This is a genomic window from Actinocorallia sp. A-T 12471 (assembly GCF_033875155.1).
GTDB lineage: Bacteria > Actinomycetota > Actinomycetes > Streptosporangiales > Streptosporangiaceae > Actinocorallia.
This window is the reverse complement of sequence record NZ_JAWZTE010000020.1, coordinates 1-55,693: the sequence shown is the minus strand read 5'-3', so window position 1 is coordinate 55,693 and position 55,693 is coordinate 1. Positions and strand designations below refer to the sequence as shown.

The 55,693-nt window shown below is 72.6% G+C and carries 55 protein-coding genes and 1 pseudogene (1 of these 56 cut by a window edge); 24 read left to right on the top strand and 32 right to left on the bottom strand.

What is annotated here, in order from left to right; all coding sequences use genetic code 11:
- The 4 genes in view from R9X44_RS34185 to R9X44_RS34170 are tightly spaced (at most 1 nt apart) and all read right to left on the bottom strand, a layout consistent with a single transcriptional unit that may run on beyond the window.
- Nucleotides 1-27, bottom strand: the start of a protein-coding gene (locus tag R9X44_RS34185; RefSeq protein ID WP_319818525.1) for an MCE family protein. 1,044 nt of this gene lie to the left of the window's left edge; only the first 27 of its 1,071 coding nucleotides appear in the window; it begins with the start codon at nt 25-27; its stop codon lies off the left edge, out of view.
- 1 nt (nt 28) lies between these two features.
- Nucleotides 29-1,042: an MlaD family protein gene (locus R9X44_RS34180; RefSeq protein WP_319818524.1), complete on the bottom strand. Its 1,014-nt coding sequence runs from the start codon at nt 1,040-1,042 to the stop codon at nt 29-31.
- Nucleotides 1,039-1,902: an ABC transporter permease gene (locus tag R9X44_RS34175; RefSeq protein ID WP_319818523.1), complete on the bottom strand. Its 864-nt coding sequence runs from the start codon at nt 1,900-1,902 to the stop codon at nt 1,039-1,041. Before R9X44_RS34175 ends, R9X44_RS34180 begins: the two co-directional genes overlap by 4 nt.
- On the bottom strand, nt 1,902-2,696 hold the full coding sequence (locus tag R9X44_RS34170; RefSeq protein WP_319818522.1) for an ABC transporter permease: 795 nt from the start codon (nt 2,694-2,696) through the stop codon (nt 1,902-1,904). Before R9X44_RS34170 ends, R9X44_RS34175 begins: the two co-directional genes overlap by 1 nt.
- Before the next feature lie 196 nt (nt 2,697-2,892).
- On the opposite strand from R9X44_RS34170, the gene R9X44_RS34165 reads away from it, so the two are divergent.
- Nucleotides 2,893-3,546: a helix-turn-helix domain-containing protein gene (locus tag R9X44_RS34165; RefSeq protein ID WP_319818521.1), complete on the top strand. Its 654-nt coding sequence runs from the start codon at nt 2,893-2,895 to the stop codon at nt 3,544-3,546.
- 256 nt (nt 3,547-3,802) lie between these two features.
- On the opposite strand, the gene R9X44_RS34160 is transcribed toward R9X44_RS34165, so the two are convergent.
- The 5 genes from R9X44_RS34160 to R9X44_RS34140 are packed head-to-tail and all read right to left on the bottom strand — an operon-like array spanning nt 3,803 to nt 8,175.
- Nucleotides 3,803-4,909, bottom strand: coding sequence for an acyl-CoA dehydrogenase family protein (locus R9X44_RS34160; protein WP_319818520.1), 1,107 nt, complete (start codon nt 4,907-4,909; stop codon nt 3,803-3,805).
- The gene (locus tag R9X44_RS34155) at nt 4,906-6,096 is read right to left on the bottom strand and encodes an acyl-CoA dehydrogenase family protein (RefSeq protein WP_319818519.1); all 1,191 of its coding nucleotides are present in this window, start codon (nt 6,094-6,096) and stop codon (nt 4,906-4,908) included. Before R9X44_RS34155 ends, R9X44_RS34160 begins: the two co-directional genes overlap by 4 nt.
- Before the next feature lie 46 nt (nt 6,097-6,142).
- Nucleotides 6,143-6,595, bottom strand: coding sequence for a MaoC family dehydratase (locus tag R9X44_RS34150; protein WP_319818518.1), 453 nt, complete (start codon nt 6,593-6,595; stop codon nt 6,143-6,145).
- A gap of 11 nt (nt 6,596-6,606) precedes the next feature.
- On the bottom strand, nt 6,607-7,362 hold the full coding sequence (locus tag R9X44_RS34145; RefSeq protein WP_319818517.1) for an SDR family oxidoreductase: 756 nt from the start codon (nt 7,360-7,362) through the stop codon (nt 6,607-6,609).
- Between the two features lie 30 nt (nt 7,363-7,392).
- Nucleotides 7,393-8,175 (bottom strand): SDR family oxidoreductase, encoded by a 783-nt coding sequence (locus R9X44_RS34140; RefSeq protein ID WP_319818516.1) that lies wholly within the window; start codon nt 8,173-8,175, stop codon nt 7,393-7,395.
- A 230-nt stretch (nt 8,176-8,405) separates the two neighbouring features.
- Here R9X44_RS34140 and R9X44_RS34135 point away from each other — a divergent pair, with 230 nt between their 5' ends.
- On the top strand, nt 8,406-9,005 hold the full coding sequence (locus R9X44_RS34135) for a TetR/AcrR family transcriptional regulator (RefSeq protein WP_319818515.1): 600 nt from the start codon (nt 8,406-8,408) through the stop codon (nt 9,003-9,005).
- 216 nt (nt 9,006-9,221) lie between these two features.
- Here R9X44_RS34135 and R9X44_RS34130 read toward each other — a convergent pair whose 3' ends face one another.
- Complete coding sequence (locus tag R9X44_RS34130; protein ID WP_319818514.1) at nt 9,222-9,569, bottom strand: hypothetical protein; 348 nt, start codon at nt 9,567-9,569, stop codon at nt 9,222-9,224.
- Nucleotides 9,570-9,739: 170 nt separating this feature from the next.
- Between R9X44_RS34130 and R9X44_RS34125 the strand changes: the two genes are divergently transcribed.
- From R9X44_RS34125 to R9X44_RS34115, 3 genes are all read left to right on the top strand, one after another.
- On the top strand, nt 9,740-10,699 hold the full coding sequence (locus R9X44_RS34125) for an alpha/beta hydrolase (RefSeq protein WP_319818513.1): 960 nt from the start codon (nt 9,740-9,742) through the stop codon (nt 10,697-10,699).
- 24 nt (nt 10,700-10,723) lie between these two features.
- Nucleotides 10,724-11,494, top strand: a complete 771-nt coding sequence (locus R9X44_RS34120; RefSeq protein WP_319818512.1) for a helical backbone metal receptor — start codon at nt 10,724-10,726, stop codon at nt 11,492-11,494.
- Nucleotides 11,495-11,709: 215 nt separating this feature from the next.
- Nucleotides 11,710-12,324 (top strand): SRPBCC domain-containing protein, encoded by a 615-nt coding sequence (locus tag R9X44_RS34115; RefSeq protein WP_319818511.1) that lies wholly within the window; start codon nt 11,710-11,712, stop codon nt 12,322-12,324.
- A gap of 62 nt (nt 12,325-12,386) precedes the next feature.
- On the opposite strand, the gene R9X44_RS34110 is transcribed toward R9X44_RS34115, so the two are convergent.
- From R9X44_RS34110 to R9X44_RS34100, 3 genes are all read right to left on the bottom strand, one after another.
- Nucleotides 12,387-12,845: a nuclear transport factor 2 family protein gene (locus R9X44_RS34110; RefSeq protein WP_319818510.1), complete on the bottom strand. Its 459-nt coding sequence runs from the start codon at nt 12,843-12,845 to the stop codon at nt 12,387-12,389.
- Between the two features lie 14 nt (nt 12,846-12,859).
- Nucleotides 12,860-13,735 (bottom strand): TIGR03619 family F420-dependent LLM class oxidoreductase, encoded by an 876-nt coding sequence (locus tag R9X44_RS34105; protein WP_319818509.1) that lies wholly within the window; start codon nt 13,733-13,735, stop codon nt 12,860-12,862.
- A gap of 67 nt (nt 13,736-13,802) precedes the next feature.
- Complete coding sequence (locus R9X44_RS34100; protein ID WP_319818508.1) at nt 13,803-14,438, bottom strand: hypothetical protein; 636 nt, start codon at nt 14,436-14,438, stop codon at nt 13,803-13,805.
- A 263-nt stretch (nt 14,439-14,701) separates the two neighbouring features.
- Between R9X44_RS34100 and R9X44_RS34095 the strand changes: the two genes are divergently transcribed.
- The gene (locus R9X44_RS34095; protein ID WP_319818507.1) at nt 14,702-16,591 is read left to right on the top strand and encodes a propionyl-CoA synthetase; all 1,890 of its coding nucleotides are present in this window, start codon (nt 14,702-14,704) and stop codon (nt 16,589-16,591) included.
- A 2-nt stretch (nt 16,592-16,593) separates the two neighbouring features.
- Here the strand turns inward: R9X44_RS34095 and R9X44_RS34090 are convergent, their stop codons facing one another.
- Complete coding sequence (locus R9X44_RS34090; protein WP_319818506.1) at nt 16,594-17,865, bottom strand: ATP-binding protein; 1,272 nt, start codon at nt 17,863-17,865, stop codon at nt 16,594-16,596.
- 245 nt (nt 17,866-18,110) lie between these two features.
- Here R9X44_RS34090 and R9X44_RS34085 point away from each other — a divergent pair, with 245 nt between their 5' ends.
- Entirely contained in the window at nt 18,111-18,269 is a 159-nt protein-coding gene (locus R9X44_RS34085; RefSeq protein ID WP_319818505.1) for a hypothetical protein, read from the top strand.
- 65 nt (nt 18,270-18,334) lie between these two features.
- On the opposite strand, the gene R9X44_RS34080 is transcribed toward R9X44_RS34085, so the two are convergent.
- Both R9X44_RS34080 and R9X44_RS34075 read right to left on the bottom strand, forming a co-directional pair.
- Complete coding sequence (locus R9X44_RS34080; RefSeq protein ID WP_319818504.1) at nt 18,335-18,646, bottom strand: hypothetical protein; 312 nt, start codon at nt 18,644-18,646, stop codon at nt 18,335-18,337.
- A gap of 118 nt (nt 18,647-18,764) precedes the next feature.
- Nucleotides 18,765-19,241, bottom strand: coding sequence for a hypothetical protein (locus R9X44_RS34075; protein ID WP_319818503.1), 477 nt, complete (start codon nt 19,239-19,241; stop codon nt 18,765-18,767).
- 130 nt (nt 19,242-19,371) lie between these two features.
- On the opposite strand from R9X44_RS34075, the gene R9X44_RS34070 reads away from it, so the two are divergent.
- From R9X44_RS34070 to R9X44_RS34055, 5 genes and pseudogenes are all read left to right on the top strand, one after another.
- Nucleotides 19,372-20,112: a lysophospholipid acyltransferase family protein gene (locus R9X44_RS34070; protein ID WP_319818502.1), complete on the top strand. Its 741-nt coding sequence runs from the start codon at nt 19,372-19,374 to the stop codon at nt 20,110-20,112.
- Between the two features lie 306 nt (nt 20,113-20,418).
- Nucleotides 20,419-21,903 carry an MDR family MFS transporter gene (locus R9X44_RS34065; protein WP_319818501.1) on the top strand — a complete coding sequence of 495 codons (1,485 nt, stop codon included), beginning with the start codon at nt 20,419-20,421 and terminating at the stop codon, nt 21,901-21,903.
- A 46-nt stretch (nt 21,904-21,949) separates the two neighbouring features.
- Nucleotides 21,950-22,624, top strand: a complete 675-nt coding sequence (locus R9X44_RS34060; RefSeq protein WP_319818500.1) for a maleylpyruvate isomerase N-terminal domain-containing protein — start codon at nt 21,950-21,952, stop codon at nt 22,622-22,624.
- Nucleotides 22,625-22,668: 44 nt separating this feature from the next.
- Nucleotides 22,669-22,866, top strand: a pseudogene (locus tag R9X44_RS35855) (hypothetical protein); the annotation flags it as partial.
- Nucleotides 22,867-22,887: 21 nt separating this feature from the next.
- The gene (locus tag R9X44_RS34055) at nt 22,888-23,319 is read left to right on the top strand and encodes a pentapeptide repeat-containing protein (RefSeq protein WP_319818499.1); all 432 of its coding nucleotides are present in this window, start codon (nt 22,888-22,890) and stop codon (nt 23,317-23,319) included.
- A 9-nt stretch (nt 23,320-23,328) separates the two neighbouring features.
- Here the strand turns inward: R9X44_RS34055 and R9X44_RS34050 are convergent, their stop codons facing one another.
- Nucleotides 23,329-24,147, bottom strand: coding sequence for a siderophore-interacting protein (locus R9X44_RS34050; RefSeq protein ID WP_319818498.1), 819 nt, complete (start codon nt 24,145-24,147; stop codon nt 23,329-23,331).
- A 156-nt stretch (nt 24,148-24,303) separates the two neighbouring features.
- Here R9X44_RS34050 and R9X44_RS34045 point away from each other — a divergent pair, with 156 nt between their 5' ends.
- Nucleotides 24,304-24,606 carry a hypothetical protein gene (locus R9X44_RS34045; RefSeq protein WP_319818497.1) on the top strand — a complete coding sequence of 101 codons (303 nt, stop codon included), beginning with the start codon at nt 24,304-24,306 and terminating at the stop codon, nt 24,604-24,606.
- Nucleotides 24,607-24,610: 4 nt separating this feature from the next.
- Nucleotides 24,611-25,258, top strand: a complete 648-nt coding sequence (locus tag R9X44_RS34040; protein ID WP_319818496.1) for a TetR family transcriptional regulator — start codon at nt 24,611-24,613, stop codon at nt 25,256-25,258.
- A gap of 6 nt (nt 25,259-25,264) precedes the next feature.
- Here R9X44_RS34040 and R9X44_RS34035 read toward each other — a convergent pair whose 3' ends face one another.
- From R9X44_RS34035 to R9X44_RS34015, 5 genes are all read right to left on the bottom strand, one after another.
- Entirely contained in the window at nt 25,265-27,415 is a 2,151-nt protein-coding gene (locus tag R9X44_RS34035; protein WP_319818495.1) for a xanthine dehydrogenase family protein molybdopterin-binding subunit, read from the bottom strand.
- Nucleotides 27,412-28,404: a xanthine dehydrogenase family protein subunit M gene (locus R9X44_RS34030; RefSeq protein ID WP_319818494.1), complete on the bottom strand. Its 993-nt coding sequence runs from the start codon at nt 28,402-28,404 to the stop codon at nt 27,412-27,414. Before R9X44_RS34030 ends, R9X44_RS34035 begins: the two co-directional genes overlap by 4 nt.
- The gene (locus R9X44_RS34025) at nt 28,401-28,886 is read right to left on the bottom strand and encodes a (2Fe-2S)-binding protein (RefSeq protein ID WP_413775005.1); all 486 of its coding nucleotides are present in this window, start codon (nt 28,884-28,886) and stop codon (nt 28,401-28,403) included. Before R9X44_RS34025 ends, R9X44_RS34030 begins: the two co-directional genes overlap by 4 nt.
- A 200-nt stretch (nt 28,887-29,086) precedes the next feature.
- Entirely contained in the window at nt 29,087-29,683 is a 597-nt protein-coding gene (locus R9X44_RS34020; RefSeq protein ID WP_319818493.1) for an SGNH/GDSL hydrolase family protein, read from the bottom strand.
- Complete coding sequence (locus R9X44_RS34015) at nt 29,680-31,038, bottom strand: DHA2 family efflux MFS transporter permease subunit (RefSeq protein WP_319818492.1); 1,359 nt, start codon at nt 31,036-31,038, stop codon at nt 29,680-29,682. The genes R9X44_RS34020 and R9X44_RS34015 overlap by 4 nt, the downstream gene beginning before the upstream one ends.
- A gap of 691 nt (nt 31,039-31,729) precedes the next feature.
- Here R9X44_RS34015 and R9X44_RS34010 point away from each other — a divergent pair.
- On the top strand, nt 31,730-32,815 hold the full coding sequence (locus R9X44_RS34010; protein WP_319818491.1) for a TetR/AcrR family transcriptional regulator: 1,086 nt from the start codon (nt 31,730-31,732) through the stop codon (nt 32,813-32,815).
- Nucleotides 32,816-33,827: 1,012 nt separating this feature from the next.
- Here R9X44_RS34010 and R9X44_RS34005 read toward each other — a convergent pair.
- The gene (locus R9X44_RS34005; RefSeq protein WP_319818490.1) at nt 33,828-34,862 is read right to left on the bottom strand and encodes a zinc-binding dehydrogenase; all 1,035 of its coding nucleotides are present in this window, start codon (nt 34,860-34,862) and stop codon (nt 33,828-33,830) included.
- 506 nt (nt 34,863-35,368) lie between these two features.
- A complete protein-coding gene (locus R9X44_RS34000; protein WP_319818489.1) occupies nt 35,369-36,349 on the bottom strand; it encodes an aldo/keto reductase in 981 nt (326 codons plus the stop codon).
- Between the two features lie 186 nt (nt 36,350-36,535).
- On the opposite strand from R9X44_RS34000, the gene R9X44_RS33995 reads away from it, so the two are divergent.
- The 6 genes from R9X44_RS33995 (at nt 36,536) to proC (ending at nt 43,290) form a co-directional block, all read left to right on the top strand.
- Nucleotides 36,536-37,747 carry a CoA transferase gene (locus R9X44_RS33995; protein WP_319818488.1) on the top strand — a complete coding sequence of 404 codons (1,212 nt, stop codon included), beginning with the start codon at nt 36,536-36,538 and terminating at the stop codon, nt 37,745-37,747.
- Between the two features lie 100 nt (nt 37,748-37,847).
- Nucleotides 37,848-38,657 (top strand): glucose 1-dehydrogenase, encoded by an 810-nt coding sequence (locus tag R9X44_RS33990; protein ID WP_319818487.1) that lies wholly within the window; start codon nt 37,848-37,850, stop codon nt 38,655-38,657.
- A gap of 14 nt (nt 38,658-38,671) precedes the next feature.
- Entirely contained in the window at nt 38,672-39,541 is an 870-nt protein-coding gene (locus R9X44_RS33985) for an enoyl-CoA hydratase/isomerase family protein (protein ID WP_319818486.1), read from the top strand.
- A gap of 141 nt (nt 39,542-39,682) precedes the next feature.
- Entirely contained in the window at nt 39,683-41,173 is a 1,491-nt protein-coding gene (locus tag R9X44_RS33980) for a hypothetical protein (protein ID WP_319818485.1), read from the top strand.
- Entirely contained in the window at nt 41,170-41,784 is a 615-nt protein-coding gene (locus tag R9X44_RS33975; RefSeq protein ID WP_319818484.1) for a DUF305 domain-containing protein, read from the top strand. Before R9X44_RS33980 ends, R9X44_RS33975 begins: the two co-directional genes overlap by 4 nt.
- Before the next feature lie 84 nt (nt 41,785-41,868).
- On the top strand, nt 41,869-43,290 hold the full coding sequence (gene proC, locus R9X44_RS33970; RefSeq protein WP_319818483.1) for a pyrroline-5-carboxylate reductase: 1,422 nt from the start codon (nt 41,869-41,871) through the stop codon (nt 43,288-43,290).
- Nucleotides 43,291-43,299: 9 nt separating this feature from the next.
- Here proC and R9X44_RS33965 read toward each other — a convergent pair whose 3' ends face one another.
- The 6 genes from R9X44_RS33965 to R9X44_RS33940 are packed head-to-tail and all read right to left on the bottom strand — an operon-like array spanning nt 43,300 to nt 48,680.
- Nucleotides 43,300-43,695, bottom strand: a complete 396-nt coding sequence (locus R9X44_RS33965; RefSeq protein WP_319818482.1) for an ACT domain-containing protein — start codon at nt 43,693-43,695, stop codon at nt 43,300-43,302.
- An 11-nt stretch (nt 43,696-43,706) separates the two neighbouring features.
- Entirely contained in the window at nt 43,707-44,441 is a 735-nt protein-coding gene (locus tag R9X44_RS33960) for an ATP-binding cassette domain-containing protein (protein ID WP_319818481.1), read from the bottom strand.
- Nucleotides 44,434-45,342, bottom strand: a complete 909-nt coding sequence (locus R9X44_RS33955; protein ID WP_319818480.1) for an ABC transporter ATP-binding protein — start codon at nt 45,340-45,342, stop codon at nt 44,434-44,436. Before R9X44_RS33955 ends, R9X44_RS33960 begins: the two co-directional genes overlap by 8 nt.
- Nucleotides 45,335-46,171, bottom strand: a complete 837-nt coding sequence (locus R9X44_RS33950; protein ID WP_319818479.1) for an ABC transporter permease — start codon at nt 46,169-46,171, stop codon at nt 45,335-45,337. The genes R9X44_RS33955 and R9X44_RS33950 overlap by 8 nt, the downstream gene beginning before the upstream one ends.
- The gene (locus R9X44_RS33945; protein WP_319818478.1) at nt 46,168-47,157 is read right to left on the bottom strand and encodes an ABC transporter permease; all 990 of its coding nucleotides are present in this window, start codon (nt 47,155-47,157) and stop codon (nt 46,168-46,170) included. Before R9X44_RS33945 ends, R9X44_RS33950 begins: the two co-directional genes overlap by 4 nt.
- 2 nt (nt 47,158-47,159) lie before the next feature.
- Nucleotides 47,160-48,680: an ABC transporter substrate-binding protein gene (locus R9X44_RS33940; protein ID WP_319818477.1), complete on the bottom strand. Its 1,521-nt coding sequence runs from the start codon at nt 48,678-48,680 to the stop codon at nt 47,160-47,162.
- A gap of 233 nt (nt 48,681-48,913) precedes the next feature.
- Here R9X44_RS33940 and R9X44_RS33935 point away from each other — a divergent pair, with 233 nt between their 5' ends.
- Nucleotides 48,914-50,557 carry an amidohydrolase gene (locus tag R9X44_RS33935; protein ID WP_319818476.1) on the top strand — a complete coding sequence of 548 codons (1,644 nt, stop codon included), beginning with the start codon at nt 48,914-48,916 and terminating at the stop codon, nt 50,555-50,557.
- 73 nt (nt 50,558-50,630) lie between these two features.
- On the top strand, nt 50,631-52,037 hold the full coding sequence (locus R9X44_RS33930; RefSeq protein ID WP_319818475.1) for a glucose-6-phosphate dehydrogenase: 1,407 nt from the start codon (nt 50,631-50,633) through the stop codon (nt 52,035-52,037).
- A 3-nt stretch (nt 52,038-52,040) separates the two neighbouring features.
- On the opposite strand, the gene R9X44_RS33925 is transcribed toward R9X44_RS33930, so the two are convergent.
- Nucleotides 52,041-53,471: an FAD-binding oxidoreductase gene (locus R9X44_RS33925; RefSeq protein WP_319818474.1), complete on the bottom strand. Its 1,431-nt coding sequence runs from the start codon at nt 53,469-53,471 to the stop codon at nt 52,041-52,043.
- Between the two features lie 213 nt (nt 53,472-53,684).
- Here R9X44_RS33925 and R9X44_RS33920 point away from each other — a divergent pair, with 213 nt between their 5' ends.
- Nucleotides 53,685-54,548 (top strand): hypothetical protein, encoded by an 864-nt coding sequence (locus R9X44_RS33920; RefSeq protein WP_319818473.1) that lies wholly within the window; start codon nt 53,685-53,687, stop codon nt 54,546-54,548.
- Nucleotides 54,549-54,551: 3 nt separating this feature from the next.
- Here the strand turns inward: R9X44_RS33920 and R9X44_RS33915 are convergent, their stop codons facing one another.
- Nucleotides 54,552-55,523, bottom strand: a complete 972-nt coding sequence (locus tag R9X44_RS33915; RefSeq protein WP_319818472.1) for a helix-turn-helix domain-containing protein — start codon at nt 55,521-55,523, stop codon at nt 54,552-54,554.
- Nucleotides 55,524-55,693: the final 170 nt, after the last annotated feature.

The window sequence follows — 55,693 nt, the reverse complement described above, 5'->3', positions numbered from 1 at the left end:
GGCGTCGGAGGGCAGTCCCTTGGGCATGTCACCGACCTCCCGTCGGGCAGATGCCGATGATGAGTTCGCACGGGTCGGTCGGGAGCAGGATCTCGGCGGCGAGCAGGTGCCTGCCCTGCGGTCCTGGGGACCAGCTGATCGCCTTGAACACCCACAGCAGGTCGATGACGGTCCGCACCCCGTCGCCGCCGACCGGCAGGATGTGGTCCATGAACGCGGCGGCGTTCTCGCCCGAGCGGAACGCGGCCCTGAGATCGCCCTCATGCCTGGTGAGACCCGGGCCGAGCAGGGCCGAGAGCTGGGAGACGCCCGCCGCGGTCTTCAGGCCGCGGTCCTTGCCGGCGGTGAGCGTGTGCAGCAGCGCGTTCGCGTTGACGACCGTGGTCGACGTGTCCGCGCCGATTCCGCGCAGCCGCGCGAGCCTGGCCAGGTCGTCGAGGAAGGTCTCGGCCCTGTGCCGGTGCTCGTGCGCGACGCCGACCAGGGTCCCGGTGCTGTCCAGCAGGCCCGCGATGTTCGGTCCCGCGCCGCCGAGGCCCTGGGCGAGTGCGTCCACGATGACGGCGACGCGCTCGGGGTCCATCGCGCCGACGGCGGCGTCGGCGTCGGCGAGCAGCCCGGTGAGGTCGAGGCTGTCGGACGTCCTGGTGATGGTCGCGCCGTCGGCGAGGAAGGGCCCGGCCTCCTCGTGCGGGCCGGGCACGAGGTTCACGAACTTCGGCCCGAACACCGACTCGGGTTCGAGCGCGGCCACGGCGGTGTCGGGGACGGCGACGTGCGCGTCGATCCGCAGCGTCAGCCGCGCGCCGCCGTCGGGGGCGAGCGCGATCCCGCTGACCCGCCCGACGGTCACCCCGCGCATCTTCACCGGCGACGACTCGGTGAGCCCCTGGCCCGCCGCGCCGAAGTCCGCGGTGAGCAGTTTCCCCTTGGCCGCGAACGGCTTGGCGACCACGAGGAAGCCGAGCGCCACGAGCACCACGGCGGTGGCGAGGGTGATCGCGATCCCGCGCGCCTGCGCGCTGGTCTCCGGCCCGCTCATCCGGCCAGCCTCACTGAGCCGCCCTGCCCCCAGAACACGTAGGAGAGCAGGAGGTTCAGCGCCACGATCGCCACGATCGACAGCCGGATCGCCCGGCCCGCAGCCCGTCCGACGCCCACCGGCCCGCCGCTCGCGTGATAGCCGTAGTAGCAGTGGATGGTGATGACGGCGAACGCGAAGATCCCGACCTTCGCGGCGCTGTAGAACAGGTCGCGCGGCGGCAGGTACAGGTAGAAGTAGTAGTCGAACACGCCGGGCGCGAGCCCGAAGAACTCGGTGCTGATCGTCCGGGTGGCGAAGATGCTCGCGAACAGCGCGATCAGGTACAGCGGTACGAGCGCGATGAGCGCCGCGACCACCCGCGTGCAGATCAGGTAGACGAACGAGTTGATGCCCATCACCTCAAGGGCGTCGATCTCCTCGGAGATGCGCATCGCGCCGAGCTCGGCGGTGAACGACGACCCGCACTGCGCGGCGAGCGCGATCGCGGCGATGATCGGGGTGGTCTCCCTGACGTTCACGAACGCGCCGACCAGGCCCATGAACGACTCGGCACCGATGACCTGGAGCCCGGTGTACACCTGGAGCCCGACCTCGGTGCCGAGGAACAGCGCCATGATGAAGATCACGAACACCATGCCGCCGCCGACGACCGTCGCGCCGACCCCGATGACGATGTCGCTCACCTGGAGCGCGACGGTCTTGCCGTACCGCAGCCGGAAGACGATGTCGCGCAGCGAGTAGAAGACGACCTTGAGGAAGAAGACCGGCCATGCGGACAGGGACGCGGTGCGGCGCGCGGCCGAGGCCGACACCCGCAGGACGCGCACCGCCGCATCGCGTTGGACGTCGATGATCATCAGACCTCCGGCGGGTACGCGAGGAAGTAGATGGTGGTGATGATGTAGTTGAAGGCGAACACGAGCATGAACGCGACGACCGTCGCCTGGTTCACCGCGCGGCCGACCCCGACGGGGCTCTTCTCGCAGTTCATCCCCTTGTGGCAGGCCACGAGGGCGGCGATCATGCCGAACAGCCATGCCTTGAACAGCGTCACGTAGAGGTCGGAGACCCGCAGCAGGCCGAGGGCCCCGTCGAAGTACGCGCCGGGCGTCACGCCCTGGAGCAGGACGTTGAAGACGAACCCGCCGACCGCGCCGGACATGATGACGAGCGAGGCCAGCAGCGTCGCGACGAGGCTCGCCGCCCACATGCGCGGGGTGACCAGCCGGTGGACGGGGTTGATGCCCATGACCTCCATGGCGGCGAGTTCGTCGCGGATGTTGCGCGCGCCCATGTCGGAGGTCATGGCCGAGCCGCCCGCGCCCGCGATGATCAGCGCCGCCGCGATCGGCGCGACCTCGCGGACGAGGCCGACGATGACCGCGCCGCCCGTCGCGGACTGCGCGCCGAGTTGTCCGGCGAGGTCGCCGACCTGGAGCGCGACCGTCGCACCGAGCGGCAGCGCGACGAGGATGACGGGCAGCGTGGTGACGCGGGCGAGGAACGCGAACTGCTCGATGAACTCCCAGAACCAGCGGCGCACGTCCCAGGTGCGGCGCAGGCCCTCGAGGCCGATCGAGAACAGCTCGCCCAGCGAGACGAGGCCGCGGTGCGCGCGTCCGAGCGGCAGTGACGGCAGGGATGGGGCCATTTTGGATCCTTCACCTGGGGGGTGGGAGAAGGGTTCGGCAAGCTGACCGTGCTGGTAGGCGGCCGGTAATGGCCCTCTACTTGAAGAAGAATAGAACTTTCGTACAGTGATGCTGGGCATGTGCTCAGACTTGCTGAGCATATGCTTAGCACGGTGCCATCCTGTGGTCAAGGTCACAGCGGACGGTGACGGTACGATGGATCAGCCCGCCAAGCCCGCCCCGCAGCCGCGCGGCTCCCAGGAGGTCGACCAGATGTCATCGCCGCGCCGCATCGGCGCGCCGGACGCCAAGAACCGCGGCGTGCTCCTCGACGCGGCCGAACGCCTGCTGCTCGAGGAGGGCCACACCGCGGTCAGCTCACGCAGGGTCGCGGCCCGCGCCGGGCTCAAGCCCCAGCTCGTCCACTACTACTTCCGCACGATGGACGAGCTTCTCGTCGAGGTCTTCCGCCGCCGCGCCGAGGAGGGCCTCGCCTTCCAGGCGCGCGCGCTGGCGGGGGAGCAGCCGCTGTGGGCGCTGTGGCGCTACAGCACCGACCCCGCCGCGGTCGCGATCACCATGGAGTTCACCGGGATCGCCGCGCAGAGCGAGGCGGTGCGCGCGGAGATGGCCCGCTACTCGGAGCTGTTCCGGCAGGCGCAGGTCGCCGCCCTGGAAGAGATCCTGCCGCGCTACGGCCTCGCCCCCGCGCTGTCCCCGATGGTCGTCACGGTCCTCATCTCCAGCCTCTCCCGCATGCTCTCCCTCGAAGACGCCCTCGGCTTCCACACCGGCCACGCCGAGGCCGTCGCCCTCGTCGAGTCCTTCCTCCGCGAGGCCGAAGGCGACCCCCCACCCCCAAACCCCTGAAGCACGCCGCGCTAACGCGCGCCGTGCTGCGGCGCCTCGCGAACACGCGACATCCTGAGACGCGGTCCCCAGCCCGCGACGCGCGCCGCTCTGACGTGCCGCGTCCTGAGGCGCGACGCCTGAGGCGCGACGCTCTGACGCGCCGCGTCCTGAGGCGTGGCGTGGGGGTGCGGTGTGTGCTGTGGTGTTTTGGGGGGTGGGGGAATGGGGGTGGCCCCGGCTGGCCGGGTGGGTCGGGGTCGGGCGGGGGGTGGGGTCAGGGGGTGCCGGGGGCGGGGAGGTCGGCCAGTTCGGCGAGGTGGGCGCGGTGGGAGCCGGGGGTGCCGAAGGCTATCTGGTCGGCTTTGGCGCGCTTGAGGTAGAGGTGGGCGGGGTGCTCCCAGGTCATGCCGATGCCGCCGTGCAGCTGGACCGCCTCCTCGGCGGCGCGGACGGCGAGGTCGGCGTTGTACGCCTGGGCGACCGCCGTGGCGAGGTCGGCGTCGGGGGAGTCGGCGGCGAGCGCCGCGGCGGCGTTGCGGGCCGCCGCGCCCGCCGACTCCACGTCGGTGAACAGGTCGGCGAGCCGGTGCTTGAGCGCCTGGAAGCCGCCGACGACCCTGCCGAACTGGCGGCGTTCCTTCAGGTAGTCGATGGTCGAGCGCAGGCACCACTGCGCGAGCCCCGCCTGCTCCGACGCGAGCAGCGCGGCCCCCGCGAGCAGCGCACGCCGGATCGCCGCCTCCCCGTCGGCGATGACGAGCTCGCCCGCCGCCCCGCCGAGCGTCACGTCGGCGAGCTGACGGGTCATGTCGAGCGACACGACGGGCGTGAGGGCCACGTCGGCGACCGGGACCGCGTAGACGGCGATCGCGTCGCCGGTCCGCACGGGCACCAGCAGCACATCGGCCTCCAGCGCCCCCGCGACGCTGCTCACCGAGCCGTGCAGATGCGCTTCAGGCTCGACCCTGGCCGTCGCCGGGACCGCGTCGTGCGGCGCGGTCGACAGCGGGACGGCAAGAGCCGCGGTCTTCTCGCCCGCCGCGAGCGCGGCGAGCAGCGGCCCGCCGGTCTCGGCGAGCAGCACGGTCGCGACGACCGCGCTGGTCAGGAACGGCACCGGAGCCGCATACCGGCCCAGCTCCTCGAGCACCACGCCCGCCTCACGGGCCGACGCGCCCGCGCCGCCGTGCTCCTCGGGCACCAGCAGCCCGGCGAGCCCGAGGTCGGCCGCGAGCGCCTTCCACAGCCCGGCGACGAGCGCGCGGTCACCGTCATAGAGCGCGGCGACGGACGCCGCGTCGCACCTGTCGTTGAGCAGCGCCTGGACCGACGCGCGAAGGTCGTCCTCGACGTCGGAGTAGAGCAGTTCGAGGTCGCTCACTTGGCGATGTCCTTCCAGGGGATGTCCTTGTCGACGCGGGGTTCGGTGGGCAGCCCGAGCACCCGTTCGGCGACGATGTTGCGCAGGATCTCCGAGGTGCCGCCCTCGATGGAGTTCCCCTTCGCGCGCAGGTACCGGTATCCGGCGTCACGGCCGGTGAAGTCGACGCCGTCGGGCCGCACGAGCGTCCAGTCGGAGTAGCGCAGCCCGTCTTCGCCGAGCAGTTCCACTTCGAGCCCGGAAAGCTGCTGGTTCAGTCGCGCGAACGTCAGCTTCATCGCCGAGCCCTCGGGGCCGGGCTGGCCCTGCTTGAGCTTCTGCCGCAGCCGCGTCCCGGTGATCCGCGCGACCTCGGCCTCCACCCACAGCTTCAGCAGCCTGTCGTGCAGCTCGTGGGTGCGCCGCTCGGGGTGCTCGCGCCACGTCTGCGCGACGACGCCGACCATGCCGCCGCCGCGCGGCGCGCCGCCGCTGCCGATCGCGACGCGCTCGTTGTTGAGCGTGGCGTTGGCGACCCGCCAGCCCTCGCCCTCCGCGCCGAGCCGCTGCGCGTCGGGGATGCGCACGTCGGTGAGGAACACCTCGTTGAACTCGGCCTCGCCGGTGAGCTGCCGCAGCGGCCGCACCTCGACGCCGGGGTCGGTCATGTCGCACAGGAAGTACGTGAGCCCCCGGTGCTTGGGCACGTCGGGGTTCGTCCTGGCGACGAGGATCGCGAACCGGGCATTGTGCGCGTGCGACGTCCACACCTTCTGCCCGTTGACGATCCACGAGTCGCCGTCGCGGACCGCGCGGGTGCCGATCGCGGCGAGGTCGGACCCCGCGCCCGGCTCGCTGAACAGCTGGCACCAGATGTCCTCGCCGGTCCACAGCGGACGCAGGAACCTGCTCTTCTGCTCCTCGGTGCCGAAGGCGAGGATCGTCGGGGCGGCCATGCCGAGGCCGATGCCGTTGCCCCGGACGTTCGGGCCCGGCGCGTTCGCGCGGGCGAACTGGCGGTCCACGTCGCCCTGGAGGCTCTGCGGCAGGCCGAGGCCGCCGTGGCCCTCGGGGTAGTACACCCACGCGAGGCCCGCGTCATAGCGGGCGCGCAGGAACTCAAGCTCTTCCATCGTCGCCGGGTCGTGCTCGGCGAGGAAATCGGCGACGCGCCGCCGCAGGTCCTCGCGCGCTGTCTCGTCGGACATGCTCGTTCTTCCTCACGCTGGCCGGCGGACGCCCCGCCGGGATCGGTCAGGGGACCAGGACGCTCACGCTGTCGACCACGCAGACGGGCTTGGCCCCGCCCTCGCGCTCGACCGTCACCCGGGCCGTCAGGCGGTAGCCGCCGCCGCCCGGCTCGAGCGACAGCAGCTCGACGCCCGCGCGGACCCGCGACCCGACGGGGACGGGCGCGGGGAACCGCAGCCGCTCGGCCCCGTAGTTGACGCTCATCGATACCCCGTCCACCCGGTACAGGTCCCAGACGAGCTTCGGCACCAGCGACAGCGTCAGGTAGCCGTGCGCGATGGTCGTGCCGAACGGCCCCGCCGCCGCCCGCTCGGGGTCGGTGTGAATCCACTGGTGGTCGCCGGTGGCCTCGGCGAACGTGTTGACCTGCTCCTGGGTGATGGTGTGCCAGTCGGAGTACCCGAGGTGGGAGCCGACCGCCTCGCGCAGCTCCTCGACACCGGTGAAGACCTTCATCGTCCGCCCCTCTAGTCCTTCGGTCCGCCGGCGACGTACACGACCTGCCCGGAGACGAACCCCGCGCCCTCGCTGACGAAGAACGCGACGGTGTGCGCGATGTCGTCGGGGGTGCCGGTGCGGCCGACCGGGATCTGCTTGGCCGCGCCGGCCTTGAAGTCCTCGAACGGGACGCCGATCCGGCGCGCGGTCTCCTCGGTCATCTCGGTCTCGATGAAGCCGGGCGCGATCGCGTTGGCGGTCACCCCGAACCTGCCGAGTTCGAGCGCGAGGGTCTTGGTGAAGCCCTGGATTCCCGCCTTGGCGGCGGCGTAGTTGGCCTGGCCGCGGTTGCCCAGCGCCGACGTGCTCGACAGGTTGACGACCCTGCCCCAGCCCGCCTTCGTCATGTGCGCCTGAACGGCACGGGTCATCAGGAACGCGCCGCGCAGATGCACGCCGATGACCGAGTCCCAGTCCGAGGCGCTCATCTTGAACAGCAGGTTGTCGCGGATGATCCCTGCGTTGTTGACCAGGACGGTCGGCGGGCCGAGCTCGTCGGCGATCCGCGCGACCCCGGCCTGGACGGCCTGCTCGTCGGCGACGTCGATCCCGACGGCGAGGGCGCGTCCTCCGGCGGCCTCGATCGCCTTGACGACGGGCTCGCAGGCCGTCTCGTCAAGGTCGACGACGGCGACCGCGAGGCCGTCGGCGGCGAGCCTCTTGGCGACGCCCGCGCCGATGCCGCGCGCCGCGCCGGTGACCACTGCGGTGCGTGGGGTGCTCATGTTCGCTCCTCGGGGGAAGGGGACGGCGGGTCAGACGCCGCCGGTCAGGGTCAGGCCGCCGTCCACGACGAGGACCTGGCCGGTCAGCCACGCCGCGTCGGGCGACAGCAGGAAGGCGACCGCGCCGCCGATGTCGTCGGGCACCCCGAGGCGCTTCAGCGGGTAGGGCGCGGCGACCTCGTCCTCGCGCCCCTCGTACAGGGCGGTCGCGAACTTCGTCTTCACCACGGCGGGGGCGACGGCGTTGACGCGCACGTCGGGCCCGAGTTCGACGGCGAGCTCCTGGGTGATGTGGCCGACCATCGCCTTGGTCGCGCCGTAGAACCCGATGCCGGGCGCGGGCTTCACCCCGGCCACCGACGTCACGTTGACGATCGAGCCGCCGTGCTCCTTCATCCACGCCTCGTACACGTGCCTGACCCACGACAGCGTCGCGAGCACGTTCACCTCGAAGGTCTTGCGGGCCGCGCCGAGGTCGATGTCGAGCAGGGGGCCGTAGGCGGGGTTGATGCCCGTGTTGTTGACCAGGAGGTCGGCGCTGCCGAATGTCTCGATCGCCAGCCTGACGGTCTCGGCCTGGTGGGCCGGGTCGTCGGCGTGGCCGGGGACGCCCAGGGCGTGCTCGGGGCCGCCAAGCGCGCTGACTGCCTCGTCAAGCGCGTCCTTCTTGCGCGCGGTGATCACGACCCTGCCGCCCTCGGCGACCAGCCGCTCGGCGATCGCGAGGCCGATGCCACGGCTCGCGCCGGTGACGATCGCGGTCCTGCCCTGGAAACGCGGGAAGGGGCTCGGGGTCGGGGTCGGTGTGGTCATGGCCTGCTTCCGTCGACGTGTGCGGTGGGTCGCCCGGTGGTTGCGCCTGGCGAGGTTACTAAGCGCTTGCTTAGAATGGGGTGTGGCCCAGGGTGCAGCAGGATGCGGCTCCGGGTCAAGTCCCCCGTCGGGCCGCCCCCGACACCTGGCGTGTTTCCCAACGGCGCTGGGCGCGGGCACAACCGTGGTATTGCTGGAACACCCATGACCTCGCAGAGGAGAGCCGTGTGATGCCCGACACCTCCGACCTTCCGCGTGCCGACGCCACCCGCGCGCGGCTGCTGAAGGCGGCAGTCACCGCGTTCGCGGAGAAGGGCTTCCACGGCACCACGACCCGCGACATCGCCACCGCGGCCGGGATGAGCCCTGCGGCCCTGTACGTGCACCACAAGTCCAAGGAAGAGCTGCTCTTCCTGATCTCCAAGTCGGGCCACGAACGCACGCTGCGCCTGGTCAGGGCCGCGATCGCGGACGCCCCCGACCCGGTCGCGGCGCTGCGCAGCGTGGTGCACGACTTCGCGGTCCACCACGCCCGCGACAACACCGGGGCGCGCATCGTCAACTACGAGCTCGCGGCGCTGAGCGACGAGCACATGGCCGAGATCCGGCAGATCCGCAGGGCCATCGACGGCGAGATCCGCGCCCTGGTCGAGCGCGGCGTCGCGGCAGGCGTCTTCGACGCCCCGCACCCCAAGATCGCCGCCACCGCGCTGCTGTCCCTCGGCATCGACATCGCCCGCTGGTACCGCGCCTCAGGCGAGTGGACCCCCGAGGACATCGCAGCGGGCTACGTGGAACTAGCCCTCCGCATCGTAGGCGCCCACCCCTGACCCACCCCCAGCCCACACCCGACCCACCCCCAGACGGCGTTGGCCCGCCCCCGGTCCGCCCCCGTCCCGCCCTCGGGCGGCGTTGGCCCGCCCTCAGGCGTTGCCGACCGGCCTTCAGACGGCCCTGACCCGCCTCGGGCGGTGCCGACTCGCCGTCGGGCGGTGTGGCCCGTGCTCGGGCGGCCCTGATTCGGCTTCGGGCGGCGCTGGCCGTTCTTAGGCGGAGCGGGGCGCGGCCGTGACGGTGTCGTCGCGGGGTGGCCAGTCCGGGGTGCGCAGGGCGGTGAGTCGCCAGGCGGCTTTGGCGAACAGGGCCCAACCGTACAGCGGGATGACGTAGAGCAGCGCGTCGCGTCTGCGGTAGCCGACCCAGGGGAGTACCACGAGCAGGATCGCCAGCGGCCACAGTTCGGGCAGGAGCGGCAGCGCGTCCCTGACGTAGGGGTCGCCGCCGAAGCTCTCCTGCGCGAAGGCCCGCGCCTGGAGCACCCGCGCGTATCCGGCGAGCCCAGGGCCCGCAAGAAAGATCAGCGCCGCGAGGGCGCAGCGCACGACCTGGTTCACCCTCAAGGCCCTCCTCGCCGACAACGTGCCGCTTATCGTGCCAGGCGTCCTGAATATCCGGTTCGGCGGGATCGTGCGCGGCGGGGATGTGACGCACTCGGTGGTTGACCGGGCGGGCGCGGCGAATTAGCCTCGCGAGCGGTAAGCGAGCGCTTGCTTGGAGGTGTGCGGTGGACGTCGTCATCCAGAGCCGGGCAGGGATCGGCCTGCCCGCCCGGGTGTTCCTGTTCCTCTTGCGGTTCTGGCTGCGGCCGCTCATGCGGTACACACCGTTCACGCCGAAGGTGCTGCGGCACGCCGCACGCCTCGACGCGATGACCGGGGTCATGCGCGCGCCGCGCGGCACCGTCACCGTCCCCGTGCCGTTCGACGGGTTCCCCGCCGAGTGGGTGTACGGCCCCGGCGTCTCCCGGAGCGGCGGCGGCAAGGTGATCCTCTACTTCCACGGCGGAGGGTTCATCGTCGGAGGGCTGCGCACCCACCGCAGGATGATCGCCCGGCTCTCGGCGGCGTCCGGCGCGCCCGCGCTGTCGGTCGCCTACCGGCAGCTGCCTTCCACGACGCTCGCCGGGACCGTCGAAGACTGCGTCGCCGCCTACCGGTACCTGCTCGACCAGGGCTTCGCCGCCGAGGAGATCGTCATCGCGGGTGACTCGGCGGGCGGCTACCTCACCTTCGCGACCCCGCTCCAGGCGCTGCGCGAGGGCCTGCCCGCGCCTGGCGGACTCGTCGCGCTGTCCCCGCTGACCGATCTCGACCACGCCGCCAAGCTCGCCCACCCCAACCTCGGCCTCGACCCGTACATCCCAGGGCCGCGCCTGCCTGAGCTGAACGCGCTGCTGCTCGGCGGCGCGGCGCTCGACCCGCTGCACTCGCCGGTCAACGGGGAGCTCGCCGCGCTGCCGCCGACCCTCATCCACTGCGGCTCGACCGAGATCCTGCGGGTGGACGCCGAGCTCATGGCCGACCGGCTCTCCTCGGCGGGCGTGCCCGTCACCCTCGTCGTCTGGGACCGGCAGCCGCACGTCTTCCAGATCTTCGCCGACTTCTGCCGCGAGGGCCTCACCTCGCTCGCCGAGATGGGCACGTTCATCCGCGCCCTGCCCGCGGCGGCCGACCGCGCCGCCTGACGCCCGGCGTGGCAGGATCGGGGGATGGGCGCGCCACACGACGACACGGGTGCTCAGGTGCCCGTCCCCGCGCGGGTGCGGCGCGTGGTGTCGCTCGTCCCGTCGCTGACCGAGGCCGTCGCGGCGAGCGCCCCCGGGCTGCTGGTCGGCGCGACGGACTGGTGCACCCACCCCGCCGACCTCGACGTCGCCCGCGTCAAGGGCACCAAGAACCCCGACGTCGCCGCGATCATCGCGCTGCGCCCCGATCTCGTGCTCGCCAACGCCGAGGAGAACCGCGAGCCCGACCTCGCGGCCCTGCGCGCCGCGGGGGTGCCCGTATGGGTGACCGCGATCAGCACGGTGGACGGCGCTTTCGCGTCGCTGCGCCGCGTGCTCGCCGAAGGCTGCGGGCTGGAGGTCCCCACGTGGCTCGAAGCCGCCGAACGCGCCTGGGCCGCCCACCCCTCCGGCGCACAGGTGACGGCCCGCGCGGCGGTCCCGATCTGGCGTCGCCCCTGGATGGTCCTCGGCCGCGACACCTTCGCCGGTGACGTCCTGGCCCGACTGGGCGTCGCCAACCTCTTCGCCGACCACCCCGACCGCTACCCCAAGATCCCCCTCGACGGGATCATCGCCGCCGACCCCGACCTCGTGGTCCTGCCCGACGAGCCGTACCGGTTCACCGCCGACGACGGCCCCGAGTGCTTCCCCGGCCGCCGGATCGCGCTGGTCGAGGGCCGCGACCTCACCTGGTACGGGCCGTCGATGGTCGACGCGCCGTCCCGGCTGCTGCGGCGGCTCGCCGGGAATTGACCGGCGCGCCGCCCTTCCCGTGCGCGGACCGGCCCGCGTGTCGCCGAATCGGGACCTTCTCCGGCGTTCACGCCGATAGAGTGGCTTTCTCCTGGATGGGGGCGTGCACGCGTTCGACGTCCCCGGGCCCCCGGCGTCGCCGCGCGGGGCCACCGCCGTGAGCTCCGCAGAGTCCGGCACCACGCGCCGGACCCGACCGCTGAGGAGACCAGGACATGATCGACATTCCCGCCGAGATCGCCGCGATCGGCCGCAGGGTGCACGCGGGTGAGGACGGCGACAAGCTCGTCGTCGCCCTGGCGCGCGCCTACCCTGCCGCGCCCGAGCGGATCTGGGCCGCGCTGACCGAGCCCGCACGGCTCGCCCGCTGGTTCCTGCCGGTGCGCGGCGACCTGCGCGAGGGCGGAAGCTTCGCCACCGAGGGCAACGCCGACGGCACCATCGTCAGGTGCGAGCCCGCCAAGCGGCTCGTGCTCACCTGGGGCGCGCCGGAGAGCATCGTCACCGTCGAGCTGACCCCGCAGGGCGAGAGCACCGGCGTGGTCCTCGAACACGCGGTCCCCGCCGCCTTCGTGCCCGACGCGGGCGGCGCGCTGTACGTCGGGCCCGGCTGGGACGGCGCGCTGCTCGGCCTCGGCCTGTACCTCGGCGGCTTTGAGACCGACGACCCCTCGGAGTTCCAGAACTCACCCGAGGTGCTGGAGTACAACGCCGGCTCGATCACCGCGTGGGAGACCGCCCTGCGCGCCTCGAACCTCGCCACGGACGCCCAGATCGACGCGGCCGTCCGGGCCGCGACGGCGAACTACACGGTCCCACCGGACGCGTGAGGCCCGCCGCCGCGGTCCCGGCGTCGCACCCCGCCGCACCGCGCGCGGCGCGGCGGGGTGGATCAGGGCGCCTTGAGGGTCGCCAGGGCCCGGTCGGGCTCCCAGTGGGCGCGGATCGAGGTGAGCAGGCCGGCGTCGTCCACGGTGTAGACGATCACGCAGTCGACCGTCATCTGTGACCCGTCGCCCAGCGTGGTCGTCAGCTGGGTGACGTTGGCGCAGGACGGGCCGTTGGCGAACGACTCGGTGGTGCGGGCGTGGAAGCCCTTCATCAGGCCGACGTAGCCGTCCCAGAAGGCGGAGATCGCCTCCCTGCCCTTGTGGCCCTTGCCGTCGGGGTCGAGGAAGGATGGGCCCACGGGGTCCTCGATGTGGGCGTCGTCGGCGAAGAGGGCGAGCCAGCCTTCCTTGTCCTGGGCGGCGACGCGGCTCTGGGAGTTCTTGGCGGCGGTCCTGGCCGGGTGGGGGGCGTCGGGGGCCTCCCAGGTGTAGCCGGACGGGGTGGGGGTGCCGTCGGACATAGTAAGAACCTGTTCTAGTTACACCGTGCGATGACGGTCTCGGCGAAGGACTCCAGATTGCGGATCTTGGTCTCCAGGGGCTCGGTGTCCTGCCCCTTGATGTAGGGCAGCCGGAACCCGACGATCACGTCGGTGATGCCCTTGTCCTCGAGGCGCTTGACCCCGTCGACGGTGTAGGCGTCATAGGAGATCACGTGGATCTCGAAGGGGTCGTTCGCCTTGCCCTCGGCCTCGCGGATGCCCTGCAGCCTGGTGAGCAGGGCGTCGAGCTCCTCGCCCGCGCCGCCCGCGTGCATCCAGCCGTCCCCGCGCAGCACCGCCCTGCGCAGCGCGGCGTCGCTGTGCCCGCCGACGAGGATCGGGATCGGCTCGGTCGGCGCGGGCGACATCTTCATCGACTGGATGTCGTAGAACTCGCCCTTGTAGGAGAAGTACTCGCCGCTGGTGAGGCCGCGCACGATGTCGATGCACTCGTCCATGCGCTTGCCGCGCCGCGCCCAGGGCACGCCGAGCGCGGCGAAGTCCTCGGGCCAGGGGCTGAGCCCGACGCCGAGCGACAGCCGGTTGTTCGTCAGCGCGGCGACCGAACTCGCCTGCTTGGCGACCAGCACGGGCGGCCGGATCGGCAGCTTGAGCACGAACGGCGTGAACCGCAGCCGCGACGTCACCGCGCCCATCGCGGCGGCGAGCACGAATGTCTCGATGAACGCCTTGTCCTCGAGGAACGACCGGTCGCCGTCCTCGGTGTAGGGGTAGGTCGAGTCGGACACCTCGGGATACATGACGGAGTCCGGGACAGTGATGCTGTGGTAACCGGCGTCCTCCGCCGCCTTGGCGAGCGGAAGGTAGTAGGACGGGTCGGTCATCGCCTCGGCGTAGGTGAACCGCATGCGCCGAGCCTACTAGAACACGTTCCAGTTTCAATGCCTGTGCGGCGTGCGGGTGCGTTTTCCCGCCTCAGCAGTCGACCGCCCGCACGCGCAGATCGACCATGGTGTGCAGTTCGGTGTGGAACCGCTGCAATGTCCGCGGATCGTCGGCCTTGCGCGAGGGCGCAGAGCCGTCCGGCATACCCGAGGCGAGGAATCCGGTGATCATCCAGACGACGGACCAGGCAACGAACTGGAGGTCGGCGTCCGGCCGCACCCCCGACCAGGGGGCCTGCAGGAGCACGGTTTCCAGCCCGGGCCGCATGTCCTTGGTGAGGTCGAGGTCGCTCGCGTCCTTCAGCCCGCGGTGCCGCCACACCGCGGGCACCTCCGGGTGGAGCAGCGCGAAGTCAAGCGCGCGGTCGACCATCCGGTGCAGGCCCGCCATGTCGCGCACGAGATCGCGTGCCGCCTCCGCGTAGTACCGGTGCTCAAGATCGCAGAGGTGTTCGAGCGCCGCCCGGTACACGGCGGCCTTGCCCTCGCGCAGCAGCTCGGAGCGCGTCGCGCCGGGCCCGGCGGTCTGGATGATCATCTGCCTGGTCGTGGCGTCGTAGCCGAGTTCGGCGAACAGCTTGATCGCGGCGCGCAGCACGTGTTCGTCGGCGGCGTCAGGGCTGTCGGCGGCAAGGTCGTGAACCGCGTGGACGGGTTCTGCGCTCATGTCTCCTCTAACGACCGGCGCGTCCCTGCCCATCCGCGCCCGGGGCAAAGACGGGGTCTTATCTGCTTTGTCGCTTAGGGAGACGGGCCCCTGACGGGTGCCGCCGCCCACCTGCCCGTTCCGGCCGATCAGGGCCCTTCGGCCCCCGAGGCGGGGTCTTTCGAGGTGGTGGGGTCGGTGGGTTTTTCGGTAGTAAAGGGCGGTCGGGGGGAATGACCGGGAGGCGCGGTCGGCCGCCGCGCGGGCTGTGGAGGAGGAGAGACGTGGGAGCGTATGCCGAGGCGTACCGGCGGAGCCTTGCCGACCCCGAGGGCTTCTGGGGAGAGGCGGCGCGGCTGATCGACTGGACGCGGGAGCCGTCCCGCGTCCTCGACGCCTCGGGCGCGCCGTTCTACCGCTGGTTCCCCGACGGGGAGATGAACACCAGCGCCAACGCGCTCGACCGGCACGTCGAGGCGGGCGCGGGCGACCGCCTGGCCCTGGTCTGGGACTCGGCGATGGTCCCGGCCAAGCGCGCCTACACCTTCCGTGAGCTGCGCGACGAGGTCGCCAGGGTCGCCGGTGCCCTCGCCGCGCTCGGCGTCGGCAAGGGCGACAGGGTCGTCGTCTACATGCCGATGGTGCCCGAGGCCGTCATGACGATGCTCGCCTGCGCGCGGCTCGGGGCGGTCCACTCCGTGGTGTTCGGCGGGTTCGCGGCCAAGGAGCTCGCCGCGCGGATCGAGGACGCGGAGCCGAAGGTCGTCGTCGCGGCTTCGTGCGGGCTTGAGCCGAACCGGGTCGTCGCCTACCAGCCGATCCTGGAGAAGGCGCTGGAGCTCAGCGCGCACAAGCCCGCGCACACGCTCATGCTGCAACGCGAGGCGTCCCCGGCCGATCTGTCGCTGCCCGGCTACGTGGACTGGGCCGAGGTGGTCCCGTCGGCGGAGCCCGCGCCGCCGGTGCCGGTCGCCTCCACCGACCCGCTTTACATCCTGTACACCTCGGGGACGACCGGGAAGCCCAAGGGCGTGCTGCGCTCGGCGGGCGGCCACGCGGTCGCGCTGGCCTGGACGATGGGCGCGATCTACGACATCAAGGCCGGCGACGTGTTCTGGGCGGTGTCCGACGTCGGCTGGGTCGTCGGGCACAGCTACATCGTGTACGCGCCGCTGCTCGTCGGCGCGACGACCGTCGTCTACGAGGGCAAGCCGATCGGGACGCCGGACGCCGGCGCGTTCTGGCGCGTCACGCAGGAGTACGGGGTCAGGGCGATCTTCACCGCGCCCACCGCCTTCCGCGCGATCAAGAAGGTCGACCCGAAGGCCGCCGAACTCGCCAAGTACGACGTGTCCACGCTGAAGACCCTGTTCCTCGCGGGGGAGCGGCTCGATCCCGAGACCTACCACTGGGCGTCGGACGTGCTCGGCGTGCCCGTGGTCGACCACTGGTGGCAGACCGAGACGGGCTGGCCGATCGCGGCGAACCCACGCGGGCTCGAACCGATGCCGACCAAGCCGGGGTCGGCGACGGTGCCCGTTCCGGGGTGGGATGTGCGGATTGTTGATGAGTACGGCGAACCCGTCGAGGCGGGCAGGGAGGGCGAGATCGTCATCCGGCTGCCGCTGCCGCCCGGCGCGCTCCAGACCCTGTGGGGCGACGACGAGCGTTACATCGCCTCGTATCTGAGCCGTCACGAGGGGTACTACCACACGGGCGACTCCGGCTACTTCGACGCCGACGACTACCTGTTCGTCATGGGCCGGATCGACGACGTGATCAACGTCGCGGGGCACCGGCTGTCGACCGGCGCGATCGAGGCGGCCCTGGCGACGCATCCGGCCGTCGCGGAGTGCGCGGTGATCGGGGTGCCCGACCCGCTCAAGGGCCAGCTCCCGTTCGGGCTCGTCGTCCTCAAGGCGGGGGTCGAGCAGGACGAGGAGAGCCTGCGGGCCGAGCTCGTCGCGGCGGTCCGGCGCGACGTCGGCGCGGTCGCGGCGTTCCGTGAGGTGTCCGTCGTCCCCGCGCTGCCGAAGACCCGCTCGGGCAAGATCCTCCGCAAGACCATGCGCGGGATCGTCGGCGGCAGGGACGAGCCGGTGCCCGCCACGATCGAGGACCCGTCGGTGCTCGACGCGATCGCGCCGGTCCTGCGGGGCCGCGCGGAAGGCTGAGGTCAGGCCCTGCGGTCGGCGGGCTCCTCGGACAGGACGGCGGCGAGGCGGGCGCGGACGGAGTCCGAGCCTGGCGCGGTGGGGGCGTCGGCCGCGCGGCGGCGGCGCTGCGGGAGGCCGTTCGACGCCTTCCCGACGACCTTCGGCCGCTCCGGCCCGCCCGTCGCGGCGCGCAGCGCCCTCGGCGCGGACTCGTGCGGGTCGGTCGGGCGCGTCACGAGGCCGTCGGGCAGGACCACGACCGCGCACGTGCCGCCGTCCGGGCCGCGTTCGAGCCGCACCCCGAGGCCGAAGCGGCGGGCGTAGGCGCCGACGACGGGGAGCCCGAGCCTGGGCAGCGGGCCGAGCGCCGTCAGGGAGACGGGGCCCGCGCCCGAGGCGGTCTCGGTGAACCTGGCGAGCGCGGCGTCGTCCATGCCGACGCCGGAGTCCTCGATCCGGACCACGTGGCAGCCCTCGCCGCGCTCGACCACCGCGCGCACCCCGGCCGCGCCCGGTGAGGACTGCGCGGCGTTGGCGAGCAGCTCGGCGAACGCGTGGACCAGCGGCTCGACCACCCGGGGGCGGGCCGCGACGTCGTGGCCGCCGACGAGTTCGAGCCCGCCGCCCGCCGCGACGCGTCCGGCCGCCGCGGCCAGGACGTCGCACAGCGGCAGCGGCCGCGCCCAGGTGCGTCCGGCGCGGCCGCCGCTCAGCACCACGAGGCTCTGCGCGAGCCTGGTGAGCTGGGCGGCCGACCCGGCGATGAGCCGGCACTCCTCGAGCTGGTCGGGACGGTCGGCGAGCGCCGGGGCGAGCCTGTCGACCGACTCGCGGACCCGCAGCACGCCGGTCTGGGTGCGCTGCGCGACCGACACGACGAGGCCCTCCATCGCCCGCGCCGCCTCGGCGCGCGCGGTCTCGGTCCGGGAGAACGCCGCGTCGTAGACCGCCCTGGTCTGCTCGGCCCAGGGCGCGGAGTCGGCGACGTCGGGGCGGCGGGCGGACACCGACACGTCCCAGGCGAGCGCGTTCAGCAGCTCGCCGAACTCGGTGTACTGCCTTTCGGCTGCCGCACGCGCCTCGCGCAGCTCCCGGTCGAGACGGCGGGAACGGGCGCGGCAGCGGCGCAGCGCCTCGCCGCAGCCGAGCACGAACGCCGCGCACACGGCGGCGGCGAACGCGGCGGCCAGGGGGAGGGACGGGGTCGTGAGCACAAGGGCCGCGACGGGTGCGGCGGCGAGCGCCGCGCCGAGCACGGGCCACAGGGGCGAGGGTCGGGCAGACTCTTCCATGATCCGCTTCCGGGTCCTGGGCGTCGCGTCCGGGCCTCGGCCGCCTGACCCCGGGCGCTGAGCCTGTCGGGTACATCTGGCACACATGGACGTCCATGGCGGCGTCGGCCGAATCCTCATCCGCCACCCGCTTGGCGCGGGAACCGGAAGACCAAACTACGCGACGGGATATCCGCGGACCACCCGACCGGACGAACCACCGGATAACCGTGATCTCGCATTAGTCGGGAACGGCGTACTGTGCGATGATCACGGTTTCTGCCCTGGTCAGCGGCTTATCGGAAAGCCGGGGGCGGGCCCAGCGCAGTGCGTCTGATTTCCTGCTGCTTGCCGATTTCTGGTCGGGTATGTCTGGTTTTTTGGAGGTGCCGCGCGGCGCGCGCAATGGCAAACGCGACGAGTGATGGCGGCCACAGTTCCCTGTCCGCGAGGGAAGCCGCCGCGCGGCACACGGGTGCGGGCGGTGGCCCTAGGACTGTCCGCCCGAGTACGAGGCGACGACCTCGACCGGCCCCAGCATGTGCTCGTTGAGCGCGGGGACGTCCTCCGCCGGAATCCACAGTTCGAGCCGGTCGGACCCGCCCGCCTGACGCGTCGGATACCGGCGCGCGAACGCAGTGCTCACCCGGAACCGCGTGACATGTCCCGCACCGGACGCGTCGACGTTCCACTCGCGCGCTATCTGGGCCGCGTACTCCTCCCGGAGGACCGGATAGAAGATCGGCTGATCGGGCAGCCGCGGCGGCCACGCCCAGGGGAGATGCGCGGGTTGCACGAACACCGGCCCATCCCTAGATCCGATACTGGTGTAACCGGGCCTGGCGGTCGTGCGCGCCCGGTGCCGCCCCGTAGGCCCCCAGGGCCGGAGGGGCGGTGCCGGGCTTCAAGGCGCACGGCCGTCAGGCCCCAATGGACGTACTGCCTTCGGGGTCTTCCTCGCGGCCCCGGTGGACCTCGGCGAGGAACGCGCGCAGGTAGGGGTCGGACGGGTCGGGGTCGGCGATGTCCTCGGTGAAGACGGCGAAGGCTTCGCCGCCGTCCTTGTCCAGGGCGTCGCGCAGCAGCCGCCAGGCCCACAGGTTCGGGTGGGGGAAGGCGGTGCAGGCTTCGGCGGGGGCGAGCAGGTCGATCGCCCGGTCGAGGTCGGCGACCGACAGCGGGAGCACAGCGCCGCCCGAACGGTAGCCGAGGACTGTCGCGAGGACCACGGCGGGCAGCGGGCCGTCGCCCTCAAGGTTCGCCCTGACCACCTCGAGGCCGGTGTCGGTCCGGTGGACGACGCCGTGGGCCGCGGGGCGTCGCCAGCCGTCGAGGGCCGCCTCGAACTCGGCGCGCTTGGCGTGGACTTCGTCGGCTGTCGGCCACTGTTCGCTCATGGTCCGATGCTCCCATCCCCGGCGACCCAGGCAGAAACCGTTTTCCAGGGTGGAAAGCACATGAAAACGGTTCATTGTTCGGGCGCGTGTCTGGTTTACTCGGCGGCGTGAGACCCGAGGTCAGCGGCCCATGAGCGGCGTCCGTCCCCCCTTCGCCTGGCGCACGGTCCCGGCGCTGGCGGCCGGGGTGCTCGCCACGCTCGTCGGCGCGCTCGCGGTCCTGCTGCTGCCGCTGCGGGGCGCGCGGCGCAGGGTCGCCGTCGACGCGATCCTGCGCGTCTGGGCGCGTTTCTGGTGTCTGGTCACCGGCGCGCGGATCGAGGTCGAGGGCCTTGACCGGCTTGAGCCGTCCGCGACCTATGTGGTGGTCTCCAATCACACGTCCAATCTCGACCCGATGGTCCATCTCGCGGTCTTCGGCGGGCGGCTGCGCATCCTCGCCAAGCGCGAGCTGTTCCGGGTGCCGCTGCTCGGTCCCGCGCTGCGCGCGGCGGGCATCGTCGAGGTGAACCGGGACAGGGCCGATCAGACCGCCATCAACCAGGGCGTGGCCGACGCGTTCGGGTCGGGCAGCTCACTGCTCGTCTACCCGGAGGGGACCTTCTCCGACGAGGGCGGCATGCGGGAGTTCAAGCCCGGCGCGTTCATGATCGCGGTGACCCATGGCGTCCCCGTCGTCCCGGTGGCCCTGCGGGGCGTGGACGGCGTGTGGTCCGTCGGCCGGTGGCGCATCCGTCCGGGTGTCGTGCGCGTCACAATCGGCAGGCCGCTGGTGACCAAAGACCTCACTCCTGCGGACGTCAGGGCCCTCAGCGCCGAGGCACGGGACGTCATCGCCGCGGCCCTTGAGACGCCGCCGCAAGCGCTCTGACCTGTGCTTTCCCGCAAGTACGGCGGGTGTCGGACGCGCGGATTCCGGACACGGTCACCTCCGATTCCGGGGGCGGAGAAAACCGGTTGAGGCCGCCGCCGGAGGCTGCGTAAGGTCGGATGCCGCTGGGTTCGACGGGGGCTTCGCGGACCTGGGAAGTTTTCCGGTGATCCGCGTGTTCTCTGCCTTGCCGGGGCCTTCGCGCTCCCGTCGAATTAAGAATGGGCCGTTTTTGGCCCTTTTTCCTGTTAGGGCGGAAATGCCGTCCGAAACAGCCGTGAGAGACGAGAAAGGCCGCGTAGGACCGTGCAGAGACGTCCCGACACCCTGACCGAGCCCGAGCGCGAGGCGCCGGACGCGCAGGCCGACGAGGGGATGCCCCGCCACGTCAAGATCGCGATCGGGGTCCCGATCCTCGCGGCCTTTGTGATGATCCTCAACGAGACAGTCATGGGCGTGGCGATCCCCAAGCTGATGACCGAGTTCGCCGTCAGCGCCACCGCCGCCCAGTGGCTCACCACGGGCTTCCTGCTGACCATGGCGGTGATCATCCCGACGACCGGGCTGATCCTGCAGCGCTTCACCACGCGGTCGGTGTTCATCGCCGCGACCTCGCTGTTCGCCGCGGGCACCCTGCTCGCCGGGCTCGCCCCGCACTTCGGGGTGCTGCTCGCCGCGCGCGTCGTGCAGGCGGCGGGCACCGCGCTCGTCCTGCCGCTGCTGATGACCACGATCATGACGCTGGTGCCCGCCTCGCGCCGGGGCCGCACGATGGGCCTGGTGTCCGTCGTGATCGCTGTCGCGCCCGCCGTCGGACCGACGTTCTCCGGGCTGATCCTCTCCTCGCTGAGCTGGCGCTGGCTGTTCCTCGCGGTCCTGCCGATCGCGATCATCACGGTCGTCGTCGGCGTCGTCCTCGTGGAGAACAGCGGCGAGCCCAAGCGGGTCAGGTTCGACCTGCCGTCCGCGCTGCTGTCGGCCGTCGCGTTCGGCGGGCTCATCTACGGCCTCAGCGCCATCGGCGAGTCCGCGGGCGGCCACGCCCTCGTCTCCCCGGTGTTCCCGCTCGTCGCGGGGGTCCTGGCGCTCGCGCTGTTCGTGGCGCGGCAGATCAGCCTGCAACGCGACGGCGCGGCGCTGCTCGACCTGCGTCCGCTGCGCGACCGCACGTTCGTCGTCGGGGTTCTGCTGCTGCTCGTGGCGTTCGCCGGGCTGTTCGGCGCGCTGATCCTGCTGCCGATCTACCTCCAGACGATCCGCGGCCTGACCACGCTGGAGACCGGCCTGATGCTGCTGCCGGGCGGCCTGGCGATGGGCCTCATCGCCCCGTTCGTCGGACGCCTCGCCGACAGGTTCGGCCCCCGCCCGCTCGTCATCCCCGGCACCGCCGCGCTCGCCCTGTCCCTGGCGATGATGACCACGCTCGACGCGGACTCGTCCGTCGGCTTCGTGATCGCCGCCCACGTCCTCACCAGCCTCGGCCTCGGCTTCGCCATGACACCCCTGATGTCATCCGCCCTAGGCTCCCTGGACGCCGACCTCTACTCCCACGGCAGCGCCATCATGAACACCCTCCAGCAGCTGGCGGGCGCAGCGGGGACCGCACTCTTTGTAACCATCATGACACTGGGTGCAACCTCCGCCGCCAAGTCCGGCAGCGCCGCCATCCCCGCCCAGATCTCCGGCATCCACAACGCCTTCCTCTGCGGCACCGCCCTAGGCGTCCTCGGCCTAGCCCTCTCCTTCCTCATCAAACACACCCCCACCCCCACCAAACCCGCCCTCCACTAACCAAAGCGCCTCCGCCCCGCAGAGGCCCTCCCCATAGGCTCCCCCCATGCCCCACCCCCTCGACATCCTCGAAGCCGAGGCGGCAAAGCTCACCGACGCCGTCGCCGACCTGGACGAGACGGCGTGGAACCTCCCCACCCGCTGCACCCCCTGGCGTGCCCGCGACCTCCTGGGCCACGTCCGCACCGTGCTCGCCTGGCTCCCGGCCATGCTGGCGGCCCCAAGCCCCGACCACGCCCTGGTCTCGGCACGCGACTACTACCGGCGAGACGGCAGATTTGACGCCGAGACCAACGCCGCACGCGTCACCCTCGCCGTCGAGGCGGCCGCGCGGTTGGACGGGCCCGCGCTCGTCGCGGACTTCACCGCGACCTGGCGCGAGGCCGTCGCGCTGTGCCGCGCCGAGCCGGACGGACGCGTCGTGCGGACCCGGCACGGTGACGCGATGTTGCTGACTGACTTCCTGCTGACCAGGGTCGTCGAGGTCGCCGTGCACGGCCTGGACCTCGCCGACGCGCTCGGCCGCCCGTCGTGGCTGACCGACGCGGCGGCGTCCGCCGTCACCGGGCTGCTGCTCGACCCGACGCCGTTCGACCGGCTCGCCGCCCTCGGGTGGGACCGCGAGACCTTCGTGCGCAAGGCGACAAGCCGCGCGGCGCTCTCGGAGGCCGAGGGTGGGCTGGTGGGGGGTGTTGGGGTTCGGTGGGTTGTGCTGGGGTGAGGCGCGGTACGTTGGCGTTTCGTTTTTCGAACCGAGGATGATCCATGCGCCCGCCCCGTGCCCTGACGGACCTGCCGTACGCCCGCTTCCTGACTGAGGCGGAGGCGCCGCCGGCGCGGTCCGGGGACTGTGAGACGTTGCACTTCGCGGGGATGGATCTGAGCGGGGTGAGGGCCGATGGGGCGCGGTTCCTTGAGTGCGCGTTCAGCTCCGTCGATTTCACGGAGGCGCACCTGCGGGCCGCCTTTTTCAATGATGTGTGGATGCAGTCGGTGCGGTTCGTCGGGAGCGCGCTCGGTGAGAGCCGCTGGATCGACTCGGAGATCTCCGTGGGGTCGTTGGCCGGGACCGCGCTGTTCGGGTCGGAGCTGACGCGCGTGCACTTCGTCGGCTGCAAGCTGGTCTCGGTGAACCTGCGTGAGGCCCGCCTGCGCGACGTGACCTTCACCGACTGCACGCTCGACGGCGTCGACTTCTCCGGCGCGACCCTCACCGACGTGTCCTTCCCCGGCTCGTCCCTGCGCGAGGTTCGCTTCGATCGGGCCAAGATGAAGAACGTCGACCTGCGTGAGGCGCGCGACCTGTCCCTGCACGTGGCCCCGGACGCGCTGTCCGGCCTCGTCATCACCGGCCTCCAGCTGCTCGACCTCGCGCCCGCGTTCGCGCAGGCCCTGGGCGTCAGGGTCGCCGACTGACCGTCCCGCTCAACGGCCCGAATGCTTCCAGTAGCCGCAGAACATCACGTTCTCCTTGGGCGCGCCCCCGGCGAGCCAGTGGCGGCGCAGCGCGGTAGGCAGGGCGGATTCGCCGACGACCCAGCCGTAGAACGGGTTCGGGGGGACGGTGAGCGCCGTCGCCGCCTCAAGGGCCAGCGCCCCGGGCACGCCGTGGCCGGTCCTGACCAGCCACTCGACGGTGACGCCCTCGGGCGCGGTGACGTCCTGCCGGTCCTCCTCGGACGGGATCTCCAGAAGGGCGTGGCCCCTGGCGTCCGAGGGAAGTGACGCGAGGATCCCCGCAGCGGCGGGCAGGCCGCTCTCGTCGGCGACGAGCCGGACCTCGCGGATCGACGGGTCGGGGTTGAAGCCGATGCCCTCGTCGAGCAGCCCGACGGCGTCGCCGGGCGAGCAGGTCTGCGCCCAGGACGAGGCGGGCCCGGCGGTGCCGTCGTCGGGGGAGCCGTGCAGGACGACGTCGACGTCGAGTTCGCCCGCGTCGGCGCGGAAGGCGCGCACCGAGTAGTTGCGCAGGACGGCCCGGTGCGCCTTCGACGTCGTCAGGAACTTCAGGAAAGCCAGCGTGGTCAAGCGCGCTGGCACGCGGCTCAAGGACTCGTCGCTGACGGGCAGGAAGAGCCGGAACCACTGGTCGAAGCCCATCGGGGTGAACCCGGCGAGGTCGTCGCCGCCGAGCGTGATCCGCGCGAAGTTCGGCGAGACGCGTTCGCGCCGGACGACGTGTGCGGTGAGCAGTTCCGCGGCGACGGGCTTCACCGCGGTCTTCGACATGTTCTGGCGTGCCATGTGGGGGTTCCTTTCGGCCTGACGCGCCGGGTTCAGCCCGGCACCCACAACCCTAGCTAAGTTAGGCATGCCTTGCCTAACTCTAACAGCCTGTAATAGATTCGCCGCCCCCGTCCAGGGAGGGCAGCAGATGAGCCCGACACGGGACGCGTCGCGGTGCTCCTCGCCGCCGTCGTCGGCGGCCTCGGCCTGAGCGGCCCGCTCCTCGGCCCCGCGTTCGCACTGACGCACTTCGCCGACGCCCGCCTCCAGGCCGACCCGCGCCGCCGCATGCTCGCGCACCTCGGCCGCCTCCCCGACGCCGTCGCGCCCAAGGCCGTCGCCGACGGCACCCCGATGGACGTGGAGTTCGACCGCGTCGTCTTCGGCTACGACGACCGCGCGACGGCCCGCGCCCGGGCCCAAGGCTGGCGCCGCACCCACGCTGACGGGGGTGTGGGGGTGGGGCGGATATCGTGATCGGGTGTCGCGTCCCGGTCGTCGTCCAGGTCCCCGGCCCTCGCTCAGCCGTGACGTGGTCGCCAGGGCCGCGCTCGCCGAGGGGCTCGACCGGCTGTCGATGCCGGGGGTGGCGCGGCGGCTCGGGGTCAGCCATGCCGCGCTTTACACGTATGTCGCCGATCGTGACGATCTCGTCCTGGCCGCAGCCGATCTCGCGGTGGCCGAGCACTCCTGGCCCGATCCCGGACAGGAGTGGCGGCCGCTGCTCGAGTCGCTGGCCGACGCTCTGTGGGACCTGCTCGCGGCGTATCCCGGGACGGCCCGTGCCGTCCAGACGATGCGGGGCGCGCCGCCGGGCGTCGTCGGACTGCTGCACCGGTACGCGGCCAGGCTCGTGGAGTGCGGCTTCACCCGGCGCGACGCCCTCGTCGCGCTCGACTTCGTCGCCGACCTCGCCGTCGCGACCTCGGCGGGCATGGCCGCGCTTGACGGGCCCGCCGGCGCGGCCACCCGCAGGGACGCCTACCGTGCGGCGTTCGCCGGGCTCCCCGAACTCACCGACCAGGCGACCCTCACCGGCCGCGGCTGGCTTGACGACAAGATCGCCATCTTCCTCGACGGGCTCGCCCTGCGCCGATCGGATCGCGCCGACACGCTAGGCCGTGGCTGACGCCGCTCACAGCAGGTCCTCGATCCGGATCGGCAGCCGCCGCGCCCGGTACCCGGTGGCGTGGTGCACCGCGTTGGCGACCGCCGCGGCGACCCCGACCATGGAGACCTCGCCGAGCCCCTTCACGCCGAGCGCGTTGAGCGACGGGTCGGGCTCGTCGATGAACTCAAGGTCGATGTCGGGAATGTCGGCATTAACCGGGACGGTGTAGCCCTCAAGATCAGCGTTCGCGAAGCCGCCGAACCGCGGATCGGGCTCGGCGTGCTCGCGCAGCGCCGCCCCGATGCCCCACACGACCCCACCCCTGACCTGGCTCGCGGCGGTCACCGGACTCGCGACCCTGCCGCAGTCGACCACGCTCACCGTGCGGGCGACGCGGACCCGTCGGGTGGTCGGCTCCACCCTGACCTCGACGAAGTGGGCGGCGAAGCTGTAGGCGGTGAAATCCGGATAGACCGGGCCAGCGGGGGCCATTCCTCCGGCGATCACCCTGTCGAGCGCCTCGGGCGGCTGGCCCGGCGCGAGTGAGCCGACCTCGACCTCGGCGGGCGCGGCGACCCGGGGGAGCGGGCCCGTCGGGGGCGCGCCGAGGCGCTTGCGCAGCTCCTCAAGCGCGCCGTACACGCCGGGCAGGACCGTCGCGGTGCCCCACGAGCCCGCGGTGAGCTGGTGCGGGACGCCGACGGTGTCGCCCGCCTCGACGGTGACGAGTCCGGCGGGCATGCCCGTCAGGCCGACGACGGTCTCCACGATCGCGGTCCTGATGCCCTGGCCCATCTCGTGCGCCCCCGCCCAGACCGTCAGGCCGCCGTCGGGGTCGAGGCGCAGGCGGGTGAGGGCCGGCGCGGCCGACGCCTTGTAGGCGGCCGAGGCGACGCCCCAGCCGACGAGCGACCCGTCGTCGGCGCGCATCGACCCTGGCTGCGGGGTGCGCCGCGCCCAGCCGAAGCGGTCCGCGCCCCTGCGCAGGCACTCGGCGAGATGACGCGACGAGAAGGGCAACCCCGTCAACGGGTCGGTCTCGGTGTCGTTAAGGAGCCTTAGTTCTACGGGGTCGAGGCCGGTTGCGCTGGCGAGCTCGTCCATCGCGGACTCAAGGGCGAACACCGCAGGGTGCTCGTAAGGCGCGCGCATATAACCGGGCGTCTGCGAGTCGGTGAAGACGATCCGCTGGTGCGCGCGGAAGGCGGGCACGGCGTAGACGCGCGCGCTGGTGTCGGTGTAGCTGGCCGGGAAGACGTCGTACCGAGAGGTCTGCTGGTCCACGTCGTGCAGGAGCGCGGTGATCCGTCCGTCGGGGCCCGCGCCCAGCCTGATCCGGTGGCGGCTCGCCGGACGGAACCCCGAATTGTGGAACATCAGCTCGCGCGGCACCACGAGCTTCACCGGACGGCCGAGGCGGCGCGCGGCCACGGCGGCGAGGCCCGTCTGCATCTGGAGCGAGTTGCGGTTGCCGAACCCGCCGCCCACGTACGGCGCGACGACCCTGACCCGCTCCTGCGGCAGCCCGAGCTGCCCGGCGAGGCCGCGCCGGATCGCCGACGCGTTCTGGGTGCCCTCGTGGACGGTGACGCCGCCGTCGTCCCAGTACACGACGGACGAGGTCAGCTCCATCGGGACCGGATGCTGGGTCGGCAGGTCGAAGACCGCGTCGACCCGGCGCGCGGACGCGGCGTAGGCGGCGTCGGCGTCCCCGACCACGCGGTCCTCGTAGGGGCCGAGCACGTCCGCCTGGTCGCGCACCTCGACGCCGGGATCGTCAAGCGTGACGCTCACCGGCTCCTCCTCGTACGTCGCGCGTACCAACGCGGCGGCTTCGGCGGCGGCGTACGGGGTCTCGGCTACGACGAGCGCTATCGGCTGGCCCCGGTGCGCGATCTTGTCGTCAAGCAGGGGCTGGACGCTTTCGAACGCGTCGCCGCCGACCATGAGGAAGGTCGGCGCGGTCAGCTCGCCCTCGGCGAGGCGGGTGAGGACCAGCAGGACGCCGGGCACCGCCTCGGCCTCGGCGGTCTCGACGGACACGACCCTGCCCTTGCCGATCGCGGCGGGCGTCAGCGCGGCGTGCGCGAGGCCGGGCGGCACCCAGTCCGCGCCGTAGCGGACCTGCCCGGTGACCTTGGCGAGGGCGTCGACGCGGGGCAGCGGCGGGTTCATCGGGACTCTCCCGTCCTCGCGGCGTGGAACAGCGCGTCGGCGACGGTCCGGACGCCGAGTTCGATCTTGAATCCGTTGTGCCTGCCGGGGACCGCTTCTGCGAAGATCGCTTCGCCCGCCGCCCTTGCCGTCTCCTGGGTCAGGGGGCCGCCGACCAGCAGCGCCTCGGCCTCGCGGGAGCGCCACGGCTTGGTGGCGACGCCGCCGACCGCGATCCGCGCCTCGGTGACGGCGTCGCCGTCGAAGGCCAGCGCGGCGGCCGCCGACGTCAGCGCGAACGCGTACGACTCTCGGTCGCGGATTTTCAGGTAGGTCGACGCCCTCCCGGCCCGGGTGGTCGGGACGCGGATGGCGGTGATGAGCTCGTCCTGGGCGAGGGTGTGCTCGAGGTGCGGGGTCGAGCCGGGGAGGCGGTGCAGGTCCCCGAGCGGGACAGTGCGGGTGCCGGACGGGCCGAGCACGTCGATGACGGCGTCGAACGCGAGCAGCGCGACCGCCCAGTCGCCCGGATAGACCGCGACGCACGTCTCGCCGAGGCCGAGCACCGCGAAGCCCCGGTCGAGCCCGCCGCGCACCGGGCAGCCCGTGCCGGGCTCGCGCTTGTCGCACGGGTGCGCGGTGGAGCGGAAGTACGCGCAGCGGGTCCGCTGGAGCAGGTTGCCGCCGACCGTCGCCATCGTGCGGAGCTGTTGGGAGGCGGCCAAGGCCAGCGACTGGGCGAGGGCGGGGTAGTCGCGCAGCAGCACCGGGTCCTCGGCGACGTCGGCCATCCGCGCGCCGGAGCCGAACACGAGCTCGTCGGGGCCCGAGGTGTCGGTCCGGGCGAGCTCGGGGACGCGGGTGACGTCGACCACCGCCTCGGGGGCCTCCACGCCGAGCTTCATCAGGTCGTAGAGGTTGGTGCCGCCCGCGAGGAACCGCGTGCCGGGGGTGACGGCGAGGACGGCTTCGGCGGCCGAAGCGGCGGTGGTGTACTCGAACGCCCTCACGCGGGCCACCCCTGCGCCACCTCGCGGACCGCCGCGACGATGCCGGGATACGCCCCGCACCGGCACAGGTTGCCGCTCATGTACTCGCGGACGCTCGCGTCATCACCCGCGTGCCCCTCGGCGACGCACGCGATCGCCGCCATGATCTGACCCGGCGTGCAGTACCCGCACTGGAGCGCGTCGTTCTCCACGAACGCGCGCTGCATCGGGTGGAGGGTCCCGTCGTCGGCGGCGACGCCCTCGATCGTCGTCACCTCGCGGGCGTCCGCCTGCACGGCGGGCGTCAGACACGACACGACGCGGCGGCCGTCGAGGTGGACGGTGCACGCGCCGCACTGGCCGTGGTCGCAGCCCTTCTTCGTTCCGGTCAGCTCGAGCCGCTCGCGCAGCACGTCGAGCAGCGACTCGCGCGGATCGAGATCGAGCTCGACCGGGCTCCCGTTCACCGAGACCTTCACCAGCATCCGCCGCACACCCCTCATCCTCCGTCGGGCACCGAGGACCCCCTGACCACTGGAGAGCTACCCGTTTCGGATGCCCCCAATAGGGGTCCGTCAGAGACCTGAACCCGGAGTGGGGTGAGGGCCGACCCGGGGACGGCCTCGGAACACGGGTGCTCCGAGGCCGGTCTGTGCGGCCCGGGAGTTAGCGCGTCCGTGTTCCGGGGCCGGGGGCGGGGGCGTCAGGTGAGGGCGGCGTGGTGCTCGAGGAGCGCGAGGACCTCGACCGCGGCGATCGCGTGGCCGCGCGCGTTCAGATGGATGAGGTCCGAGGAGTAGATCGACGGGTCAGCGCCCGCCGGGTGGGCGCTGAAGTCCGCGAACACCGCGCCGTGCGCCGCCGACACCCGCTCGGTGACGTCGTGCAGCAGCCTGAGGCGCGGCTGGAACTCCTCGATAAAGGTCGCGTCGCTGACTAGGCCCGACCTGACGATGTCGAACAGCCCGAGCGTGACGACGTCGGCCCCGGCCGCGCGGAACGCGCCGACCATGTGGTCGAGCTCGGCTTCCAGGGCGACGGCGTCGAAACGCCGGCTGAACGCGTCGTTCCCGCCGCAGACGACGACCGCGAGGTCCGGCCGGAAGTCGAGCGCGGGGGAGAGCTGCCGCTCGCGGACCTCGCGGGCGCGCAGATCGCGTTCGCCGAGGTTCAGGGTCTCGGTGCCGAGCGCCCTGGTCATCCGGTCGATCCAGGACAGGTCCTCGTACCCGTCGACGGGTTCGCGGACTCCCGAGGCGATGCTGTCGCCGATCACTGCCATTCTCTGCCAGGCGTTCACGCGGGTGCTCCTTCGCTGGTGGGCGCGGACATGTGACGTGCGGGGACGGCGAGCCCGGCGGCCCCGGCAAGGGCCGCGGTCACGCCGCAGAACAGGTAGACCGACAGGAACGCGTCGAGGCCCGGCGCGTCGGCCGCCAGCAGCGCGGCGAGGACCGCGACGCCGAGCGCGCCGCCGAACTGGCGCGCGGTCGTGGTGAGGCCCGTCGCGGCCGCGAACCGCTCGGGGCCCGCCGACAGCGCCGACGCCCCCGACACGCCGGTCGCGAGCGCGCCCATGCCCACCCCGACGAGCAGGCCGCACGGCAGCCAGAACGTCAGGAAGGCGGGTTCGGGGGTGAGGGCGAGCCAGATCCACGCCGCCGACGCGCCCATCAGCACGCCGCCGAGGACGATCGCGGTGCGCGGGGTCGCGCGCCTGCTGAGCACGATCGCGCCGACGGCGGCGGTGACCGCGCCCGGCGTCATCGCGAGGCCCGCGTCGAGCGCGTCATAGCCCCACAGGCCGGTGAGGACGAGGACGCCGACGAGCATCCACGGGAAGAACGCGAGGCCGTACAGGAAGGACACGACGCTCGCCGCGGTGAACGCGGGGACGCGCCACAGCGACACGTCGAGCGCGGGCACCGGGTGGCGGGCCGAGCGGACCAGGGCGAGGACCGTCGCGGCGGCCCCCGCGACGAGGACGGCTGCGGTGCGCGGGTCCGTCCAGCCCCACTCCGAGCCCTCCGAGACGCCGAGCGCGAGCAGGCCCAGGCCGAGCCCGAGCAGGACGGTGCCGAGGAGGTCCGGGAGGCGTCCGGCGGCCTTGGTGCCCCGGGTGAGGCCGCGCGCGCCGTAGACCAGGGCGACGGCGACCGGGACGTTGATGAGGAACAGGGACCGCCAGCCGAGCGCGTCGACCATGAGACCGCCCACCGACGGGCCGATCGCCGCGGCGACCGCGCCCGCCGCGCTCCACAGGCCGATCGCGCGGGCGCGTCCCTCGGCCGGGGTGCCGTGCAGCAGCACAGCTAGTGACGCGGGGATCATCGCGCCCGCGCCCGCCCCCTGCAGGGCCCGCGCGGCCAGCAGCCAGGCGAGGTCGGGAGCCAACGCGCACGCCAACGACGCGACCGCGAACAGCCCAGTCCCGATCCGGTACAGCCGCCGCGGCCCCGCGACATCCGCAAGCCGCCCAGACGGCGCCAACACCGCAGCGAACAGCACCACATAAAGCGTGACGATCCAGGTAAGCCCATTGACATGCGCCCCGAACTCCCGCCCCAAGTCCGGAAACGCAAGGTTCGCGATGCTCGTGTCCAACATCGCCAAAAACGCAGCACCCGCCGCCAGCCAAAGACCCCGCGAAACCATTCCCGCCTCCCAATAAAGAACGAACGTTCGTTCCCCAACCCCGAGACAACCCCGCACTCCCCCCAACGAGAGCACGAACGCCCGTGCCAGAAACCAACGCCCGCACCAATAAGTACGAACGATCGTACGATTTCCTGCCCCCACCCCTCCTGTCAACCCACCAAAAGAACGAACGGTCGTCCTACTAGATCACAACCCCCAAACCCCCACCCCCACAACGACAATCCCGGACCTCGCCCACCCACAACGACAAGCTCCGGGGCTTGGCCCCGCCTCACGACGACAAGCCCCGGGACTCCCGACCCGCACCCACGACGACAAGCCCTGCGATCTCGCCCCACACCCACGACGACAAGCTCCGGGGTCTGGCCCCACCCGCGACGACGAGTCTCGGGGCCTGGTCCCGCCCGCCGACGACGAGCCCCGGAACCCCGACCCGCACCCACGAAGACAAACCCCCGGGCCTCGACCCACACGTGCCGGAATCCCAGCGCCCCGTGAGAGGCTGCCGTCGACGCCGCGCACTCGGCCCCGGACGGGGCGAACACTACCCACGCGTTCGTCGCCACCGCCGCCGCCGCCAAGGTCGCCACGACGAGAGCCGCCGTCAAGTACGAACGATCGTGCGACCTACTGCCCCCACCCGGCCTTGTCGAGTGACTGATAGAACGAATGGTCGTACTGTTAGCCCATGGACGGCACGCCCCACACCCACGACGAAAAGCCCCACGACCTCGACCCGCACCCCACCGAAACCCCCGACACGCAGCCGCACGACACCGAGGTCCCCGACGGCGAGGCCCCCAGCGGCGGGGCGCTCAGTGGTGCGGCTCGCGACGGCGAGGTTCTCGGCAGTGAGGCGCTCAGTGGCGAGGCTCTCGACACCGAGGTTCCCGGCGGCGAGGTCCGCAGCGGGGAGGCAGCCAGCGGCGAGGTCCGCGACAGCGATGTTTCCGGCGGTGAGGTTCGCGGCTGGGAGGTGCTCGGTGGCGAGGTCGCCGGCGGCGCGGCGGCTCGTGGTGGTGGGGTTCGCGGCGGGGAGGGGGTCGGTGGCGCGGCTCGTGGCGGGGAGGTTCGTTGGGGCGAGGGTGGCCTGGAGGGTGGGAAGGCTTCGGTGGAGGCGGGGGCGGTCGGCGGGGGGGCCGGGACGGGAGCGGGGGCTAAGGGGAAGGCTGATGGGCGGGTGGTGCGGGGGGAGCAGACTCGGCGGGTGATCTTGGAGAGGGCTATGGAGATCGCGTCGTGTGAGGGGCTTGAGGGGTTGTCGATCGGGCGGCTGGCGGCGGATCTCTCGCTGTCGAAGAGCGGGGTCTTCGCGCACTTCGGGTCGAAGGAGGAGCTGCAGCTCGCGACGGTGCGCGCGGCGCGCAGGGTGTTCACCGAACGTGTCGTGCTGCGGGCCCAGGCGCGGCCCGACGGGTTGCCGCGCGCTGAGGCGCTGCTCAGCCAGTGGCTCGGCTACGTCTCCGACGGGGTCTTCCCCGGCGGATGCATCATCTACTCGATCGCCGCCGAGTTCGACTCACGCCCCGGACGCGTCCGCGACGCCATCGCCCGCGACATGGCCGACTGGCGCACCTACCTCACCGAGACCCTGCGCACCGCGGTCGCCCAGGGCGAACTCTCCGCCCACATCGACCCCGCCCAGCTCGCCTTCGAACTCAGCGCCTACGTCTGGCAGGCCGTAGGCGACTCCGCCCTCCAGAACTCCCCGGCCCCCCTCAACCAGGCCGCCCGAGCCATCGCCACCCGCCTCTTCCACGCCACCCACCCCTAACCCACCCCACCCTCGCGCCCACCCCGCGCCCCGCTCCCGCCCCGACCCCGCACCCCGCTCCCGCCCCGCGCCCTCGGTCTTGCGTCGCGCTCGTCCCGCACTCCCGCTTCGTGCTCTGCGCCCCGTGCCCTCGGCCCGCGCCCTGCGCCCACCCTGCGCCTTGCGCCCGCCTACCCCGGCCCCCCGCCGACCCCGCGCGTCGCGTTCGCCTCGGCCTCGTGCCTCGCACCGGCCTCCGCCTCACATCACACCTGACCCCTCGCGCCTCGCGCCGGACCCCGGCCCTGCCCGCGTCGACCCCGCCCAGTTTGCTTTCGAACTCAGCGCCTACGTCTGGTAGGCCGTAGGCGACTCCGCCCTTCAGAGTTCGCCGGAGCCCCTCGGACAGCCCGCCCGGGTCAGCGCCACCCGCCTCTTCCACACCACCCTCCCAAACCCACCCCTTGCGCCCACCCCACCCCACCCCGCCCCCGCGCCTACCTCGCGCCTTGCGCTCGCCTCGGCCCTGCGCTTCGTGCCCGGTTTGTGCCCCGCGCTCGCCCCCGGCCCCGCGCCTCGCGCCCTTGGTCCGCGCTCTGCGCCCACCCTGCGCCTCGCTCCCGCCCCGAGCCTCGCACCCGTCTCGCGCCGCACCTGACCCCCGCACCCCGCGCTCACCGCGCCCCCGGCCACGCGTCTCGCGCCACACCGGACCCCTGCGCCCTGCGCCTACCCCGTGCCTTGCACCCGCGCTTTGCGCCCGCCCTGCGTCTCGCGTCTCGCGCCTGCGCTTTGCGCGCGCCTTGCGTCTTGCGCTCGCGCCGGTTTGGCCGCGTGCCTGCGGCTTAGCTCTGGCCCGCCCGCCGAGCCCTGCCCCACCCCGCGCCCTGTCCTACCTCGTGGATCGGGGTTGCCTTGTGTCTTGTGTCGCGCCTGAGGTCCGCGCCTTGGGGTGGCTATGTGGTTCGGGCGGTGAGGTGCTCTGGGTCGGTGGGTGTGTGTTCGGTGGGTGGGCGTGGGGTGGGGGAGGGGGTTAGGGGTGTAGGAGGATTTTTAGGGAGGTGCGGGTGGACATGGCTTCGTAGCCGGTGGGGGTTTGGGAGAGGGGGAGGGTGCGGTCGAAGACGCGGCCGGGGGTGATGCGGCCTTCGAGGATGTCGGGGAGGAGGGTTTCGATGTAGGCGCGGGCGGGGGCCACGCCGCCGGTGAAGGTGATGTTCTTGAGGAAGGAGGCTGTGCCTAGGGCTACGCGGCCGTATTGGGGGGCTCCTACGCGGCTGACTACGCCGCCCGCGCGGACGACGCGGAGCGCGGTGTTGACGGCGTCTTCGAGGCCGACGCATTCCAGGACGGCGTGGGTGCCTCGGCCGCCGGTCAGCTCGCGCACCTTTGCGATGCCCTCCTCGCCGCGTTCGGGGACGATGTCGGTCGCGCCGAACTCGATGCCGATGTCGGTGCGGTCCTTGTGACGGCCCATCAGGATGATCCGCTCGGCCCCGAGGCGGCGCGCCGCGAGGACCGCCGACAGCCCGACGGCCCCGTCGCCGATCACCGTGACGGTCGTGCGCGGTCCGACGCCGGCCTTCACCGCGCAGTGGTGGCCGGTCGGGAACACGTCGGAGAGCGTGAGCAGCGACGGGAGCAGCGCGGAGTCCTCGGCGACCGGGAGCCGCACCAGCGTCCCCTGGGCCTGCGGCACCCGGACGGCCTCGCCCTGCCCGCCGTCGACGTCGCCGACGCCCCACATGCCGCCGTGCCGGCACGAGGTCTGGAGGCCCTCGCGGCAGAACTCGCAGCTGTTGTCAGAGAACATGAACGGCGCGACGACGAGGTCGCCGCGCGCCAGGCCGCCGACGTCCGCGCCGATGTCCTCCACGACGCCGAGGAACTCGTGGCCGATGCGCCTGCCGCGCTCGGACGCGGGCTGTGACGCGTAAGGCCACAGGTCGCTCCCGCAGATGCACGAGCGCAGTACCCGCACGACGGCGTCGGTCGGCTGTCTGATCTCGGCGTCCGGCACGTCCTCCACCCGGATGTCGCCAGCACCGTAAAGCAAGGTAGCCCTCATCAGAGCCCTTCCCCTCGAAGATTCCGCGTCGGCCGTCCGTGCTCCGGCCGACCCCGGCGCCGCGGTCCCCGCGCGCGACGGCGCGGCACGCGCCGGGGATGCCGCCTGACAGGGGTCAAGGACTGCGTCATCCGCCCCGGTCAGGCACGCGGAGATCTTCGCATGTCGGACGGATCGGGCAAAGTCTTCGGTCGCACACAGTGACGCCTCCCAGCGACACCACCCCCTCCTGGGACCGGTCCCAAGACAGCCCACCCAACAGCCCACTCAGACGGCTCACGCAACGGCCCACGAGGAACGACCACCGCGACAGCTCACGCAAGACGCCGAAGGAAAGGCCGCAGAAGGAACGCACCCGGAGGGAAACGCGCATGGAGGCAACGCACCCGGAAGGAGGGCACGCGGGCGGAAGGAGCTCGGAAGGAAACGCGCCTGAGGCAACGCGCCCGGAAGGATGGCGCTCAGAAGGAACGCACTCGGTAGCAACGCACGCGGAAGATATGCGCTCAGAAGTACGTCGGTTCGCGTGGTGTGTACGGCCCCTCCAAGGACGCGATCTCCTCCTCGGTGAGCCGTAGGTCGAGCGCCCCGACGGCGTCGGCGAGATGGCCCGGCTTCGTCGCCCCCACGATCGGTGACGTCACCACGGGGTTGTGCAGCACCCACGCCAGCGCGACCTGGGCCATCGGGACGCCCCGGGCGTCGGCGATCCGCTGGACCGCGTCCACGATCGCCCGGTCCGACTCAAGGAACATGGGCCGTCCCGACGGGTCGCGCGTGGGGTTGCTGGCCGCGCGGCTCGTGGACCGCTCACCCCACGGCCTGGTGACGAGTCCACCGGCCAGCGGGCTCCACGGCAGGCACCCGACGCCCTGGTCGGCGAGCAGCCCGAACATTTCCCGTTCCTCTTCGCGCTGCACCAGGTTGTACTGGTCCTGCATGGACACGAACCTCGTCCAGCCGTGCGCCGAGGCGGCCTCCTGCATCTTCGCGAACCGCCACGCCCACATCGAGGACGCCCCGAGGTAGCGGGCCTTGCCCGCCTTGACGACGTCGTGCAGCGCCTCCATCGTCTCCTCGACCGGAACATCAGGGTCATACCGATGGATCTGGTACAGGTCGACGTAGTCGGTGTCGAGCCGCCGCAGTGACGCGTCGACCTGCTCCATGATCGCCCGACGCGACAGCCCTGATCCGCCGGGCCCCTCGCCCATCGGCAGGAACACCTTGGTCGCGAGGACGATGTCCTCACGCCGCGTGTACTTCCGCAGAGCCCGCCCGACGATCTCCTCCGACGTACCCCGCCCGTAGTAGTTGGCGGTGTCCCAGAAGGTGATCCCGAGGTCGAGCGCCTGCCGGAAGAGCGGTCCGGCCTCGGCGTCGTCAAGGATCCAGGGCGCCTGCTCGAACGGCTTGCCGAAGCTCATGCAGCCGAGCGCGATCCGGCTGACGCGCAGCCCCGACGCGCCAAGGCGGGTGTGCTCCATGTCGTGTCCCTTCCCCGGTAGGCGGAGACGCCGCCCTCTGGGAAGAGCTACCCCGCGCAAGGAAGCCGTCCGGTACGCCCCAGGTAAGGGCCTCACCAGTACCGAGGGCACCCGAAGGCCGCCAAGGAGCGTCCTGGTAGGTTCCTGCCGTTTGGCACGTTCCGCGTGTGCGGAGAGGGGGCGGGCATGGCCGACGCCGGAGACGTCTGGGGCCCTGACGAGGACGGCATCCTGTCCGGCCTGCGGGTGCTCGACCTCAGCCGGGTTCTCGCCGGTCCGTACTGCGCGCAGATGCTGAGCGACCACGGCGCGTCGGTACTGAAGGTGGAGGGCCCGGCCGGAGACGAGACCCGCACCTGGGGCCCGCCCTTCCACGACGACGGCACGAGCGCCTACTTCTACGGACTGAACCGCAACAAGCGCAACATCTCCCTCGATCTCGCCGACGACGCAGGCCGCGCGGTCCTCACCCGCCTCATCGGCGAGGCCGACGTGGTCGTCGAGAACTTCAAGGCGGGCACGATGGCCCGCTGGGGCCTCGGCTACGAGGACGTCCTCGCCGACCGGCATCCGCGCCTGGTCTACTGCAGGATCAGCGGTTTCGGCGCGGACGGCCCGATGGGCGGCCTGCCCGGCTACGACGCGGTCCTCCAGGCATACGGCGGCCTGATGAGCGTCAACGGCTACCCCGACCGTGAGCCGCTGCGCGTCGGCGTCCCGGTGGTCGACGTCATGACCGCGCACCTGGCGTTCAGCGGCGTCCTGCTCGCGCTGCACGAGCGCGCCGCGAGCGGCCGGGGCCAGCTCGTGGACGCGGCCCTGCTCGACGGGGTCGTGTCGCTCCTGCACCCGCACTCGGCGAGCTGGACCGCCGACGGCAGGGTCCCGCGCCGCACCGGGGGAGCGCACCCCGTCCTCGCGCCCTACCAGGTCTTCACGACGCGTTCCGGCGACTTCTTCGTCAGCGCCGCCAACGACCGCCAGTTCGCCGCCCTGGCGACGGTCCTCGGCAGCCCCGAGCTCGCGACCGACCCGAGGTTCGCCGACAACGCCGGACGGATCACCCACATCAACGAGCTCGTCCCCCTCCTCGCCGAGCTCATCGACGCCTGGGACGGGGCTGAGCTGACCCGTCGGCTGATCGCGGCGGGCGTCCCGGCGGGCCCGGTCAACGACGTGGGCACCGCGCTCACCGACCCCCAGGTGCGCCACCGCGGCCTCTATGTCGACAACGACGATTACCGGGGCGTCGGCGTCCCGGTGCGGTTCGGCAGGTCGCGCACCCGCGAGCCGAGCGCGCCCAGGTCGCGCGGCGCGGACACCGCCGAGGTGCTGCGCGGTCTCGGCTACGGCGAGGCGGAGATCGCCAGGCTCGCCGCGGCCGGGGTGCTGCGTTAAATACTTTATATATTGACAGATACTGTCACTTCAGGAAGAGTTCCCGGAGCGCGTCCCGGACCCACCCCCCTTCGCCGGGCCGCGCCGAGGAGGATCATGCGTGACGCAGTCCGGCAGGTTCCGCGCGAGGGCGGCCGCCGTGGACGCTGACAAGCTCAGGTCGCTGTTCGACCTCACCGGCAGGACCGCCCTGGTCACCGGCGGCACCCGTGGCATCGGCCTCGCCATCGCCGAGGGCTTCGCCGCGGCGGGCGCGCGCGTGGTCGTCGCCAGCCGCAAGCCCGAGGCGTGCGCGGCCGTCGAGGCCCAGCTGAGGGCGCGCGGGGCCGAGGCCCTCGGCGTCCCCACCCACCTGGGCGACCTCGACGCCCTCGACGCGCTCGTCACCCGCACCCTCGACGCGTTCGGCGGCCTCGACGTCCTCGTCAACAACGCCGCGAACCCGTTGGCGCAGCCGCTCGGCTCCCTCACCCCCGAGGCGTTCGCCAAGTCCCAGGACGTCAACGTGCGCGGCCCCGTGTTCCTCGTCCAGCGCGCGCTGGAACCCCTCACCGCGAGCCCCAAGGCGTCGATCATCAACGTCGTCTCAGCGGGCGCGTTCCTCTACTCGCCGTACGTCTCCATGTACGCCGCCGCCAAGGCCGCGATGGTCTCCTACACACGCGCGATGGCCGCCGAGTTCGCGCCGCGCGGCATCCGGGTGAACGCGCTCGCCCCGGGCACCGTGGACACCGACATGGTCCGCAACAACCCGCCGGAGTTCCAGAAGGCGATGGAGGAGGCCGCCTTGCAGCGCCGGATGGCCGAGCCCGACGAGATGGTCGGCCCCGCGCTCTTCCTCGCCTCGGACGCGGCGAGCTTCATGACCGGCCAGGTCCTGCACGTCGACGGCGGCCTCGTCACCCGCTGACCGGAAGGAATCCCATGCTGACCAACGGCGACGCCTATCTGCGCGACACCCCCGCCTCGGGCCACACCGTCAGGTCCGAGGAGCCCGCGCCCGGCGTCCGGCTGCTCACCCTCGACCGGCCGGAACGGCTCAACGCGATGTCCGGCGAGATGATCAAGGACCTGCACGCGGTCCTCGACGAGATCGCGCTCGACGACGCCTGCCGCGTCGTCGTCCTCACCGGCGCGGGCCGGGCGTTCTGCGCGGGACTCGACCTGTACGACCCGCCGCGCCGCGACAACGCCGAGCCCGCGGACGGCCACGCGCCGCGCCTGTCGAGCCCGCAGGCCGGGCTGCACGTCCAGCAGGCGATCGCGTCGCTCGTGCCGAAGCTCCGCAACCTGCGCCAGCCGGTTATTTCCGCTGTGAACGGGCCGGCGTCGGGCGGCGGCTTCGCCCTCGCCCTGGCCAGCGACGTGCGGGTCGGGGCGGCCTCGGCGCGGTTCAACGCCGCCTTCGTCCGGATCGGCCTGTCCGGCTGTGACATCGGCGTGAGCTGGCTGCTGCCCAGGCTGGTCGGCGCGGGGATCTCGCACGAGCTGCTGCTCACCGGCAGGTTCGTGGACGCCGACGAGGCGCTCCGGATCGGCCTGGTCAGCCGGGTCGTGCCCGACGGCGCGGTGGTCGAGGCGGCGCTGGAGACCGCCGCGCAGATCAGCGCGAACAGCCCGATGGGCGTGTGGATGACCAAGGAGGTCGCCTGGAGCCAGCTCGAGGTGGCGAGCCTCCAGGCGGGGATCGACCTGGAGAACCGCACCCAGATCCTCACCTCCTACACCCGCGACCAGACCGAGCAGATCGCCGCTTTCCTCCAGAAGCGTCCCGCGAACTACACGGACTCCTGACCGCAGAAGGCCCGCCCGGTTTTCCGTACTTTGCCACGAAACGCCGTTCTCTTTCTGTGGGAATATGACTCTTGTCACACGGTAATCGCGGATCTATGTTCAATCCGTGACCCTGGCGCGAGGCGGAGGCGGGTGAGACCTGTGGCGCGAGCGACGACGTCCGAGGGAACACGACGACGGGTCGGCGCGGCCCTCGTCGGGCTGCTCATGGCGGTCGGCCTCGGGACGGCCGCGGCCTCACCCGCCGTCGCCGGGGCTGCGGTGAGCGCGAAGGTGCCGCGCGCCCACTGCGGCCCGGGCTCCCGGCCGGAGACGGGCCTGCAAGGGCAGGTCCCGTTGAAGGATCGTAAGAACGGACGCTCCCAACGCGGCTATGAGTGCAACCTTGAACTCGTCGGCCGCTACCAGGGGCAGGGGAACGGCATCGTCGCCGCGTCGTACGGCACATGCCAGTACCTCGGGACCGTCCTGCCGAGCGCCGTCGCCGCGAAACGGCCGGGCGTGAACGTCGTGGACTTCAAGAACCCGCGCAAGCCGAGGATGACGACGTCGCTGGTGAGCCCGGCGACCCTCGGCGGCACCTGGGAGACCCTGCGCGTCCACCAGGGCCGCGGCCTGCTCGCCGCGGTGTCGGTCGGCGCGGTCGTCGGCGGGTTCTTCGTCTCGGTCTACGACGTCAAGACCGACTGCGCCCACCCGCGCCTGCTCAACGGCGTCAAGGGCACCAAGCTGACGATGCCCGGCGCGTTCCCCGGCCACGAGGCCGCCTGGTCCCCGGACGGCCGCACCTACTGGACGACCGGGATCGTCGGCGGCGTCGTCGCGGCCCTCGACATGACCGACCCGCGCAAGCCGAAGGTCGTCTTCAACGGCCTCACCGACACCATGTCGCACGGCGTCTACGCGAGCCCCGACGGGAACCGCCTGTTCATCGCCAACTCCGGCATCCCGGCCGGGATCAGCGTCTACGACTCGAGCGCGATCCAGCGCCGCAAGCCGAACGCGCGGCTGCGCCTCATCTCCGAGGTCTCCTGGCCCGACGGGATCGTCAGCCAGTACGCGCACCCGTTCACCCAGCGCGGCAGGACCTACCTGATCGCGGTCGACGAGCTCGGCTCGGGCGGCGTCCGCTTCTTCGACATGACCAACGAACGCAGACCCAAGCTGGTCCGCAAGATCAAGCTGGAGATCAACAGGCCCGAGCACGCCAACGCCCGCAAGGCCGACCTCGCGAAGAACGGCATCTTCGGCTACGACTCGCACTACTGCTCGATGGACCGCACGGTGAACCCGACCGCGCTGGCCTGCGGCTGGGCGCAGTCGGGCATCCGCGTCTTCGACATCCGCGACATCAGGAAGCCGCGCGAGATCGCCTACTTCAACCCGCCGGGCCAGGTCGGCAAGCGCAAGAAGCTCGCGAACTCCGCGCACGCGTTCGTCCCGTTCGGCGGCTACTTCTCCGACCTGCTGAACACCGCGCCCGACGACGCGCCGCTGTACACCGGCGAGACCGACATGACCGCCGACTGGTGCATGTCGCCGCCGCGCTTCGCCGGGAACCGCCTCTACGTCGCCTGCGACGACAACGGCGCGCTGCTGCTGCGCTTCAGCAACGGCGCGTACCCCCTGTGACCAGGGCGCTTGCCGGACGCGCCCTCATCGCCGTCCTGCTCGTCGCCCTCGGCGCGACCGCGGCCCTGCTGGCCGCCGGACGGGGCGGCGAGCAGGACCGTCCGGCGGGGAAGGTGGAGATCGGCTTCGCGCAGGACATGATCGCCCACCACGCCCAGGCGGTCACCCTCACCCAGGCGGTCCTCGGCGGCGACCCCGGCGACTCCGTCGCCCAGCTCGCGACGGGCATGCAGCTGGCACAGCTCCGCGAGATCGGCCAGCTGGAAGGCTTCCTGACGCTCTGGGAGGCCCCCCACATCGGCGCGGACCCGCCCATGTCATGGATGGAGACCCACCCGCACAGCGCCGACGCGCCCATGCCCGGCCTCGCCACCCCCGACGAGATCGACGCGTTCGCCGACCTGAAAGGCGAGGCCCTGGAAGCGCGCTTCCTCCAGCTCATGATCCGCCACCACCAGGGCGGCGTCCTGATGGCCGACGCCGCCGCCCGCCGTGCCGCCCATCCGGCGGTCCGCACCCTCGCCCTGCACATGTCGGCCGCCCAGCGCAAGGAGACCGCCACGATGACGGCCCTGCTCGCCGCCCTGGGCGCGGAACCCCTGCCCGCCTGACGACGCCCGGGCCGCGAGGCCAGGGCACGGTAAAGATCAAGCGGCCTCGGGGTGGGGGTCGGGCGGGGCGGCAACACCGGGCTTATGGGGACAACAGGGCGTGAGGTCGCGGTGGTCGGCGTCGGACGGCTCGGCGAGGCCGTGGTCAGGGGGCTGCTGCGCGGCGGGGTCCCGGCCGGAGGGATCGCCGGGTCCTCGGGGTCGGCGGAGGCGGCGGCGAGGCTCGGCGGAGAACTGGGGATCGCGGTGGGGACCGACCCCGCCGAGGCCGCGCGCGGCGCGGCGACCGTGCTCGTGGCGGTGCCGCCGCCCGGGGTGGCCGGGGTGCTCGAGCGGATCGCGGGCGAGCTGCGGCCCGGCGTGCTCGTGGTGTCGCTGGCGGCGGGGGTGCCGCTCGCCCGGGTCACCGAGGCGCTGCCCGACGGCGTCGCCGGCGTCCGGGCCATGACGAACATCGCCGTCGCCTACGGGGCGGGGATGACGGTCCTGTCGGCGGCGGACACGACGCCGCCCGAGGCGCGGCGGCGGGCTGAGGAGGTGTTCCAGAAGGTCGGGGCAGTCACATGGGTGGGGGAGGCCGAGCAGGGGGCGGCCACCGCCGTCGTCGGGTCAGGGCCCGCGTATCTGTACTACGTCGCGGAGGCGATGGTGGAGGCCGCCGTGGGGGAGGGCCTCGCCCCCGAGACGGCTCGTGTGCTCGTCACCCGGACGCTCGCCGGTGCCGGGACGCTGATGTGCGAGGAGAAGGCCGCGCCCGGCGAGCTGCTGGCCGAGGTCGCGACGCCGGGCGGGACGACCGCCGCCGCGATCGACAGGCTCGACCGGCGGCATGTCTCGCGTGCCGTGCGCGAGGCGGTGCGCGCCGCGACCGAGAAGGCGTCGCCCACCCGCACGAGCCTGCCCGAGGTGCTGCGGACGCGTGCCGGGCTTCCGGTGACCCGGCTTGAGTTCGCCTCGGGCGGCGTGTGGGAGGAGCCGTTCGTGGTCCGCCCGCACACCGCGTCGGCGCACGAGCTCAGCGAATGGATCGCCGCCGCAGGGCCCGACGTCGCGGTCGAGGTGTTCTGCACCGACGAGGTGTTCCTCGGCGCGCGCTGCGCCGACCCCGCGTTCCTGCACGCGATCGTCGGCGCGGCCGCGCGCGGCAGGTGGGGCGCGCTCGGCGACGCGCCCGCGCACTGGCGGCTGCCCGACGGCACCCCGCTGCTGTCGGCGGACCCGCCGGACAAGCTCGAGGTCGGCGTGGTGGGCGCGTGGCGGAGCGTCGGCCCGTCCGTCGTCTGGCGGCACGGCGAACAGGACCCGGATCTGGCGCGCCTGGGCGAGGCGCTGCGGCTCGCCGCGCACCCCACGCCGGTCGCGGTGGAGGCGTCATGGACGATCGCCGCGCCGTCCGGGCCGGTGCCGACGTGGATCGGGGTGAACGTCTCGCAGCCGCTGCACCGGCTCGACGAGGGCAAGCTGACCTCCGTCGCCGACAGCTTCCTGCACCGGCCCGGCGGCTGACCCGGCCCGTCAGGCCGACGCGGCCAGCTCGACGAGCAGCGCGACGGCCCGCTCGGCCTCGGCGTGGGGGACGAACAGGTGGTCGTGGTGGAAGCCCGCGACGACGTTGCAGCTCACCCCCGCCGCGGCGAGGACGCCGGAGACGGCGGCGGTCAACCCGACGGCCGCCAGCGCCGAGTTGACCCGCAGGGTGATCCAGCCCGCGACGTAGTCATAGGCGAGGCCCGCCGCGTCGGCCTCCTCCTGACGCAGCACGAGCGTCACGCCCTCCGCCTCCGCGACGGTCACGACGGGCGCGACCCCGGGCGGCACGGGCCCGGGAACCGTCGTGAAGACGTAGCGGCCGGGGTTGAGGCCCGGCCGCATTCCGGCGAGCAGCTTGGCGAGATCGGTCTCCGGTGGCACAGCCGACGAGCCTAGCCGCCCGCCGACGCCAGAAGGGTCCGGGTGTAGGGGTGTTCGGGCGCGCGGAAGACCCGCTCGGTCGTCCCCTCCTCGACCACCACGCCCTCGCTCATCACGGCGGTCCGGTGCGCGAGCGCGCCGACGACCGCGAGATCGTGCGAGATGAGCAGGTAGGCGAGGCCGCGCGTCTCCTGGAGTTCGAGCAGCAGGTTGATGATCTGCGCCTGGACCGACACGTCGAGGGCCGTGACGGGCTCGTCAAGGACCAGCAGGTCGGGTGAGAGGGCGAGCGCGCGGGCGATCCCCACCCGCTGCCGCTGCCCGCCCGACAGCTCGTGCGGTCTGCGCGCGGCGAACGACGGATCGAGCCCGACCTCCCCGAGCAGCGCGCCCACGTCGGCGTCGCGGCCCTGCAGCCTGAGCGGTTCGGCGAGCGACCGTCCGACGGTCCAGCGCGGATCGAGCGAGCCCGACGGGTCCTGGAACACCATCTGGAAGCGCGGCCGCAGCGGTCTGAGCCGCCGCCCGGACAGCCCGGCTAGTTCGACCCCGTCGAACCTGACGCTCCCCGACGTCGGCCTGGTGAGCCGCACCGCGCAGCGCCCGAGCGTCGACTTGCCCGACCCGGACTCCCCGACGACGGCGACGGTCTCGCCCCGGCCCACCGCGAGGCTGACGCCCGCGACCGCCTCGAAGCGCCCGTAGGACTTGCGGACATCGGTGAGGGAAAGCAGCGGCTCACTCATCGGCGGCCGCCCAGCACGCGACGCCGCCCACGAGCTGAGGCGTCTCGGTCGCACAGCGCGCCAAGGCGAGCGGGCAGCGCGGATGGAACGCGCACCCCGACGGCCGCGCCGACGGATGCGGGGCCTGCCCCGGGATCACCGGGAGCGGCCCGCGCGCCGCGCCGAGCCTGGGCCGCGACTCGAGCAGCGCCCGCGTGTACGGATGCCGTGGTCTCGCCGAGATCTTCGCGGCGGGCCCGGTCTCGACAAGCCGTCCGGCGTACATGACGGCGACGTCGTCGGCGTGCCTGGCGACGAGGTCGAGGTCGTGGCTGACCATGACGGTCGCCGCCCCTGTCTCCTTCTGCGCGGACAGCAGCAGCTCCATGATCTGGGCCTGGACCGTGACGTCGAGGGCCGTGGTGGGTTCGTCGGCGATGAGCAGGCGCGGGCCGAGCGCGATCGCGACGGCGATGCCGACGCGCTGGCGCTGCCCGCCGGACAGCTGGTGCGGGAACGCCCGGTGCCGCGCGACGCCGACCTTCGCCAGCAGCGCGACGGCCCTGCGCCTGGCCTCGCCGCGTCCGACGCCGTGCACGCGGTACACCTCGGCGACCTGCGCGCCGGCCCGCATCAGCGGGTCGAGCGAGGCCGACGGGTCCTGGAACACGAGCCCGACGTCCTTCCCGCGCACCTTGGCGAGCCTGGCGTCGGTCAGCGGCGACCCGTCGAGGGACACCTCTCCGGCCGAGCGCACTACCCCTTCCTGGAGCAGCCCCGCGAGCGCGAGCACGGCGGTGGTCTTCCCGGAGCCGGACTCGCCGACGAGCCCGAGCATCGCCCCCGCCGCGACGGCGAACGACACCCCGTCGACGAGCACGGTCTTGCCCGCGGTGACGCTGAGGTCTTGGACTTCAAGCACGGTCGCTCTCCTTGACGTCGAAGACGCGGCGCAGGCCGTCGCCGAGGAGGTTGACGAACAGGACGGTCAGGGTGAGCGCGAGGCCGGGCCAGAGCGGCACCCACCACGCGGTCTCCATGAGGTCGCGCCCGTCGTTGAGGATGGTCCCCCACGACGGCGTCGGCGGCCGGACGCCGAGCCCGAGGAACGACAGGCCGCCCTCGATGAGCACGAGCGCGCCGACCATGAACGTCCAGATGACGGCGTTCGCGCCCGCGACGGCGGGCAGCAGATGCCTGGCGATGACATACCTGTGGCCGCCGCCGAACCCGACGGCGGCGCTCACGTAGTCCTCGCCCTTCAGCCGTCGTGCCAGCGCGCGGGTGACGCGCGCGGGGGTGACCCATCCGGCGAGCGTCAGCAGCACGATCAGCACCGGCGTGGACGACCCGACGACGGTGATCGCGGCGATCGCCAGCACGAGGAACGGGAACGCGATCCACAGGTCGCCGACGCCCATGATCAGCCGGTCGATGATCCCGCCGAGGTATCCGGCGACGAGCCCGGCGAGGATGCCGAGGAAGCACGCGAGGGTTGCGGCGACGAACCCGACGAGCAGGGACGTCCTGCCGCCCGCGAGGGTGCGGACGAGGAGGTCGCGGCCGAGCTGGTCGGTGCCGAGCGGGTGGCCGGGGATCGCGCCGTCCATCCAGAACGGCGGGGCGAGCCCGTCGGCGAGGTTCTGCTTGAGCGGGTCGGCGGGCAGCAGCAGCGGCCCGAACGCCACTGCGGCGGCGAGCAGTGCTAGCCCCGCTAGCGCGATTCGCGCCGGGGTGGAAAGACGGCTCATCCGGCGGACTCCCTTCCGACGCGCGGGTCGGCGACCCGTCCGAGGACGTCGCCCAGCGCGCTGACGGCGACCACGATGACGGCGACGGTGAAGACCGTCGCCTGGACCGTCGGATAGTCCTGTTCGTTGATCGCGATGACGAGCCCGCGGCCGATCCCGTCATAGGCGTAGAGCTGTTCGACGAGGACGGTTCCCGACAGCAGGTAGCCGGTGTCGGTGACGAGGAACGCCAGCACGGGCGGGAACGCGTTCGGCAGCGCGTGCCGCCACAGCACCCGCGAGCGGCCGCCGCCCTTGGCGACGACGGCGCGGCAGAAGTCCTGCGACAGCGCCTCGATGACGCCCGCGCGGGTCAGCAGCACGACCCGGGCCAGCGTGAACAGCGCGAGCGTGATCACGGGCAGCACGGTGTGCGCGGGCGTGGTGGAGCCGTAGGAGGGCAGCCAGCCGAGCCACAGCGCGAACACCAGCAGCAGGACGAGCCCGAGCACGAAGTTCGGGATCGCCTGGCCGAGCGCAGCCGCCCCGGCGATGATCCTGCCGAGCGTGCCCTCCCGCCGTGCGGCCGCGAGGACCCCGAGCGGCAGCCCGACGGCGACCGAGACCACGAGGGTCGCCGCGACCAACTGGAGGGTCAGCGGCAGTTTGGCGAGCACGGCCGGAAGCGCCGCCTCGCCGGTGCCGCGCGCGTCCCCGAAGTCGAGGCGCGCGACGTCGCCGAGGAAGGCGAGGTACTGGTCGAGGAACGGGCGGTCGAGGCCGAGCTGGGCGTGCACCTTCGCCAGGTCCTCCGCGCTGCCGCCCGGGCCGACCATCACCGCGGCCGGGTCGCCGGACAGGTGCAGCAGCGCGAACAGCAGCGTGAGGATGCCGAGGACGGTCACCGCCAGGCGGACCGCCCACACCGCGACGGTCCACAGGAGCCAGGTCGGCACGGCCGGACGCGCGCGTGACGCGTCCGGCCGCTTGAGTGACGCGGTCGCCAAGGTCAGGACTTCTTCTTCGACGTGGCGAGCGAGGCGTTGCCGTTCGGCGTCAGGCCGAGGTCGACGCTCTCGGGGTGGACGTAGACGGTCTTGGGCCAGGCGAGGAACACCACGCCGGCCTCCGCGTTGAGCACCCCCGCCATCTCCCGGATCGTCGCGGCCCTGGCGTCGGGGTCCATCTCGGTGCCGGACTCGGCGAACAGCGACGTGTAGTCGTCGTTCTCGAAGTGGCTCTGGACGCCCTCGGGCTGCGGCCCGAACCTGCTGACGCTCGCGATGTCCTTCAGGTCGAAGTAGTCGGTCTGCCAGTACAGCAGCGGCACCTCGCTCTTCTTCAGCAGCGAGGTGATGAACGTCGCGAGGTCCTGGATGACGACCTCGCTCTTGATGCCGACCTCGGTGAGGTAGCCCGCGACGATCTCGGCCTGCTGCTTGAACAGCGCGGTCGTGGCGATGTTCAGGGTGATGCCGTCCGCGCCCGCGTCGGCGAGCAGCTGCTTGGCCTTGGCGGCGTCGAACCCGAAGCCCTTCAGGGAGTCGTCGTAGCCGGGGTAGCCGGGCTGCAGGAGCTGGCCGGTCGGCACCTCGCCGAAGCCGGACAGGCCCTCCTTGACGAACTCGTCCTTGTTGACCGCGAGGTTGAGCGCGGTCCGCACGTTCTTGTCGCGCAGCTTCGCCTCGACCGCCGGGATCATCGACAGGATCGCGCAGGACCCGGCCGGAGGGGCCTGCACGTTGAAGTCCTTGAGCTGCGCGGCGACGGCGGGCGGCAGGCCGAAGACCGCGTCGATCTCGCCGGAGCGCAGCGCCGTCGTCATGGTGCCGGAGTCGGGGATGGCGATGAGCCGGGCCGAGGTGAGCGTCTCGGGCGCGCGCCAGGACTCGGTGAACGCCTCGAGGTCGATGCTCTTGTTCGGCTCGTACTTGGCGACCTTGAACGGCCCGGTGCCCGAGGCGACCTTGGCCGGGTCCTTGTCGAAGACCGCCGGGTCGACGATGTGCAGGCGGCTGAGCCGGTTGAGCAGGACGGGGTCGGGCTTGGACGTGGTGACCCTGACGGTCTTGGCGTCCACCGCCTCCGCGCCCTTGAGGAAGCCCATCTCGCCCTTGCGGGCGGCGAAGGCAGGGTTGTCCGACAGCACCCGCTCGATGTTGGCCACCACGGCGGCGGCGTCGAACGCGCCGCCCTCGTGGAAGACGACGCCCTCGCGGAGCGTGAACTCCACGGTGAGGTCGTCGACCTGCTTCCACGCGGTCGCCAGGGCGGGTACCGGCTTGCCTTCCGCGCCGAGGTCGACCAGCGGGTCGTACACCTGGGTGGTGAACGTGGTCCCGACGCTGGACAGCGCGATCAGGGGGTCGAGGGAGTTGGTGATGGAGGTCGAGGCGAAGACGAGTTGGGTGGAGGCGGCGTCGCCGCCGTCCTCCTCGGAGCTTGTGGCGCATCCGGCCGCCATCGCGAGGGCGGTGACGCCGCCCAGCTGGAGGAGCCTTCTGCGGCTGAGGTATATGACTTCGCCCATTTTCCGTTTCCTTACAAGAAACACCGTTACGCTGAAGGGAACGTAAGTCAGCCGCCGGGAGGCCGTCAAGAGAGCAGAGGACGCCGACCCCTCGCCGAAACCGCGCTTAACGCGACGGTTACCGGCCCGGGTCCCCATGGGCTTCCGGGAGGGCCGAGTAGGACCTACTCGGCGATTTCGGGCATGCTTGTTCCGGTGCGCGACGGAGCGCGCCGGGTGCGGAAGGAGCACGCATGAACGACCGTCCCGCCGACCTGGTCTTCACCGGGGGACCGGTCCTGACCATGGACGCGGCCCGCAGCAGGGCCACGGCCCTGGCCGTCAGGGACGGGCGGATCATCGCGGTCGGACACGCCGAGGTCGGGGATCTGGTCGGACCGCGGACCGAGGTGGTGGAGCTGCGCGGACGCGCGCTGCTGCCCGGCTTCCAGGACGCCCACGTCCACGCCGTCATGGGCGGGATGGAGCTGGCGCGCTGCGACCTCACCGGCACCACCGAGGTCGCCGAGTACCTGCGCCGCGTGCGCGCCTACGCCGACGCCAACCCGGGCCTGCCGTGGATCACCGGCGGCGGCTGGTCGATGGAGAGCTTCCCGGGCGGCGCGCCCACCGCCGACCTGCTCGACAAGGCGGTCCCCGACCGTCCCATCCTGCTGCACAACCGCGACCACCACGGGGCCTGGGCGAACTCCCGCGCGCTGGAGATCGCCGGGCTCACCGCCGCCACCCCCGACCCGGCCGACGGCAGGATCGAGCGGGACGCGGCGGGGCACCCCTCAGGCACGCTGCACGAGGGCGCGGTCGACCTCGTCGGCGCACACGTCCCCCCGGACACCCCGCGCGAGCGCCTGGACGGCCTGCTGCGCGGCCAGGAGACGCTGCACGCCCTCGGCATCACCGGGTGGCAGGACGCGATCATCTGCGGGACCGACGGCTACCCCGACGTCTCCGACGCCTACCTCACCGCCGCGCGGGACGGCACGCTCACCGCGCGGGTCGTCGGGGCGCTGTGGTGGTCGCGGACCAGGGGGGCCGAGCAGATCCCCGACCTCCTCGACAAACGCGAACGCCTCACCGTGGGGCGGCTGCGCTGCTCGTCGGTCAAGGTCATGCAGGACGGCGTCGCGGAGAACTTCACCGCCGCGATGACCTCCCCCTACCTCGACGCGTGCGGCTGCCAGACCGGCAACAGCGGCCTCAGCTTTGTGGACCCCGAGGCGCTGCGCTCCTACGTCGTGGCCCTCGACGCGCACGGCTTCCAGGTCCACTTCCACGCGCTCGGCGACCGGGCCGTCCGCGAGGCGCTCGACGCGATCGAGGCGGCCCGCGCCGCCAACGGCTTCCGCGACACCCGCCACCAGCTCGCCCACCTCCAGGTCGTCCACCCCGACGACGTCGCACGCTTCCGCGCGCTGGGCGCGATCGCGAACCTCCAGCCGTACTGGGCGGCGCACGAACCCCAGATGGACGAGCTGACGATCCCGTTCCTCGGCAAAGAACGCGCCGCCTGGCAGTACCCGTTCGCCGACCTGCACCGCGCGGGCGCGACCCTCGCGGCGGGCAGCGACTGGCCGGTGTCCACCCCGAACCCGTTCGAGGGGCTGCACGTGGCGGTCAACCGGGTCCTGCCGGACTCCGACGGTCCGGTGTTCCTGCCCGACCAGCGGCTCGACCTGACGACCGCGCTCGCCGCCTACACGGCCGGCTCCGCCCACGCCAACCACCTCGACGACACCGGCTCGCTCGTGTCCGGCAACCTCGCCGACCTCGTCGTCCTCGACCGCGACCCCTACGCCGACCCCGACGCGCTCGCCGAGACCCGCGTCGACCTCACCTACGTGGAGGGGAAGCGGGTCTTCGCCGCGCCGACCGCCTGACCTGCGCGGGGTTTCCCGGGGCCGCGGTGACGGGAAGGGCCACGGGGGAGACCGGAAGCGGGGGAGGGCCTTCATGGAGGGTGCTGAGCGGCGGGCCGACGCGCTCGTGCTGTTCGGGATCACCGGCGATCTCGCCGCCAAGATGGTGCTCCCTGCGCTGTACCGGCTGGTGCGCGATGGGTTCGACCTCGGCAGGGTCGTCGGCGTCACGCGCGGCGGAAAGACCGTTGACGACCTGCGGAAAAGGGCGCGTGACGCCGTCGCGGCGCAGGGCCCGGTGGACGAGGACGCGTTCGCCGCGTTCGCCGCCGCGCTCCGGATCGCCGCCGTCGACTACGACGACCCCGACACCTTCGAGAGCATCGCCGAGGAGATCGCCGACTGCGGTTTCGTCGCCCATTATCTGGCGATTCCGCCCGAGCAGTACGCCAAGACCGCGCAGGCTCTGGCGTCGGCGGGGCTGAACGAGCGGGCCAGGCTCGTCGTGGAGAAGCCGTTCGGGCACGACCTGGAGTCCGCGCGGGCGCTTGAGGAGGAGCTGACCCGCTGCTTCCCGGCCGAGGAGATCCGCCGCGTCGACCACTTCCTCGGCAAGGACGCGGTGGAGAACCTGCTCGCCTTCCGCGCCGCGAACTCCCTGATCGACCGGGCGCTGCACCGCGAGGCCGTCACCTCCGTGCAGGTCTTCGGGATCGAAGATCTGGACGTCCAGGGCAGGGGAGGGTTCTACGACGGCACCGGATGCCTGCGTGATGTCGTGCAGAACCATCTGCTCCAGACGCTCGCCTACTTCGTGATGGAGACGCCGGAGAGCGGGTCGGCCGAGGACGTCGTCACCGAGCGGGCCCGCGCGCTGCGCGCCTTCCGCACGGTCGACCCGGCCGACTACGTGCGCGGCCAGTACGAGGGCTACCGGGAGACCGAAGGGGTCGCACCGGACTCCACGACCGAGACGTTCGCGGCGCTCCGGCTGTTCGTGGACACCCCGCGCTGGGCGGGTGTGCCGTTCTGCGTCCAGGCGGGCAAGGGGCTCGCGACGACCGCCACGGAGATCGTCGTGGAGACGCGCAGGCCGGTTCCTGCGTCCCGGCACTCCAGGGATGTGGAGAAGGCGCCGCCCGACCTGCTGCGGTTCCGGCTCGAACCCGAGGCGGGCCTGACTGTCCAGCTGCTGACGGGGCGCGGGTCGAAGCCGGGGGATGCCGCGCGGACCGGCGACAGGATCGACCTGATCGCGGCGTCGGCCGACTTTCCGCATCTCACCGGCAGCAACGTCACCGCCTACGAGCGCGTCATGGCGGCGGTGATGACGGGCGACCCGCGGCGGTTCGCCAGCCCGCGCGCGATCGAGGAGTGCTGGCGGGTCGTCGCGCCGATCCTCGACCCGAAGGACGCGCCCTTCCCTTACGCCAAGGGCAGCGACGGGCCCGCCGAGGCCGCCCGGCTCACGCCGGACGGCCGCTGGTACACGCCGGGCTGACCGTCAGGGCCTGATGAGGTCGGGGTCGTCGCCTATGACCTTGCCCGGGTTGAACAGGTTGAGCGGATCGAGCGCGTCCTTGACCGCGCGCTGCATCGCCCGCACCCCGAGGGACAGCTCCTGCCGCATGCCCGCGCGCTTGAGCAGGCCGACCCCGTGCTCGCCGGTGACGGTGCCGCCGAGCGCCAGCGCCGCGGCGATGAGGTCGTCGAACGCGGCCTCGGCGGCGGTGCGCGCGGCCGGGTCGCCGGGCGGGGTGATGAGCAGCGGGTGCAGGTTGCCGTCGCCCGCGTGCGCGATCGTCGCGATGCGGATGCCGTGGCGGCGCGCGATCTCCTCGACCTTGGCGAGCATCAGCGGGACGGTCGAGCGCGGCACGCACACGTCCTCGGTGAGGACGGGCCCGAGCCGCTCGAGCGCCGGGTAGGCCAGGCGGCGCGCGGAGAACAGCGCCTCGGCCTCGACCGGGTCGCTCGACCGCTCGGCCCACAGCGCGCCCGCGTCGCGGAACGCCGTCGCGACGGCCTCGGCCTCCTCCTCGCCCGCCGCGCCCGGCGAGTCGACGCTGGCCAGCAGCATCGCCTCCGCCGACGGGTCGACGCCAAGGTGCTTCCAGTCCTCCACGGCCTGGAGGCAGGTGCGGTCGAGCAGCTCGAGCGCGGCGGGCACGAGGCCGCGCGCGGTGACCAGCGCGACGGCCTGCCCCGCCTCGACAAGGCCGGAGAACGAGCCGACGACCGTGCGCGGCGCGTCACGGCGGGCCGGACGCAGCCGCAACGTCACCTCGGTCACGACGCCGAGGGTGCCCTCGGAGCCGACGAACAGGCTCGTGAGGTCATAGCCCGCGACGCCCTTGGTGGTGCGCCTGCCGAGCCGCGCGCGGGTCCCGTACGGGCCCGCGGGGCCGCCGACGACGGCCTCCATGCCGAGCACGTAGTCACGGGTGACGCCGTACTTGAGGCAGCACAGGCCGCCCGCGTTGGTGGAGACATTGCCGCCGATGGTCGACCAGGGCGCGCTCGCCGGGTCCGGCGGGTACCAGAGGCCGTGCTCGGCGACCGCCGCCTTGAGGTCGTCGTTGACGACGCCCGGCTGCACGACCGCGATCATGTTCTCCGGGTCGATCTCCACGATCGCGTTCATCCGCGACATGTCGAGCACGAGACAGCCGTCCACGGCGTTCGCGCCGCCGGAGAGCCCCGTGCCCGCACCCCTCGGCACGACGGGCACGCCGAGGTCCGCGCAGGCCGCGACGGCCCGCGCGACCTCGTCGGCGGAACCCGCCCGCAGCGCGGCGAGCGGCGCGCCGACGGGGGCCCACGCCGCCTCGTCGTGGCTGACGCCCGTGAGCACGTCGGGGTCGGTGATGAGGCGGCTGTCGGGCAGCGCCTTGGCCAGGTCGTCGACTGTCGAGAGAGAAATGACGCACCTCACTTTCCTTCTGAAACTACCTCTCACCAGCACGCTCTCGCCCAACCGGCACGCGGTGCGATCATTCGGTCAAGCCGCGTTCACACCGGAGGAACCTTGCGTAAAACACGCGCACTGCTCACTGTCGCCGCACTACTCGTCGTGGGTGTGGGCGCGGCACCCTATGCGGGGGGTCCCGAGCCCGTCGAGGTCCAGTACGGGGACTCGGGGTGTCCCGTGCGTCCGATCAGCGACGTGGACTACGGCTGGGGCAGGATCGCGCCGTGGGGGCCGCCGAACACCCGCGCCCTCGCCGAGGACGGGGCGGTCGAGGCGGTGCTGTGCCGGATGTCGGTGTTCGAGGAGGCCCGCTGGACGGAGGCGCTGCGGCTGACCGAGCGCGTCGGCGAGCTTCAGGACGTCCTGGCTGACCTGCCGAGGTCGGGGTGGGGCTCTGGCCCGCACACCCTCGTGGGATACCCGTCGGTCAACCTCGTCCTGCGGTACGCCGACGGGCACCGGACCGCGTTCGAGTTCGCGTTCAGCTCCGGCGAGCTCAGGGGGCCGCGCGCGGTGCGGGACGGAGCGCGGGAGACGCACAACGCGTTCCTGCGGCTGTGGCGGGCGGAGACCGCGCGCGACCCCGCCGAGATCACCCCGGTGGCGTGCCTTGAGACGCTTCCCGACGAGTTCGCGCAGGCCGCCGTCCTGCATCCCGCGCCGGGGATCGTCACCGACTTCAGGAGGGGCTCGGGCGTGCGGGAGGTGCCGTCGGCCCTCGCCGTCGCGCGGGCGTGCCGGTACGCCGCCGACAGCGCGGGGCGTCTGACGCTGCGGGAGCAGGCGGTCGCCAGGGACGGCATGGTCGAGCTGCGGGACATCGTGGAGGCGTCCGACCAGGGGACCTCGCGTCTGAAGTGCGCGAAGAAGTGGACCGAGGGCGGGCTTCGGGGGGTGGAGACGGTGCACGCGACCGACGTCAACGGCGGCACCGCGCACCTCGCGCTGAGCCGCGACCTGTGCGGGAGCGGGCCGTCGTGGTGGCCGGGGAGTGACGCCGCGCCGGAGGCCGTCGCGTTCGTGACGCGGATGCTGGGGTGAGCGTCAGGGGGCGCGGTGGAGGCGGCGGAGGGTGAGGGCGAGCTGGAGGCGGAGGCGGCCCTGGGGGGTGTGCGGGGGCCAGCCCAGGAGGCGTTCGGCCTGGACGAGGCGGTCCTGGAGGGTCGAGTGGTGCAGGAGGAGCGTGGAGGCCGCGGCGCGGAGGCTGGGGGCGGAGACGATCGCGTCGAGGGTGGCGAGCATCCAGGGGGCCGACTGGGCGGCGCGGTCGAGGCGGGTGACGTCCTCGATCTCGGGGGTCTCCGGGGTGACGGCGCGGGCAAGGAGGAGCAGCGCGCCGGACTCGGCGGCGTGGACGACGCGCGGGCCGGGGTCGTGGTCGGAGCCGTCGGCGGTGAGGCGCAGCGCGAGCCTCGCGGCCTCCCAGGAGGCGGGCAGGTCGAGCAGGGGCGTGCCGGGGCCGACCCCGGCGCGTGAGCCCTCCATGGGGGCCTCGTCGTGTCTGAGGACCGCGGCGCGGCCGTCGAGGTAGGCGACGGCGCGTAGGAGGCCGGTCTCCGGCAGGCCGAGGCGGCGGCCCGCGAGCGCTCGCGCCTCCTCGGGGGCTTCCGCGTCGAACAGCGTCTCCAGCGACGCCGTCGCGACCGCGCGGCCCCGGGTGCGGTCGAGCACCGCCGCGGCGGCCGCGGCGGCCCGCTCGAGGACCATCGCGTCCACCGGCCGCGGCGGCCCGGCGTACTCCAGCCAGAGCACGCCGGAGCCGACGCCGGTGCGCGGCCACGCCGGATCGGGCTCCCCGACGGGTTCGCCCGGAGACCCATCGGGAGACACCCTGATCCTGACCCGCCGCCCCTCGTCCACAAGCGCCGCAGGCGCCTGCGCCAACAACGCCGCAGCCCTGACGATCATGGCAAGCCCGGCCCCATGCGCACTGAGGTCGTCAAAGTACGCGATAACGCGCAACGCCGCCCCCGCCTGCGGATCCAGCGCATCAAGCCGAATCGTCAAATCCTTCATCACCCTCCCTCCCCGGACTGTACCTACCCCCACCCACCCCCACCCCCCCCACAACCCAAACCCCCGCCCCCCACAACCCAAACCCCCGCCCCCCACGACCCAAACAGCCCTAGCCGCTCTAGCCGCTCTAGCCGCTCTAGCCGCTCTAGCCGCTCTAGCCGCTCTAGCCG

Bases quoted from the DNA above. Each gene is read 5' to 3' on its own strand.
- R9X44_RS33995 (WP_319818488.1), top strand. From the start codon at position 36,536: ATGGCCGACGCCGGAGACGTCTGGGGCCCTGACGAGGACGGCATCCTG.
- R9X44_RS34070 (WP_319818502.1), top strand. From the start codon at position 19,372: ATGAGCGGCGTCCGTCCCCCCTTCGCCTGGCGCACGGTCCCGGCGCTG.
- R9X44_RS34035 (WP_319818495.1), bottom strand. From the start codon at position 27,415: ATGAACCCGCCGCTGCCCCGCGTCGACGCCCTCGCCAAGGTCACCGGG.
- R9X44_RS34140 (WP_319818516.1), bottom strand. From the start codon at position 8,175: ATGACCACACCGACCCCGACCCCGAGCCCCTTCCCGCGTTTCCAGGGC.
- R9X44_RS34120 (WP_319818512.1), top strand. From the start codon at position 10,724: ATGGGCGCGCCACACGACGACACGGGTGCTCAGGTGCCCGTCCCCGCG.
- R9X44_RS33935 (WP_319818476.1), top strand. From the start codon at position 48,914: ATGAACGACCGTCCCGCCGACCTGGTCTTCACCGGGGGACCGGTCCTG.
- R9X44_RS33940 (WP_319818477.1), bottom strand. From the start codon at position 48,680: ATGGGCGAAGTCATATACCTCAGCCGCAGAAGGCTCCTCCAGCTGGGC.
- R9X44_RS34150 (WP_319818518.1), bottom strand. From the start codon at position 6,595: ATGAAGGTCTTCACCGGTGTCGAGGAGCTGCGCGAGGCGGTCGGCTCC.
- R9X44_RS33930 (WP_319818475.1), top strand. From the start codon at position 50,631: ATGGAGGGTGCTGAGCGGCGGGCCGACGCGCTCGTGCTGTTCGGGATC.
- R9X44_RS33985 (WP_319818486.1), top strand. From the start codon at position 38,672: ATGCTGACCAACGGCGACGCCTATCTGCGCGACACCCCCGCCTCGGGC.
- R9X44_RS34175 (WP_319818523.1), bottom strand. From the start codon at position 1,902: ATGATCATCGACGTCCAACGCGATGCGGCGGTGCGCGTCCTGCGGGTG.
- proC (WP_319818483.1), top strand. From the start codon at position 41,869: ATGGGGACAACAGGGCGTGAGGTCGCGGTGGTCGGCGTCGGACGGCTC.
- R9X44_RS34075 (WP_319818503.1), bottom strand. From the start codon at position 19,241: ATGAGCGAACAGTGGCCGACAGCCGACGAAGTCCACGCCAAGCGCGCC.
- R9X44_RS34060 (WP_319818500.1), top strand. From the start codon at position 21,950: ATGCCCCACCCCCTCGACATCCTCGAAGCCGAGGCGGCAAAGCTCACC.
- R9X44_RS34145 (WP_319818517.1), bottom strand. From the start codon at position 7,362: ATGAGCACCCCACGCACCGCAGTGGTCACCGGCGCGGCGCGCGGCATC.
- R9X44_RS34085 (WP_319818505.1), top strand. From the start codon at position 18,111: ATGATCACGGTTTCTGCCCTGGTCAGCGGCTTATCGGAAAGCCGGGGG.
- R9X44_RS34055 (WP_319818499.1), top strand. From the start codon at position 22,888: ATGCAGTCGGTGCGGTTCGTCGGGAGCGCGCTCGGTGAGAGCCGCTGG.
- R9X44_RS34025 (WP_413775005.1), bottom strand. From the start codon at position 28,886: ATGAGGGGTGTGCGGCGGATGCTGGTGAAGGTCTCGGTGAACGGGAGC.
- R9X44_RS34115 (WP_319818511.1), top strand. From the start codon at position 11,710: ATGATCGACATTCCCGCCGAGATCGCCGCGATCGGCCGCAGGGTGCAC.
- R9X44_RS34170 (WP_319818522.1), bottom strand. From the start codon at position 2,696: ATGGCCCCATCCCTGCCGTCACTGCCGCTCGGACGCGCGCACCGCGGC.
- R9X44_RS34105 (WP_319818509.1), bottom strand. From the start codon at position 13,735: ATGCGGTTCACCTACGCCGAGGCGATGACCGACCCGTCCTACTACCTT.
- R9X44_RS34155 (WP_319818519.1), bottom strand. From the start codon at position 6,096: ATGTCCGACGAGACAGCGCGCGAGGACCTGCGGCGGCGCGTCGCCGAT.
- R9X44_RS34135 (WP_319818515.1), top strand. From the start codon at position 8,406: ATGCCCGACACCTCCGACCTTCCGCGTGCCGACGCCACCCGCGCGCGG.
- R9X44_RS34005 (WP_319818490.1), bottom strand. From the start codon at position 34,862: ATGAGGGCTACCTTGCTTTACGGTGCTGGCGACATCCGGGTGGAGGAC.
- R9X44_RS33950 (WP_319818479.1), bottom strand. From the start codon at position 46,171: ATGAGCCGTCTTTCCACCCCGGCGCGAATCGCGCTAGCGGGGCTAGCA.
- R9X44_RS34015 (WP_319818492.1), bottom strand. From the start codon at position 31,038: ATGGTTTCGCGGGGTCTTTGGCTGGCGGCGGGTGCTGCGTTTTTGGCG.
- R9X44_RS34110 (WP_319818510.1), bottom strand. From the start codon at position 12,845: ATGTCCGACGGCACCCCCACCCCGTCCGGCTACACCTGGGAGGCCCCC.
- R9X44_RS34165 (WP_319818521.1), top strand. From the start codon at position 2,893: ATGGATCAGCCCGCCAAGCCCGCCCCGCAGCCGCGCGGCTCCCAGGAG.
- R9X44_RS34000 (WP_319818489.1), bottom strand. From the start codon at position 36,349: ATGGAGCACACCCGCCTTGGCGCGTCGGGGCTGCGCGTCAGCCGGATC.
- R9X44_RS33915 (WP_319818472.1), bottom strand. From the start codon at position 55,523: ATGAAGGATTTGACGATTCGGCTTGATGCGCTGGATCCGCAGGCGGGG.
- R9X44_RS34180 (WP_319818524.1), bottom strand. From the start codon at position 1,042: ATGAGCGGGCCGGAGACCAGCGCGCAGGCGCGCGGGATCGCGATCACC.
- R9X44_RS33960 (WP_319818481.1), bottom strand. From the start codon at position 44,441: ATGAGTGAGCCGCTGCTTTCCCTCACCGATGTCCGCAAGTCCTACGGG.
- R9X44_RS34090 (WP_319818506.1), bottom strand. From the start codon at position 17,865: ATGGAAGAGTCTGCCCGACCCTCGCCCCTGTGGCCCGTGCTCGGCGCG.
- R9X44_RS34010 (WP_319818491.1), top strand. From the start codon at position 31,730: ATGGACGGCACGCCCCACACCCACGACGAAAAGCCCCACGACCTCGAC.
- R9X44_RS34050 (WP_319818498.1), bottom strand. From the start codon at position 24,147: ATGGCACGCCAGAACATGTCGAAGACCGCGGTGAAGCCCGTCGCCGCG.
- R9X44_RS34100 (WP_319818508.1), bottom strand. From the start codon at position 14,438: ATGAGCGCAGAACCCGTCCACGCGGTTCACGACCTTGCCGCCGACAGC.